This window comes from Pseudomonas sp. RA_15y_Pfl1_P11 (genome assembly GCF_963970975.1).
GTDB lineage: Bacteria > Pseudomonadota > Gammaproteobacteria > Pseudomonadales > Pseudomonadaceae > Aquipseudomonas > Aquipseudomonas tritici.
Genome location: NZ_CAXAOY010000007.1, coordinates 56,305 through 113,975, shown reverse-complemented (window position 1 = coordinate 113,975; position 57,671 = coordinate 56,305). Strand labels below are relative to the sequence as shown.

Genomic DNA, 57,671 nt, shown 5'->3' with positions numbered 1-57,671 from the left:
TCGCGCTTGACGATAAACCGCGTGCCCAGCGCCCGCAGGCTGCCGTCGCGGGTTTGTACATAGAACGGGCGCGCATCGTTGTGGCCGGTCTCGACGAGGATCTCGCCTTCCTGCAACACGATCAGCCGGCGTTTCTCATCAAAACGCACATCGATAGCACTGTGGGTATTGAGGTTGATCAGCGTACCGTCCGCCAGCTTCAGCGTGCGCTGCTCGCCGGTAGCGGTGCGTTGGTCGGCCAGCCAGTAATGGAACGGCACATAGCGCTCACCGGCAAACAATGCCACGCCAATGACCAGTGCAATGCTCGCCAGACCACTGCCCAGCTTGCGCACGCGCTGGCGAATGCCTTCCCGCGATTGCAACAACGCCACCCGCGCCGGGCCCGAAGCGGCGCTGAAACGCTGGTCGAGCATGCCCAGTTGGCGCCACGCGCGGGCGTGTTCGTCATTGCTGGCCAGCCATTTGCCGAACTCTTCGCGCTCAATAGCGCTGCCGTCTCCTGAATCAAGAGACAGTTGCCAGGCAATGGCTGCATCCAGCACATGGGCCGAGACCGGTCTGGAACCGTTCACAGCGGCTCGCCATACAGGGCGATGTAGCACTGGCGAATGCCCTGGGCCAGGTACTGGCGCACGCGCGGCACGGACACGCCGAGGCGCTGGGCGATTTCCGCATGGCCCATGCCGTCGAGGCGGTTGTAGAGGAAGGCCGCGCGCGCCTTGCTCGACAATTTGCCGAGCAGGCGGTCGATGGCCTTGAGGTCTTCGAGGACCAGTTGCTGTTCTTCCGGCGAAGGGTGTTCGCTTTCCGGGATCAGCATCAGTTCGGTGAGGTAGGCCTGTTCCAGTGCGGCGCGGCGGAAGTAGTCGAACAGCAAGCCCTTGGCGATGGCGACCAGGAACGCCCGAGGTTCGCGGGGTTCGCGCAGTTCATCACGGCCCAGCAGGCGCATGAAAGTGTCTTGGCTCAGGTCTTCGGCGCGGCTTGGGCAGGCCACATTGCGTCGAAGCCAGGCCAGCAGCCAGCCACGATGGTCGCGATACAACGCGCCAACAAGCTCACTGTGTGGGTTCTGGACCGACGACAAGGCATCACCGAATAAACAAGAGGTTTAAATTAACGAGAATTATTCGCGATTGTGTCAGAGCCGTGGGGTGGGTGCAATTGGCGTCTGTCGGGAGAGGGTATTAAAACGATGGCGCGTGTTTACGCCGCTTCCACTGGCTCAAGCGCTCTTGCAGCGTGTGGGGGGTGTCGATCTGTTGCTGGCGTGCGCGGCTGAGCAGGATGAGCATCAGCTCCGCCGTGGCCAGCGCATCGGCGCTGGCATGATGGCGCTCGCCCACGTGCAGGTTGAAGTGGTTGATCCAATCGTCCAGCCCGGCTTCGCGTATATGCGCCTCGGGGCACAGCAGCGGGGCGATGTCGGCAACATCAAGAAACGGATGCGTCAGGCGGTAACCCAGGCTGTCCTTGAGCGCCCGGCACAGCATGTGCTGATCGAACGGTGCGTGGAAGGCCAGCAATGGGCTGTCGCCGACAAACGCCATAAAGTCCAGCAACGCCTCGACCGGGTCGCTGCCGGCAGCAATGGCACTGGGGCCGAGGCCGTGGATCAATACGCTGGGGCTGAGTTTGGTGTCGGCGCGTTGCAGCGTGCGCTCGAACAATTGAGAAAAGTCCACCGCGCCGTCTTCGATCACCACCGCACCGATGGACAGCACCTGATCACGGTTGAGGTTCAGGCCGCTGGTTTCCAGGTCCACCACCACCCAGCGCTGACTGCGCAAGGAACCGTCGCCCAGCGCGGTGGGCTTGCGCAGTTGCTCCAGGCGTTGTTGCTGCGCGGTATCCAGCCCAGGCTTTTTCGTACGCAGCCAACTGAACAGGCTCACAACTGATACCGCAACGTCAGGCTGCTTTGCAGGCGTTGAGCCTGGCGCAGGGACTCTCGCAGGATGCGCCGGTCCAGGTGGTTGAGGCTGTCCGGGTCGACGCGGTTGGAATACGGCTGATTCTCGCGGGTTTGCAGCTGGTGCTGCTGCATGCGGGTTTGCTGGATGAAGTGGTAGGCCTCTTCATAAGCGGCGCCGTCCAGAGGCTCGATCACTTCCTTGACCACCAGTTGGCGCAGGCGCTCCAGGGTGTTATTGGCGTGGATGCCGTTGGCCAGGGCCAGGAGGCGCGCGCCGTCGACAAACGGCGTCAGGCCTTGCACCTTGAGGTCGAGAGTGGCTTTTTCGCCGCCTTTACGCGTCAGTACAAACTCGCGGAAGCGTCCTACGGGCGGCCGTTGGCGCAACGCGTTTTCAGCCAGCATGCGTTGGAACAAGCGGTTATCCGCGACCTGGTCGAGAATGCCCTGGCGCAATTGCTCGCAACCACGCTCATCGCCCCACACCACGCGCAGGTCGAAATAAATGCTGGAGCCCAGCAGATTCTCCGGCGTCGCCTCGCGGATAAAGGCCGCAAAACGCCGCGCCCATTCCGCTCGGGACAGGCAAAGCTCTGGGTTGCCGGCCATGATGTTGCCCTTGCACAGGCTGAACCCGCACAACGCCAGGCTCTGGTTGATCTGCTGTGCCAGCGGCAACAGGCGACTACGGATCTGCGCTGCTTCGGCGGTGTCCTTGGCATCGAACAGAATGCCGTTGTCCTGGTCGGTGTACAGCGTCTGCTCGCGACGACCTTCGCTGCCAAAACACAACCAACTGAAGGGCACGCCGGGGTCGCCTTTTTCAGCCAGCGTGAGTTCGATCACCCGGCATACGGTGTGATCGTTAAGCAGCGTAATGATGTGGGTGATCTGGGTCGACGACGCGCCATGGGCCAGCATGCGTTCGACCAACTGGCCGATCTCGCCGCGAATCGCCACCAGGTTTTCCACGCGTGGCGCGTTACGGATGGTGCGCGCCAGGTGCACCAGGTCCACCCGTTGCAGGGAAAACAGATCGCGCTCGGACACCACGCCACACAGGCGTTGGTCTTTGACCAGGCACACATGGGCGATATGCCGTTCGGTCATGGCGATGGCGGCGTCGAAGGCGCTGTGGTCCGGGGTCAAGAAGAAGGGCGCCTGGGTCATGTGGCCTTCGATGCCTTGGGTGAAATCGCTGGTGCCATCGGCCACCACTTGGCGCAAGTCGCGCAGGGTGAAAATGCCCAGGGGCGCCTGGCCCTCATCGACGATCACAATGCTGCCCACCTGTTGTTCGTGCATCATCGTCACCGCTTCGCGCAGCGGCGTGGTTGGGCTGCACATCACTGGATGGCGCATGGCCAATTCACCCAGGCGGGTGTTCAGTGAGTATTGAGTGCCGAGGGTCTCCACGGCTTTTTGTTGCACCTGTTGATTAACCGTGTCCAACAGGCTGCTGACGCCACGCAGGGCGAAGTCGCGAAACGGGCTGGACAGCGCGAACAGCTTGATAAACGCCGGTTTGTTCAGTTGCAGGCAGAAGGTGTCTTCGGCCGCCTTGTGCTCGGTGCGGGTTGCCCGTTCACCTAACAGTGCCGCGAGGGGAAAGCACTCGCCCGTCGCGATTTCAAAAGTGGTTTCGGCGCTGTCCGGGCGCTCACCTACGACCCGTCCCTGCTTGACGATATAAAAATGTTCAACCGGCCCGCCCGACGGTTTAAGGATGCTGTCGCCGGGGCCATAAAAGCGCAGCTGGCACTGTTCCACCAAAAACGCCAGGTGTGCGTTTTCCATCTGGTTGAAGGGCGGGAAGCGCTGCAAGAACTGCAGGGTGCCGTGAATGTTTTGCAACACAGCAGTTTTCCCCGCCTGGGCGAAGGCATCAGCTTTACTCATAACAGTGGCCGCATTTTTTGTCGTTATCGTCCCTCATGGTCGACTCGCGCGCGGCGGGTGCCCATTGGACGTAAGTCTAGGTCGATACAAACCGCACTCACCTAGGGGAAAGCCTTACATGACTATCGTCCAAAACCCGTAGAACGCCCACTAGTCAGACTTTCCGACGAAGTGCACATTGTTCGACCCTCCGGTGATGTCTGACGTCTGAGCGGAGTGGATTGATGAGAACTGCTGAGAACCGTATGTCCGACCACGATATTTTAAGCGACGCCGAGCGCGAGGCGCTGAGCGCTGTGATGCTGGAGCCTGATCTACCGCCACAGCGCGTGTTGATCGTCGATGACGACAAAGACGCGCGTGAACTGCTGGCGGAAATCCTGGGCCTGGACGGCATTCGCTGCATGACCGCCGAGAATGGTGAGGCGGCGTGGTACATGTTGAATTCCAGCAGCTCCATCGGTTTGCTCATCACCGACCTGCGCATGGCGCCCAGCAATGGCCTGGAACTGATCCGCCAGGTTCGCGAATCCACGCGTGCGGCGTTGCCGATCATCATCATGTCGGGGGACGCGGAAGCGCCGGATGTGATCGATGCGATGCATTTGAGTGTGGTGGATTTTTTGTTGAAGCCGATTGATAGCGCGAAGTTGGCGAAGTTGGTGAAGCGGGAGTTGGGGATGGCGTCCTGACTCTGTGTTGACGGTGATGGCCTCTTCGCGAGCAAGCCCGCTCCCACAGTCGACCGCGTTTTCCAGATAGAGCGCGGTCAAGTGTGGGGGCGGGCTTGCTCGCGAAAGCGCCAGTCCAGCCGTCACAAAAACCAATAAAAAGCCCTGATCTCGCGACCAGGGCTTTTTCATTTACAGGCCGTTTTTAGCCTTGAACTCCCGCCGCCGACGGTGCAATACCGGCTCGGTATACCCATTCGGCTGTTTGGTCCCTTCAATCACCAACTCCACCGCCGCCTGGAACGCGATGTTGCTGTCGAAATCCGGTGCCAGCGGGCGATACAACTTATCGCCGGCATTCTGACGGTCCACCACCGGCGCCATGCGCTTTAGGCTTTCCATCACTTGGGCTTCGTTGACGATGCCGTGGCGCAGCCAGTTGGCGATGTGCTGGCTGGAGATGCGCAGGGTGGCGCGGTCTTCCATCAGGCCCACATCGTTGATGTCCGGCACTTTCGAGCAGCCGACGCCCTGGTCGATCCAGCGCACGACGTAGCCAAGGATGCCCTGGGCGTTGTTGTCCAGCTCGTTGCGGACTTCTTCGTCAGACCAGTCGGTGTTGCTGGCCAGAGGAATCGTCAGGATATCGTCCACCGAGGCGCGCTCGCGCTTGGCCAGTTCGGCCTGGCGGGCGAAAACGTCGACCTTGTGGTAGTGCAACGCGTGCAATGCGGCTGCCGTTGGCGACGGCACCCAGGCAGTGTTGGCACCGGCCAATGGATGGGCGATTTTCTGTTCGAGCATCGCCGCCATCAGGTCGGGCATGGCCCACATGCCTTTACCGATCTGCGCGCGACCTTGCAGGCCGGTGCTCAAGCCGATATCGACGTTCCAGTTTTCGTAGGCGCCAATCCACTTCTCGGCCTTCATCGCGGCCTTGCGCACCATCGCGCCGGCTTCCATGGAGGTGTGGATTTCGTCGCCAGTGCGGTCGAGGAAGCCGGTGTTGATAAACACCACACGCTCGCTGGCCGCCTTGATGCAGGCCTTGAGGTTGACCGTGGTGCGGCGTTCCTCGTCCATGATCCCGACTTTCAGCGTGTTGCGCGGCAGGTTCAGCACGTCTTCGATGCGCCCGAACAGCTCGTTGGTGAACGCCGCTTCTTCGGGGCCGTGCATTTTCGGTTTAACGATGTACACAGAGCCGGTGCGGCTGTTCTTGCGGCTGCTGTTGCCGTTGAGGCTGTGGATCGCCGCGAGGCTGGTGAGCAAGCCGTCAAGAATGCCTTCCGGCACCTCGTTGCCGTTTTTGTCGAGGATCGCGTCGATGGTCATCAGGTGACCCACGTTGCGTACGAACAACAACGAACGACCGTGCAGGGTGACATCCTTGCCATCCACGCCGGTGTAGACGCGGTCCGCGTTCATGGTGCGGGTAAAGGTCTTACCGCCCTTGGCTACTTCTTCGGCCAGGTCGCCCTTCATCAGGCCGAGCCAGTTGCGGTAGATCACCACCTTGTCATCGGCATCGACGGCGGCGACGGAGTCTTCGCAGTCCATGATGGTGGTCAGCGCGGCTTCCATTAGCACGTCTTTGACGCCGGCGGCATCGGTCTGGCCGACCGGGGTGCTGGCGTCGATCTGGATTTCGAAGTGCAAGCCGTTGTGTTTCAGCAGGATCGCAATCGGCTCAGCCGCAGGGCCTTGGAAACCGATCAACTGCGCGTCGTCACGCAGGCCGCTGTTGCTGCCGCCCTTGAGGCTGACGATCAGCTTGCCATCGGCAATCTTGTAGCCGGTGGACTCGGCGTGGCTGCCGGCGCTGAGCGGGGCGGCCTCATCGAGGAAAGCGCGGGCGAAGGCGATAACCTTGTCGCCGCGCACTTTGTTGTAGCCCTGGCCCTTCTCGGCGCCATCGGCTTCACTGATGGCGTCGGTGCCATACAGTGCGTCATACAACGAACCCCAGCGCGCATTCGAGGCGTTGAGTGCGAAGCGCGCGTTCATCACCGGCACGACCAACTGAGGGCCGGCCATGCGGGCGATTTCGTCATCGACGTTTTGGGTTGTGGCCTGGAAGTCTGCAGCTTCTGGCTGCAGGTAGCCGATGTCTTGCAGAAAGGCTTTGTAGGCCACCGGGTCGTGAGCCTGGCCGGCGTGGGTCTGGTGCCAGGTATCGACGCGCACCTGGAAATCGTCGCGTTTGGCGAGTAGGGCTTTGTTCTTCGGTGCCAGATCATGGATGACCTTGTCGGCACCGGCCCAGAACTGGTCGGCAGTGATGCCCGTACCGGGAATGGCTTCGTTGTTCACGAAGTCGAACAGGACTTTGGCGACCTGCAGGCCACCGACTTGAACGTGTTCAGTCATTGCTTGCCTCACTCTGCGGAGCTTATGCGCTTTTTCAGATTTTCATTATGTAGTGCACGGTTGGGCATACTACATGATGACTTGCGGTTGTGAAAATTAGACTAAATACGTCGTTTAGCGACCCACTTTGGTCGTACGGTCACAGCGGAGAATCGGATGTTCTCAAAAAACTATTGGATTGTTCCAGATAAATATAAAAATGGTACACGATTTGTTTTCAAGGGCTTCCGGGTCCACCTTGTAGATTGAATTCCAGAGGGCTTTGCCATGGACCATCTTGTACTCACAATTATCGCCGCCGACAAACCCGGGCTGGTTGAACGCATTGCGCAGAACATCAACGCCCACGGCGGCAACTGGCTGGAAAGCCGCATGGCGCACATGGCCGGGCAGTTTGCCGGGATCCTGCGGGTCAGTGTACCGACGCAGAGCCGTCAGGCATTGGTGGGCGCGCTGGAGGATTTATCCACACACGGCATTCGTGTGCTGGTGGGTGAGGGCAGTACTGGCCAGGCTTCAGCATCCAAAGCGATTGTGATGACGCTGGTGGGCAACGACCGTTCGGGCATCGTGCGCGAGATCACGGCGCTGCTGAGCCAGCAGGGGGTGAACCTGGCGAGTCTGAGCACTGACGTTCGCCCGGCCCCTATGAGCGGTGACCCGTTGTTCACTGCCGAGGCGCTGTTGCAGGTGCCGGCAGCATTATCCCTGGATGTATTGCAGTTATCCCTGGAAACCCTGGCGGATGACTTGATGGTGGAGTTGCACCACGAGGAATAATCTGGCCACGAGGTTATGCATGGAAATCTTGCATGGGCCTGTGGATAACCTGTAGAGACCCGGCGCCAGGCCAGACCGGCCGGGCTTCTCCGTCAACTGAGCAAAAAACGAGCAGTTTCAAGGGCTTGTGCACAAATGGCGGGGATCAGGTTGTGGATAACCTTGGGATGGGTGTCTGCAAGTCACGCCGACCATGCCTTGCAGAGGTTTGTACGTTATTTGATCAGCGTTTTCGCACGCTCAGCCAGATATCCACGCTGTACACCACCAGGCCTGCCCAGATAAAGGCGAAGGCAGTCAACGTGCTCGGCGCCAAGTGTTCGCCGAACAGCAGCACGGCCTCCAGTAGCACCAGCGTCGGCGCCACATACTGCAGGAAGCCCAGCGCGGTGTAAGGCAAATGCCGTGCGGCGGCGTTGAAACACACCAGCGGGATCAGCGTCACTGGGCCCGCAGCTACCAGCCACCAGGCTTCTGAGGTGCTCCAAAATTCCAGCTGCGCACTGTGGGCCGTTGGGTTGAACAGCAGCCATGCGACAGCAATGGGCACCAGCATCCAGGTTTCTACCACCAGCCCCGGCAATGCTTTCACCGGCGCCTGTTTACGGATCAATCCGTAAAAGCCAAAGGTCAACGCCAGCACCAGCGACACCCACGGCAAGCTGCCCACCTGCCATACCTGTTGCGCCACACCCGCTGCAGCCAGCCCGACGGCGACCCATTGCAGACGGCGCAGGCGTTCACCCAGGATCAGCATGCCCAGCAGCACATTGACCAGCGGGTTGATGTAGTAACCCAGGCTCGCTTCCAGCATGCGCCCCGTATTCACCGACCAAACATACGTCAGCCAGTTGGCCGCAATCAGCGAACCGCTGAGGGCCAGGATCGCCAGGCGCTTGGGGTTGTCACGCAGTTCGCGGAACCAGCCGGGGTGTTTCCACACCATCAGCAGCAAACCGCCGAACAGCGCTGACCACAGTACGCGGTGCACGATGATCTCGGCGGCGGGCACGCTGGCGATGGCTTTGAAGTAGAGCGGGAACAGACCCCAGATGACATAGGCGCTAAGGCCCAGGATGTACCCCTTGCGGGGGTTGGCGGCTTGCATGCGGAATCCTTGCTTAGGCAGCTAACAAAGCGTAATTGTAAGGATATTTCTCAGGCATTGGGATCTGCTTTCTGTGGGCGCCGGGCTTGCCCGCGATAGCATCATCTCGGTTCTCCTGCACAACCGAGGTGCCTGCATCGCGGGCAAGCCCGGCGCCCACAGAGAAGCCGTCAGAAGAGTTTCAGAGGTTCTTCGTTCAGGGCCGAGAGTTGTTCGCGCAATGCCAACACCTGGTCGCCCCAATAGCGCTCACTGCCAAACCAAGGAAAGCTGTGGGGAAACGCCGGGTCATCCCAGCGCCGTGCCAGCCAGGCGCTGTAGTGCATCAGGCGCAGGGCGCGCAACGGTTCGATCAACGCCAGTTCACGCGGGTCGAAGTCGTGGAATTCCTGATAGCCGTCCATCAATTCCGACAACTGTCCCAGACATTCTTGACGGTCTCCGGCGAGCATCATCCACAGGTCCTGCACCGCCGGGCCCATGCGGCAGTCATCCAGGTCGACGATATGGAACATCTCGTCACGGCACATCATGTTGCCGGGATGGCAATCGCCGTGCATGCGGATGTTCTTGTGCGGCGTGGCCTTGTACACCTCTTCCACGCGTTTGAGCAGGTCGCGCGCCACGGACTCGTAGGCCGGCAGCAGGCTCTTGGGAATGAAGTTGCCTTCCAACAGGGTGGTCAGGGAATCGTGCCCGAAGTTCTTCACGCCCAAGGCTTCACGGTGTTCGAACGGGCGGGTGGAGCCCACCGCATGCAAACGGCCAAGCAGTTGCCCAAGGCGATACAACTGATCCAGATTGCCCGGCTCCGGCGCACGGCCGCCACGGCGTGGGAACAAGGTGAAGCGGAAACCGGCGTGCTCGAACAGGCTTTCGCCATTGTGGATCAGTGGCGCCACCACCGGCACTTCGCATTCGGCCAGTTCGAAGGTGAAACGGTGTTCTTCAAGGATCGCCTCGTTAGTCCAGCGCTGTGGGCGATAGAACTTGGCGATCAACGGTTCGGAGTCTTCGATGCCCACTTGGTAGACGCGGTTTTCGTAGCTGTTGAGCGCGAGAATGCGCGCATCGCTGAGGAAGCCGATACTTTCGACAGCGTCGAGCACCAGGTCGGGGGTGAGTGTTTCAAACGGATGGGCCATGCAAACTCCTGCGCGCAGCAGGTCGCCGCGTCCGGCCGGGTATGGTAACGCACACGAGCATACATAGGTGGTGGCTGTGGGGACGCCTTCGCGAGCAAGTCGAAGCGTCTAACCGCCGGTTCGACGCTTCGACTTGCTCGCGAAAGCGGTCTATCAGGCGCCGACGATACCGCCGTCATCCCGTCGAATCGCCATCACCGACGAACGCGGCTTGCCATTCGGTAGGTGCTCCGGCCAGGTGGAGCCGCCGGTTTCACCCGGATGCTGAATCCCCACAAACAACGTCTTCTGATCCGGCGAGAAGCTGATGCCCGTCACTTCACAGGCCACAGGGCCAACCATGAAACGACGGATTTCCCCGGTGGTCGGGTCAGCGCAGAGCATCTGGTTATTACCCATCCCCGCGAAATCACCCGCGTTGCTGTAGTCGCCGTCGGTCAGAATCCACAGCCGCCCGGCCTTGTCGAAACCCAAGCCATCAGGGCTGTTGAACATATTTTGCGGGTTGATATTCGACGAACCGCCCTTCGGCGTGCCGGCGTGGACGCCAGGGTTGCCGGCCACCACAAACAGGTCCCAAGTAAATGCCATGCTGGCGTGGTTATCGGCGTCGGCTTTCCAGCGCAGGATCTGGCCGTAGACGTTTTTCTCACGGGGGTTGGGGCCGCCGACGGGTTGGCCGTCTTCACCGCGCTTGGCGTTGTTGGTGAGGGTGCAATAGACCTGACCATCGGTGGGGCTGACCACGATCCATTCCGGGCGGTCCATGCGCGTGGCTTTCACCACACTGGCGGCGAGGCGCGCGTGGATCAGCACTTCGGCCTGGCTGTTGAAACCGCTGCTGGCGTCGATGCCGTTTTTGCCATGGGTCAGCTCGACCCACTGGCCCTTGCCCTTGGGGTGGTCGGCATTGCCGTCGCCCGCGTCGAAGATCGCCACATACAGGGTGCCGTGGTCGAGCAGGTCTTTGTTGGCCTTGGGGTTCTTATGGTTGATCTTGTCGCGGCTGACGAACTTGTAGATGAACTCGCCGCGCTCGTCGTCGCCCATGTACACCACGGCGCGGCCGTCGCGGGTTTCAGCGAGGGCAGCGTTCTCGTGTTTGAAGCGGCCCAGGGCGGTGCGCTTGGCTGGGGTGGATTGCGGGTCGAACGGGTCGATTTCCACGACCCAGCCATGGCGATTGAGCTCGTTGGGGTTCTTGGCCAGGTCAAAGCGCGGGTCGTGCTGGTGCCAGTTGATGTCTTTGCTGGCGGCGACGGCGCCGTAGCGTTTCTGCCCGGCATCAAACGTTTGCTGTGGGTTGCTGCTGCCAAAGCAGTCGGTGAAGTTCTCTTCACAGGTCAGATAAGTGCCCCACGGGGTTTTGCCGTTGGCGCAGTTCTGGAAGGTGCCGAGTGCTTTCTTGCCGGATTTGTCGGCGCTGGTTTTCAGCCATTCGTGACCGGCGGCGGGGCCGCTCAGATGGATCGGCGAGTTGCCGTGGATGCGCCGGTTGTAGCGCGAGTCCTGGACGAACTGCCAGGTGTCACCCTTGCGCCGCACTTCGATCACCGACACGCCTTCGCTGGCCTGCGCCTTGCGCACGTCTTCGGCCGATTGCGGCGCGCCGCCGTGGGCAAAGAGGTAGCGGTAGTTGGTGTATTCGTTGTTGATCGCCATCAGGGCGCGGTTGTCGTCGCCGGGGAAGGCGAACAGGCTCATGCCGTCGTTGTTGTCACCGAACTGCTGTTCCTGAGCGTTGGCCGTGCCGTTGCCGGACGGGTCGAACGCCGGCGCGCTCTTGCTCAGCGGCTGGCCCCAACTGATCAACACCGAAGCGCTGTAGCCCGGCGGCAAAGTGATAGCGTCGCTGGTAGCGGCGGCGATGCTGGTAAAACCCAGCAGCGGGCTGGCGGTGGCGGCGTTGACGGCCAGGGCGCTGCGTGTCAGCAGGTTGCCGCCCAGGAACATCGCGGCACCGCACAAAGCGCCGGCGCCGATAAAGCGGCGGCGGGTGAGGCCGACCATCTGCTCAAGGTCGGTGGCTTGGTTTTCTTCTAATAGGCTCATCTCAGGCTCCCTGCGGTTTTTGCAGACACCTTAAGGAGCGGGCGTGACGAAATTGTTGCAGTTAAAAGAAGGTGGCGCCTTACACCGGTGTTCCCAGCAGCACATTGCTCGGCGCGAACTGCACCTGGATCGTCTGGCCTCTGGCTGCGCCGAGGGCGTTGAGCGTGTCGCGCTGCGCCAGGGCGCATAGAACCTGGCCGTTGGGCAGCACGATGCGGACTTCGCTGGGGCCGTCGTCGGCATCGAGAATGGCGTCGACGGTGCCGCTCATGCAATTGTGTCCAGTTGTTGCAGAAACCTCGGGTGCGAGCAATTCCAACCAGCCCGCCTTGATCAGTGCGACCACTTCCACGCCAGTTTCCAGCTCCAGTCGCTGCGTGCTGTCGTGAGTGATTTGCGCATCCAGGGTCAGCCCGCCAGCCAGTTGCAGGCGGACCAGATCATTGCGGCCATGATGCTCGATGGCGACGACTTGACCATGCAGTTGATTACGCGCGCTGGTGCGCAGCATCAAGCGGCCGAGCAGGTTGAAGTCACTGGCGGCTTCATCAGAGCCCAGCACTTGGGCCTGTAACACTTGCAGGCGCTGGTAAAGACGCAAGACTCGCTCACCCTCGACCGTCAGCTTGGCGCCGCCGCCGCCCTTGCCGCCGACGCTGCGTTCCACCAGTGGTTTTTGCGCAAGATTGTTCAGCTCGTCGATAGCATCCCACGCCGCCTTGTAACTCAAACCAGCGCTTTTCGCCGCGCGGGTGATGGAGCCCTGCTCGGCGATATGCGCCAGCAAGGCAATGCGCTGTGGGCGACGGATGATGTGCTGGCTGAGGGAGGCTGGCAGTGACATGTGGGTACGCTTCGATGAGATGGGCCGAACGTTGCGGGCAAGGTTGGCTGGAGTCAAGTCAGCTGCCCGGTTTGGGCGTGCGCGCCAGGCAGTACACATCAACCTGTCGCGCGCCGGCCTTCATCAACAGTTGCGCCAGGCTGTGGGCGGTGGCGCCGGTGGTGAGTACGTCGTCCACCAAGGCAAAGTGCCGGTCTTGCACTTGGGCGCCGGGGGCCAGGGCAAAGGCGCCGAGCAGATTGCGCTTGCGAGTCTTGGCGTCGAGGGCTTGCTGGGCGACCGTATCATGAGGGCGTAACAACACATGTTCATCGTGGGGGAGGTTCAGCTCGCTGCTGAGCCAACGCGTCAGCATCAAAGCCTGGTTGTACCCGCGCTCGCGCAGGCGTTTGCGCGCTATGGGCACCGGTAGCAAGCAATCCGGGCGCGTGAGTTCAGTGTTGTCCAGGCGGTGCTGCAGGTGTTGCGCCAATAGTCTTGCGAGCATCTGCCCGAAGGGCCAGCGCGCCTGGTGTTTGAAGCGGCTGATCAGGCTGTCGATGGGAAAGCTGTAGGTCCAGGGGGCGATCACCTGTTTAAAGGGCGGTGGTTGTCTCTGGCATTGGCCGCACACCAAACCCTCCATCGGCAGTGGAAGGGCGCACACGTCGCAGTGCTCCAGCAGCCAAGGCAGCTCGGTTTCGCAGACGTTGCACACACAATGGGTGGATTGCGTCGCCTCATCGCAGATTAAGCAGGTCTGTACGGTTTTTAACCAGATGTAAACCTGGTGTTTATGCTCTGGTTGACAGTGCATGAATCTTCCTTAAATATGCCGAGCATCCGTGTCGTGCCTGTGGGTATTGCCCTTCCCACAGCGTTTGCCAAAGCATAATCAAGGAATCGCCCATGAGCGCCAGCACCACCGCCACTTTGCGTCACGACTGGTCTCTCGCCGAAGTCAAAGCGCTGTTCGTGCAGCCGTTCAATGACCTGTTGTTCCAGGCGCAGACCGTGCACCGCGCGCATTTCGACGCCAACCGTGTGCAAGTGTCGACGCTGCTCTCGATCAAAACCGGTGCCTGCCCGGAAGATTGCAAATATTGTCCGCAGTCGGGCCACTACAACACGGGCCTCGAAAAAGAAAAGCTGATGGAAGTGCAGAAGGTCCTCGAAGAGGCCGCTCGCGCCAAAGCCATCGGCTCGACGCGTTTCTGCATGGGCGCCGCCTGGAAGCACCCGTCGGCCAAAGACATGCCTTACGTGCTGCAGATGGTCAAAGGCGTGAAGGCCATGGGCCTGGAAACCTGCATGACCCTCGGCCGCTTGGACCAGGACCAGACCGAGGCCCTGGCCCAGGCCGGCCTTGACTACTACAACCACAACCTCGATACCTCGCCGGAGTTCTACGGCAGCATTATCACTACCCGCACCTATGGCGAGCGCCTGCAAACCCTGGCCTATGTGCGCGATTCGGGGATGAAGATCTGCTCCGGTGGCATCCTTGGCATGGGCGAGTCCCTCGACGACCGCGCCAACTTGCTGATCCAACTGGCCAACCTGCCTGAGCATCCTGAGTCAGTGCCGATCAACATGCTGGTTAAGGTCGCCGGTACGCCGCTGGAAAATGCCGAGGATATCGACCCCTTCGACTTCATCCGCATGCTGGCCGTGGCGCGCATCCTGATGCCGCAATCCCACGTGCGCCTGTCGGCCGGCCGTGAGGCGATGAACGAGCAGATGCAGGCTTTGGCGTTTTTTGCCGGTGCCAACTCGATCTTCTACGGCGACAAATTGCTGACCACCGCCAACCCACAGGCTGACAAGGACATGCAACTGTTCTCGCGCCTGGGCATCCTGCCGCAAGCGCGGGAAGAGCACGCGGATGAGGTGCATCAGGCCGCGATCGAGCAGGCGTTGGTGGAGCACAAGAGCAGCGAGCAGTTCTATAACGCCGCTGTGTGAACCCCCGGTCTCACCTTGGATGCGCTCCCACACTTCGACCGCGCTCAGTCTGCTTAAATGAGGCCTGCATGTCTTTTGATCTCGCCGCGCGCCTCGCTGCCCGCCGTGCCGAACACCTCTATCGCCGACGCCCGCTGCTGGGTAGCCCCCAAGGCCCGGAAGTGGTGGTGGACGGCCAGCCGTTGCTGGCGTTTTGCAATAACGATTACCTGGGCCTGGCCAATCATCCGCAGGTGATCGAGGCCTGGCGCGCCGGTGCCTCCCGTTGGGGCGTGGGCGGTGGCGCTTCGCACTTGGTGGTCGGGCATGCCACGCCGCACCATGAACTGGAAGAAGCCCTGGCGGACCTGACCGGTCGCCCACGCGCCTTGCTGTTTACCACCGGCTACATGGCCAACCTCGGTGCGGTCACGGCGTTGGTGGGGCAGGGCGACACGGTGCTGGAAGACCGGCTTAACCACGCCTCGCTGCTGGATGCCGGCCTGCTGTCCGGTGCGCGCTTCAATCGCTACCTGCACAACGACGCTGAAAGCCTGGTCAAGCGCCTGGAGAAGGCGACCGGTAATACGCTGGTGGTCACCGACGGCGTGTTCAGCATGGACGGCGATCTGGCGGATTTGCCCGCGCTGGCCCGTGAAACCAAGGCAAAGGGCGCCTGGTTGATGGTGGACGACGCCCACGGTTTCGGCCCTTTGGGTGCTAATGGCGGCGGGATCGTCGAGCATTTCGGCCTCAGCCAGGAGGAGGTGCCGGTGCTGGTCGGCACCCTCGGCAAGGCCTTCGGTACGGCGGGGGCCTTTGTGGCCGGCAGCGAAGAACTGATCGAAAGCCTGATCCAATTCGCCCGGCCCTACATCTACACCACCAGCCAACCGCCCGCCCTGGCCTGCGCTACCTTGAAAAGCCTGGAGCTGTTGCGTACCGAGCACTGGCGGCGCGAGCACCTCAATAGCCTCATTCGCCAGTTCCGCCAGGGCGCGGAGCAGCTCGGCCTGGACTTGATGGACAGCTTTACGCCGATCCAGCCGATCCTGATCGGCGACAGTGCCAAAGCCATGCGCCTGTCGCACATGCTGCGCGAACGCGGCTTGATGGTGACCGCGATCCGCCCACCTACCGTGCCGGCTGGCAGCGCGCGCTTACGCGTGACCTTGACCGCGGCCCACAGCGAGGCGCAGGTGCGGCTATTGTTAAATGCATTGGAAGCGTGTTTCCGCTTGTTAGGCGCCACGGAGCCTAACCATGCGTGATCGACTGATATTACTGCCCGGCTGGGGCCTTGGCGTATCGCCGTTGGAGCCTTTGGCCGCCGCCTTGCAAGGCCTGGACGAGCACCTGCGGGTGCAGATCGAGCCGCTGCCGGCGCTGGACTCCAGTGACCTGAATGAATGGCTCGATGAACTCGACGCCACGCTGCCGGACAACGCCTGGCTGGGCGGTTGGTCGCTGGGTGGCATGCTCGCTTCGGCGCTGGCGGCGCGACGCGCAGAGCGCTGCTGCGGCCTGCTGACCCTGGCCAGCAATCCATGTTTCGTTGCCCATGACGGCTGGCCGAGCGCGATGCCCGCCGAGACCTTTGACGCGTTCCTCGCCGGCTGCCATGCCGACTCCCAGGTCACCCTCAAGCGCTTCGGCCTGTTGTGCGCCAAGGGCGCGGAGGACCCACGCGGGTTGTCGCGCCTGCTGGTCAGTGGCGCGCCGAATACACCGACGAGTGTGTTGATGCCCGGGCTTGAGCTGCTCGCCCAACTCGATACGCGCGACGCTTTGCTGGCCTTCCGTGGCCCGCAGCTGCACCTGTTTGCCGGCATGGACGAGTTGGTGCCCGCCGAAGCCGCCAGCGCCCTGCTGGCCCTGCTCCCCGATGTTGAAATCGGCCTGATTGAACAGGCCGGCCACGCGTTTCTTCTGGAAGACCCCCACGGTGTAGCGGGGGCCATCCAGGCCTTTTTGCATGAGTGCGTCGATGACTGATTTATCCCACGCCCCGCTGCCGGGTGGCTTGCCGGACAAGCGCCAGGTGGCGGCCTCCTTTTCCCGCGCGGCGGCCAGTTACGACAGCGTTGCCGAGTTGCAGCGGGCGGTGGGCAGCCAATTGCTGGCGCGTCTGCCAGCAGGCATCGCGCCGCAACGCTGGCTGGACATGGGCTGCGGCACCGGTTATTTCAGCCGTGTGTTGGGTGAACGGTTGCCCGCCAGCCAGGGCGTGGCGCTGGATATTGCCGAAGGCATGCTCAACCACGCGCGGCCGTTGGGTGGCGCTAGACATTTCATCGCGGGGGACGCCGAGCGTTTACCGCTGCACGACGCCAGTTGCGGGCTGATCTTCTCCAGTCTCGCGGTGCAATGGTGCGCGAACTTCGAGGCGGTGCTCAGTGAAGCCTATCGTGTGCTGCAACCGGGGGGTGTTCTGGCGTTTGCCAGTCTTTGCGTGGGCACCCTGGAAGAACTGCGCGAAAGCTGGCGCGCCGCGGATGGCCTGGTCCACGTCAACCGCTTTCGCACCTTCGAGGCTTATCAGCAGCGGTGTGCGGCCAGTGGCCTGCGAGTAGTGAGCCTGGAGCGCCGCCCCCATGTGTTGCACTACCCGGACGTGCGCAGCCTGACCCACGAGCTGAAGGCCTTGGGCGCGCATAACCTCAACCCCGGCCGGCCGGGAGGCTTGACGGGGCGTGCGCGGATTGTTGCACTGGTGCAAGCGTATGAGCAGTTCCGTCAGGCCCAGGGCCTGCCGGCGACTTACCAAGTGGTGTATGCCGTACTGGAGAAACCGCTATGACCGCCGCTTACTTCATCACTGGCACCGACACCGATGTCGGCAAGACCACCATTGCCGCCGGCCTGTTACACGCGGCGCGGCAAGCCGGCAAAAGCACCGCTGCCGGCAAACCGGTGGCTTCCGGCTGCCAGGTCACGCCCAAAGGCTTGCGTAATGCCGATGCGCTGGCATTGTTGGCCGAATGCTCATTGCCCCTGAGTTATGCCGAGGTCAACCCGGTGGCATTCGAACCGGCCATCGCGCCCCATCTGGCGGCGCGGGAAGCGGGTGTCTCGCTCACCGTTCACTCTTTGCTCAAACCTATGCAGCAAGTTCTGGCCAGGCAAGCGGATTTCACCCTGATCGAAGGCGCCGGCGGATGGCGTGTGCCATTGGCCGATCAGGCGAATTTGTCGGACCTGGCCATGGCGCTCAAACTGCCCGTGATCTTGGTGGTGGGTGTGCGGCTGGGGTGCATCAGTCACGCCTTGCTTACCGCCGAAGCCATCGCGCGAGACGGTTTGCAGTTGGCCGGGTGGGTGGCCAATATCATCGACCCCAAGACCTCCCGTCTGGAAGAAAACCTCGCCACCCTGGCAGAGCGGTTGCCTGCGCCATGCCTGGGCCGTGTGCCGAAACTTAAGCAGGCGGGGGCTGAAACCGTGGCGGAGTACCTGCAATTAGACTTGCTTGACTGATTTTGGCTATCGCTGAGGCATTATGCCATTAGTGTTTTTGTCGGGTGTTTTGTGGGCAACTCTGCTTCAATCACAGCTCACGATTCTCTAAAGGCAGGCTTACGCCATGGAAATCTCTGGAAGCAGCGCGTTTTACTCGGGGCTGAGCACTATTCAGGCCGGGCAGAACCGTGTCGACCAGGCTGCGGGCAAGATTGCCAGCGCCGCCACGACCCAGCCATCGGATGCGCAAAGCGACCGTCTACAAGCCAACGACCGCGCCCAGCTGTCCAACTCGGCCAGCAACATGGTGGAAATGGCCCAAGGCAAGTTCCAAGTCGAGCTCGGCGTAAAAGTCGCCAAGGCTTCGGATGAAATGCTCGGCACGTTGATCGATACCTACGCTTAACGCTCTCGCCGCCTGCACACCGGCTCTCCTGTGGGAGAGGGCTTGCCCGCGATAGCATCTGTTCGGTCCTGTTGATGCAGCGAGGCGCCTGTAGCGCAGGCAAGCCCGCTCACACAGTTGTTCTGCTTCGTCCTCTCGAACTTCTACACTCATTTTGGTGTGGCAACCCGCCGCAGACGTTGCCGTGCGCGCCATTGACCCACGTCATGACAAACGGCACCCGGACGACGCTTGACATCCCCAGGTGGTAAACGTATGTTTCAAACACCTGTTTGACCGCCATAACCCATCCACGCGGTTGTTCATTCCAGATACATCAGCAGAGGTTTATCGCTATGCCTGACTACAAGGCCCCCTTGCGTGATATTCGCTTCGTTCGTGACGAACTGCTCGGCTATGAAGCGCACTATCAGAGCCTGCCGGCTTGCCAGGACGCTACCCCGGACATGGTTGACGCCATCCTTGAAGAAGGCGCCAAGTTCTGTGAACAAGTGCTGGCACCGCTGAACCGCGTGGGCGACATCGAAGGGTGCACCTGGAGTGAGTCAGGCGTTAAGACCCCTGCTGGTTTCAAAGAAGCCTACAAGCAATTCGTTGAAGGCGGCTGGCCAAGCCTGGCCCACGACGTGGCGCACGGTGGCCAAGGCCTGCCGGAGTCCCTGGGCCTGGCAGTCAGCGAAATGGTTGGCGAAGCCAACTGGTCATGGGGCATGTACCCGGGCCTGTCCCACGGTGCGATGAACACCATTTCCGAGCATGGCACCCCAGAGCAGCAAGAGGCCTACCTGACCAAACTGGTGTCGGGTGAATGGACCGGCACCATGTGCCTTACCGAGCCACACTGCGGCACCGACCTGGGCATGCTGCGCACCAAGGCTGAGCCTCAGGCTGACGGTTCCTACAAGGTCTCCGGCACCAAGATCTTCATCTCGGCCGGTGAACACGACATGGCCGACAACATCGTCCACATCGTACTGGCCCGCCTGCCGGACGCACCGGCTGGCACCAAAGGCATCTCGCTGTTCATCGTGCCGAAATTCATGCCAAACGCCGATGGTTCGGTGGGTGAGCGCAACGCGGTGACCTGTGGCTCCCTGGAACACAAGATGGGTATCCACGGCAACGCTACCTGCGTGATGAACTTCGACGCGGCCACCGGTTTTCTGATCGGCCCGGCGAATAAAGGCCTGAACTGCATGTTCACCTTTATGAACACCGCTCGCCTGGGCACGGCGCTGCAAGGCCTGGCCCACGCCGAGATCGGCTTCCAGGGCGGCCTGAAGTACGCCCGCGACCGCCTGCAAATGCGCTCGCTGACTGGCCCGAAAGCGCCGGAAAAAGCCGCTGACCCGATCATCGTGCACCCAGACGTGCGCCGCATGCTGCTGACCATGAAAGCCTTCGCCGAAGGCAACCGTGCGATGGTGTACTTCACCGCCAAGCAAGTGGACATCGTCAAATACGGCACCGACGACGAAGCCAAGAAACAGGCTGACGGCCTGCTGGCCTTCATGACCCCGATCGCCAAGGCGTTCATGACCGAAGTCGGTTTTGAGTCTGCCAACCACGGCGTACAGATCTACGGTGGCCACGGCTTCATCGCCGAGTGGGGCATGGAGCAGAACGTTCGTGATAGCCGCATTTCGATGCTGTACGAAGGCACCACCGGTATCCAGGCGCTGGACCTGCTCGGCCGTAAAGTGCTGATGACCCAGGGCGAAGCGCTCAAGGGCTTCACCAAGATCGTCCACAAGTTCTGCCAGGCCAACGAAGGCAACGAAGCCGTTCAGGAGTTTGTTACTCCGCTGGCTGCGCTGAACAAAGAGTGGGGCGAGTTGACCATGAAGGTCGGCATGGCCGCGATGAAAGACCGTGAAGAAGTGGGTGCCGCCTCGGTGGACTACCTGATGTACTCCGGTTATGCGTGCCTGGCTTACTTCTGGGCCGACATGGCGCGCCTGGCTGCCGAAAAACTGGCTGCTGGCACCACCGAAGAGGCGTTCTACACCGCCAAGCTGCAGACCGCGCGCTTCTACTTCCAGCGTATCCTGCCGCGTACCCAGACCCATAAAGCTACCATGCTATCGGGCGCCAACAACCTGATGGACATGAAAGAAGAAGACTTCGGCCTGGCTTACTAAGCCTCACCGGGTCCACTTCCACAGCCGCTGCTCCTTGACAAGAGCAGCGGCTTTTTTGTGCGCGATAAAAAACCGCAGCACAGTACTCAGGGATTGCTGCCGGCTGCCGTTACAGTGATGGCAATGTGATACATGCGCGACGGGTTGTGCTTAACTGTCTGCGCGGAGGCACATTGCCATCATTTTTTGCGGGTCGGAGTTTTACCCTTGTCACGTGTGTTCGCTGTCAGTTTCAATCATTTCCTCCCTTCGTTACTGCTGTTGCTGGCCGGGCTCTCGGCTGCATATATCAAAGACCTCAGCGTTTTCTTCACGTCACTGTTCAATGTGTTGCCGACCTTGGTGTTGTTGCTCGGCGGTTCGTACTGCGCGGTGTACCGCCGTCAGCGTGAACTGTTCCTGATGATCACGGTGTATATCGCCTACTTCCTGCTCGATACCCAGACCGACTTCTACCGCGACAACGGACGCGTGCGCGAAGACGCGGCGGTGGTGTTTCACCTGTGCTGCCTGTTGTTGCCGTTGTTGTTCAGCATTTACGCGCTGTGGCAGGAGAAGACCCACCTGTTCCGTGATTTCGTCGCCCGTGGCGCAGTGTTGCTGGCAATAGGCAGCGTGGCGCTGGCACTCGAGCAGAGTTTCCCCGTGGCGGTGCTGAACTGGTTGGCGGAGATTCGCTGGCCAGTGCTGCATGGCGCCTGGATGAGCCTGATCCAACTGTCGTATCCGATGTTCCTGATCGGCTTCCTGACCCTGGCCGCGCAATACTGGTACCAGCCGCGCCCGCTGCACGCCGCGCAACTGGTGGGTTTGCTGGGGTTGTTCTGGATGTTGCCGCAGACGTTCATCCTGCCGTTCACCCTGAATATCATGTGCAGCCAGGTGATGCTGATGATCGCCGCCGGCGTCGCCCACGAGGCCTATCAAATGGCCTTCCGCGATGAGCTGACCGGCTTGCCGGGACGACGCGCGCTGAACGAGCGTATGCAGCGGTTGGGCCGCAACTACGTGCTGGCGATGAGCGACGTCGACCACTTCAAGCGCTTCAACGATACCCATGGCCATGACGTCGGCGACCAGGTGCTGCGTTTGGTGGCGAGCAAGCTGTCGAAGGTCAACGGCGGCGGGCGCGCTTACCGGTATGGCGGTGAAGAGTTCGCCGTGGTGTTCGCCGGCAAGACGGTGGAAGAATGCTTGCCGCACCTGGAAGAAATCCGCGTAATCATCGCCGATTACGCTATCAAATTACGCAACCTGGACCGCCCTCAGGACGACCACCAAGGCCGCCAGCGACGGGCGGGCAGTGGCGCATCGAGTGTTTCGGTGACCATCAGTATCGGCGTGGCGGAACGCCAGGCTGAGCAGCGCACACCGGAGGAAGTCCTCAAGTCTGCCGACCAGGCGCTGTACGCCGCCAAGGGCGCCGGGCGTAACTGTGTGGTCGCCGCTGGCCAGACCCGCCGTGGCGCTGTGCGGGAAAGCGCTGCCGGTTGAGTAATGGTGCTGTATTCAGCAGCCCTACAGTGATTGTCGAGAGCCGTGGCCGGCAGTAGGGTTAAACCATCTGCTGCCGGAGACATCGCCATGCCTGACTACAAAGCTCCCCTGCGTGACATGCGCTTTCTGATCGACAACGTATTTGATTTTCACGGCCACTACGCCGCGTTGGGTGCAACCGACGCCAGCCCGGACATGGTCAATGCGATCCTCGAAGAAGGCGCCAAATTTTGCGAGAACGTGCTGTCGCCGCTCAACCGTAGCGGTGATGAAGAAGGCTGCCATTTCGACAATGGCGTCGTCACCACGCCCAAGGGTTTCAAGGAAGCGTTCGCCCAGTACGTTGAAGGCGGATGGCACGGCGTGGCGGCGGACCCGGCCTATGGCGGCCAGGGCTTGCCGCAGTCACTTGGTCTGGTGCTCAGCGAAATGATCGGCTCCAGCAATACCTCCTGGGGCATGTACCCAGGGCTGACCCACGGCGCAATGTCGGCGATCCACGCCCATGGCACCGCCGAGCAAAAAGATACGTTCCTGAACAAACTCACCGCCGGCGAATGGACCGGCACCATGTGCCTCACCGAAGCCCATTGCGGCACCGACCTGGGCCTGATCAAGACCCGTGCCGTGCCTCAGGCGGATGGCAGCTATGCGGTCACCGGCAGCAAGATCTTCATCTCTGCCGGCGAACACGACATGAGTACCAACATTATCCACCTGGTGCTGGCCAAGCTGCCGGATGCGCCGGCGGGCACCAAGGGCATCTCGCTGTTTATCGTGCCCAAGTTCCATGCCGACTCCGGCGAGCGCAACGCGGTGCACTGCGGCTCTATCGAGCACAAGATGGGCATCAAGGCCTCGGCTACCTGTGTGCTCAACTTTGACGGTGCCAGAGGTTTCCTGATCGGCGAGGCGAACAAAGGCCTCAACTGCATGTTCACCATGATGAACCATGCGCGCCTGGGCACCGGCATGCAGGGCCTGTGCAGCGGCGAGGCAAGCTTCCAGGGGGCGATCAAGTACGCCAACGATCGCCTGCAAATGCGCTCGCTGACCGGCGCCAAGGCTCCGGAAAAAGCTGCCGACCCTATCATCGTGCACCCCGACGTGCGCCGCATGTTGCTGACCATGAAAGCCTTCAACGAAGGCAACCGCGCGCTGGCCTACTTCACCGCGCAACTGCTCGACACCGCGCACCTGAGCAGCGACGCCGGCCAACGCCAGGACGCCGAAGACCTGCTGGCTTTCCTCACGCCACTGTGCAAAGCCTTTATGACCGATACCGGGCTGGAGGTGGCCAACCATGGCATGCAGGTCTTCGGTGGCCACGGCTATATTCGCGAATGGGGCATGGAGCAACTGGCCCGGGATGCTCGGATTGCGCCGATCTATGAAGGCACCAACGGTATCCAGGCCCTCGACTTGCTGGGGCGCAAGGTGCTGGGCAGCCAGGGCAAGTTGCTGCGCGGGTTTACCAAAATCGTGCACAAGTTCTGCGCCGCGCAGGCCGAGCATCCGCAACTCAGGGCCTATGTAGCGCAGCTCAATCAACTGAACGGTGAATGGGGTGAACTGACCACCCAGGTCGGTATGGCCGCGATGAAGAACCCCGATGAAGTCGGTGCGGCGGCAGTGGATTACTTGATGTACAGCGGTTACGTGGTGCTCGCTTACCTGTGGCTGCGCATGGCGATTGCTGCCCTTGACCAGCAAGACGCTGATTTCGCCAAGGCCAAGCTGGCCACTTGCGACTTCTACTTCAAGCGCCTGCTGCCGCGTACCGCCACCCACCGCGCGGCTGTGGAAGCGGGCAGCGAATGCCTGATGAGTCTGCCCGCGGAGGCATTTTCGCTGTGATGACTTAAAAATACCTATCAGTCACAAGTGGACCCTATGTGTCTGAAAAGTTGTTCGGGTACACTCGGAGCCTGTAAAACCGATCCTACCGAATCACTTTCACGTTCTTACGAGGTTTGCCATGGCTGATTACAAAGCGCCGCTGCGTGATATGCGCTTCGTCCTCAACGAAGTCTTTGAGGTCGCCGACACGTGGGCCCAATTGCCGGCATTGGCAGACACCGTTGACGCCGAAACCGTAGAGGCCATCCTCGAAGAAGCCGGCAAGGTCACTGCCAAATCCATCGCCCCGCTCAGCCGCAGTGGCGATGAACAAGGTTGCCGCTGGGACAACACTGCGGTGTTTACGCCGGACGGTTTCCCGCAGGCCTACAAAACCTACGCCGAAGGCGGTTGGGTTGGCGTAGGTGGCGACCCTGCCTTCGGTGGCATGGGCATGCCCAAGGCTGTGTCAGCCCAGGTCGAAGAGATGATCAACTCGTCGAGCCTGGCATTCGGTTTGTACCCGATGCTGACCTCCGGCGCCTGCGTGTCGATTGCCACGCACGCCAGCGAAGCACTCAAGGCCGCCTACCTGCCGAAGATGTATTCCGGTGAATGGGCAGGCTCCATGTGCCTGACCGAGTCCCATGCCGGTACCGACTTGGGGATGATCCGTACCAAGGCTGAGCCGCAGGCGGACGGTTCCTACAAAGTCAGCGGGACCAAGATCTTTATCACCGGTGGCGAACACGACCTCACCGACAACATCATCCACTTGGTGCTTGCCAAGCTGCCGGATGCGCCGGCCGGTCCCAAGGGGATTTCGCTGTTCCTGGTGCCGAAGTTCATGGTGAATGCCGACGGCAGCCTGGGCGCACGCAACCCGGTGAGCTGTGGCTCGATCGAGCATAAGATGGGGATCCAGGCGTCCGCGACCTGTGTGATGAACTTCGACGAAGCCGCGGGTTATCTGGTGGGCGAGCCGAACCGTGGTTTGGCGGCGATGTTCACCATGATGAACTATGAGCGCTTGGGTGTGGGTATCCAGGGCCTGGCGTCCGGCGAGCGCTCTTACCAGAACGCCATTGAATACGCACGTGACCGCTTGCAAAGCCGTGCGCCGACCGGCGCGCAGGCCAAGGACAAAGCGGCTGACCCGATCATCGTGCACCCGGACGTGCGCCGGATGCTGCTGACCATGAAGGCCGCGAACGAAGGCGGCCGTGCCTTCTCCACCTACGTGGCGACGCAACTGGATATCGCCAAGTTCAGCGACGATGCCGCTGCCCGCGAACGTGCGGATAACCTGGTGGCGTTGCTGACCCCAGTGGCCAAGGCGTTCTTGAGCGACCTGGGCCTGGAAACCACGGTGCTCGGCCAGCAAGTGTTTGGCGGCCACGGCTACATTCGCGAGTGGGGCCAGGAGCAACTGGTGCGCGATGTGCGCATCACTCAGATCTACGAAGGCACCAACGGCATCCAGGCGCTGGACCTGATGGGGCGCAAGATCGTCGGCAGCGGCGGGGCGTTCTACACCTTGTTTGCCGATGAGATCCGCGCGTTCATTGCCTCGGCCGGTGCCGAGCTGGCTGAATTCACCAAACCGCTAAGTGCGGCGGTGGATGACCTGGATGAACTGACCGCTTGGGTGCTGGATCGCGCCAAGACAGACCCGAATGAAATCGGCGCGGCGTCCGTTGAGTATTTGCATGCATTTGGATACATGGCCTACGGCTATATGTGGGCGCGCATGGCCAAGGCGGCGCTGGGCAAGGAGGCTGAAGAAGACTTCTACGCCAGCAAGCTGGGCACCGCGCGCTTCTACTTTGCGCGCCTGTTGCCACGTATCCATTCGCTGAGTGCGTCGGTAAAAGCCGGCAGCGAATCGCTGTTTCTGCTGGATGAAGCCCTGTTCTAAGGGATTGGAGGGCGTGTAAGTATTCTCTTACATGACGTGCTGCTATTCGCCCTCTATCGCCATATTGGATCCACGGCTAATCTACTTCACATGGACGTCGCGCAGGAAGCGCAAAGAAACAACACGGACACGTAGGATTCTGCCAGGACGGCGGAGTGAAATGGATGTCAGGGAAACAGTCTGCAAAGCCCCGCTTAGGCGGGGTTTTCTTTTGCCTGCGAAAAAGTCATGCCGGTGCCTGCGGCGCATTCATCACGTCTTCCAGCAAGGTGCGCAGCAACGCAACCGTCGCCTGCTGGCGCTGCACGTCGCGGCACACCAAGCCCACTTTCAGCGCCACCCTGGGTTCACTCAAGGGTTTCCACAACAGCGCCTGGCTATTGTGTTCGTCCTGGGAGCGCCCCGGCAGTACTGTCGCCAGCTTTGTGTGAGGCAAGCTGTCGAGAATCCCCACCATGGTATTGAGCTCGGCCTGCACTTGCGGGCGACGGCCGAGGTTGGCCAGTTGGCCCTGCCAGATCTGCCTGACCTGGAACTCCTCGCCCAGCAGCAACATGGGTAACTCCGCCGCCTGCTTCAGCGAGACCTTCTTGAATTCGCGCAGGGGATGATCCTCCGGGATGACCACCTTCAATTCGTCTTCATACAACAACACGCCGTGCAGCCCCGGCTGGCGGGGCGGTAAGTAGCTGATACCGATGTCCAGCGAACCGTTGAGCAATCGCCGTTCAATCTCAATCCCGGTCAACTCGTAGATCTGCACCACCAAGTGCGGCTGGGCCTTGCGCACGCGCTCGAGCATCTGCGGCACCAGGCTGGTGTGCACGGTTTGCAGCACGCCAATGGCCAAGGTGCGCATCGCCTGGCCCTTGAAGTTACGCAACGCCTCCACGGCTTGCTGCATGCCATCGATCAGCGGCAGAGCATGGTTGTACAACGTGTGGGCAGCCAGGGTGGGCAGCAGGCGCTTGCTGCTGCGCTCGAACAGGCTCACGTCGAGGTTCTGTTCCAAGTGGCGAATCTGCTGGGACAGCGCCGGTTGGGAGATCGACAAGCGCTCCGCAGCACGGCCTACGTGGCCTTCCTCATACACCGCGACGAAATAACGCAGTTGCTTGAAATCCATAAGGCTTACTTATCGAAAAAGCTGGAAAATCGAAATGGCCGTTGGCCCTTGAGACGCCTAGTCTAGCGCCTATTCGCAGGGCTTACAGGGCCGGATCGGGCAATGAACAGCGTTGATGTTGATAGCGTTTACATAGGCAAGACAAAAAACCTCCAGGCCGTATCGGCACGTTGTACCGATCAACCTCCGGTTGCTATTGGGGGTGAGCTATGAATCTGTTTCGTCGCCCTGCGCCGAGCCTGGATGATTTGATGCTGGAGACGCCCAGGGATAATCCTTCCAGTGAATCCCTGATGCCCTCCCTAAGGCGATCGCCGCAAGTATTTGCGCGCGGCCAGGGTTCCTGGCTGTGGGACAGTGACGACCGTGCCTACCTGGATTTCAGCCAGGGCAACGCGGCCAACAGCCTAGGCCACAGCCCGCAGGTGTTGATCAAGGCGCTGGCCGACCAGACCCAGGCGCTGATCAACCCGGGGAGCGGCCTGTACAACCGCGCTCAACTCAACCTCGCCGAACGCTTGTGCCATCGTACCGGCAGTGACCAGGCGTATCTGCTGAACAGCGGTGCGGAAGCCGTTGAAGCCGCGATCAAATTGGCGCGCAAATGGGGCCAACTGCATCGCGGTGGCGCCTACCGCATCATCAGCGCGAGCGGTGGTTGCCATGGTCGCAGCTTTGCGGCGATGTCGGCGTCGGCGGGCACTGTTGAAAACCGTTTTGAACCACAGTTGCCAGGCTTCAGCCACGTACCCTTCAACGACCTGCCGGCCCTGCATGCGGCAGTCGATGCGCAAACCGTCGCCATCCTGCTCGAGCCGATCCAGGGCGAAGCCGGGGTGATCCCTGCGACGGAGCACTACCTCAAAGGGGTCGAGAGGCTTTGTCGCGAGTTGGGGATCCTGCTGATCCTCGACGAGGTGCAAACCGGCATAGGCCGCTGCGGCACCTTGCTCGCCGAACAACAGTACGGCGTACGTGCGGACATCATCACTCTCGGCAAAGGCCTGGGCGGCGGCGTGCCTCTCGCCGCGCTGCTGGCACGCGGTAAAGCCTGCTGTTTTGAGGTGGGCGAACTGGAAGGCACCCATCATGGCAATGCGTTGATGGCATCGGCCGGGCTGGCGGTACTCGATACGGTACTGGACCACGGCTTTCTGGAGCAGGTGCGTGAGTCCGGCTTTTACCTCGGCGAAGGCCTGACACGCCTAGCCTATCGCTACGACCATGGCCAACTGCGCGGCCACGGCCTGATGTGGGGCCTGACGCTGTCGGATGATTCTGCGGATGCGGTGGTAAAAGCGGCCTTGCATGAAGGCCTGATCCTCAACGCCCCACAACCCAACTGCCTGCGTTTCACCCCGGCCCTGACGGTGAGCAAAAGTAACATCGACGAAATGCTCCTGCGCCTGGCCCGTGCCTTTTCCCGGGTGCGTACCGAGCAGTTGCAATGCCGCAAGGGCATCGCCGTTTAACCCCTATTCCTGAACCGTCTCGCGGTCTACGCGACGCCTCCGGCCTGATTCTTTTGGCTGGGGGCGTTTTTTTGTCTGGATGGCCCAACGCCAGATCCCACTGAACCCTCACGAACGCCCAAGGTCGATTAGCTACACGGCTCGCACGAGCCGATTTTCTGGAGCTGACCCTATGGATTTCATTCGAATCATCATCGCCATTCTGCTGCCGCCACTGGGTGTGTTCCTGCAAGTGGGCCTCGGCGGCGCGTTCTGGCTGAACATCTTGCTGACCCTGTGCGGTTACTTCCCAGGCGTTATTCACGCGGTGTACATCATCGCCAAGCGCTGAGGCCGTCAGCCTTTTGCGATGAGCCGTGAGTTGCGCTCATTGCGAAAGGCCAGTTGCTCGATGGTCTGGGTGGCGTGTTCGGCTTCTTCCCGCGCCTGCAGGATGATGCCGTGCTGCTCGGACTTGCTGCACACCGGGTCGGCATTGCTCGCATCCCCCGTGAGCATGAAGGCCTGGCAACGGCAGCCGCCGAAGTCTTTCTCTTTCTCATCGCAGGAACGGCACGGCTCGGGCATCCAGTCGTAGCCGCGAAAGCGGTTGAAGCCGAACGAGTCGTACCAGATGTGCTGCATGCTGTGGTCGCGCACATTGGGAAACTGCACGGGCATCTGTCGGGCGCCGTGGCAGGGCAGGGCGGTGCCGTCTGGTGTCACGGTAAGAAAGATACTGCCCCAGCCGTTCATGCAGGCTTTGGGGCGCTCTTCGTAGTAGTCCGGGGTGACGAAAATCAGCTTGCACGGGTGGCCTTCGGCTTCCAGTTTGGCGCGGTATTCGTTGGTGATGCGTTCGGCGCGTACCAGTTGTTCCCGGGTCGGCAGCAACCCCACACGATTGAGCTGCGCCCAGCCGTAGAACTGGCAGGTGGCGAGTTCGACAAAGTCCGCTTCCAACGCAATGCACAGCTCAATGATGCGGTCGATCTTGTCGATGTTGTGCCGATGGGTGACGAAGTTCAGCACCATCGGGTAGCCGTGGGCTTTCACCGCACGGGCCATTTCCAGTTTTTGCGCGAAAGCTTTTTTCGAGCCGGCCAGCAGGTTGTTCACCTGTTCGTCGCTGGCCTGGAAACTGATCTGGATATGGTCCAGGCCAGCCTTCTTGAAATCGCTGATTTTCTGCTCGGTCAAGCCGATGCCGGAAGTGATCAGGTTGGTATAGAAACCCAACTTGCGCGCCTCGGCGATCAGCTCGGCGAGGTCCTGGCGCACCAGCGGCTCACCGCCGGAAAACCCCAATTGCGCGGCGCCCATCTCGCGAGCTTCACGAAACACCTTGATCCACTGCTCAGTACTCAGCTCCTTGCCCTGTTCGGCAAAATCCAGCGGGTTGGAGCAATACGGGCACTGCAACGGGCAGCGGTAAGTCAGCTCGGCCAGCAGCCAAAGCGGCAGGCCGATGGCTGGCTTTTCAGGCAAGGGTGATCCAGTGCTCAGCACGGGCGACCTCCATGAATTGCTCAATGTCTTCGCCGAGCTCGGGTACGCCGGGGAATTGTTTATCCAGCTCGGCGATGATCGCGGCCACGTCGCGCTCGCCGTCGATCAAACCACCAATCAGTGCGGCGCTGTCGTTGAGCTTGATCATGCCCTCGGGATACAGCAGCACATGGCCTTTTTGCGCAGGCTCGTACTGGTAACGATAGCCCTGGCGCCAGGTGGGTTTTTTGCTGCGATCAACGCTCATAGGGTGATCCCTTTATGCCACACCCGCTGCTCGGTCACGCTGTGATACGGCGGGCGTTTGAGTTCATAGGCCATGCTCATGGCATCCAGCATGCTCCACAGGATGTCCAGTTTGAACTGGAGAATTTCCAGCATGCGCTCTTGGCCGTCACGGGTGGTGTAGTGCTGCAGGGTGATCGCCAACCCGTGCTCCACATCGCGCCGGGCCTGGCCCAGGCGGGTGCGGAAATACTCATAACCCGCCGGGTCGATCCACGGGTAATGCTGCGGCCAGCTGTCGAGGCGCGACTGGTGGATCTGCGGCGCGAACAGCTCGGTCAACGAGCTGCTGGCGGCTTCCTGCCAACTGGCGCGGCGGGCAAAGTTGACGTAGGCATCCACCGCAAAACGCACGCCGGGCAACACCAGTTCCTGGGAGCGCAGTTGGTCCGGGTCGAGGCCGACCGCCTGGCCCAGACGCAGCCAGGCTTCGATGCCGCCGTCTTCACCGGGGGCGCCATCGTGGTCGAGCAGGCGCTGGATCCACTCGCGACGTATTTCACGGTCCGGGCAGTTGGCCAGGATCGCAGCGTCCTTCAGCGGGATGTTCACCTGATAGTAGAAACGGTTGGCGACCCAGCCCTGGATTTGTTCACGGGTGGCACGGCCTTCGTACATCGCCACGTGATACGGGTGATGGATATGGTAGAAGGCGCCCTTGGCGCGCAGGGCTGCTTCAAATTCGGCGGGCGTTAGCGGTGCGTCAGTCATATTGTCTGCTCCTACAATTCAATGCTCATGCCGTCGTAAGCCACTTCGACATTGCGCCGCACCAATTCCGCTCGCTCGGGGGAGTCTTCATCAAGGATCGGGTTGGTGTTGTTGATATGGATAAGCACCTTGCGCTGCTCGGGCAATTGCTCCAGCACCTCGAGCATGCCACCGGGGCCGTTCTGTGCCAGGTGGCCCATCTCGCGGCCGGTGCGGGTGCCGACGCCACGGCGCTGCATTTCATCGTCATCCCACATCGTGCCGTCCACCAGCAGGCAGTCGCTGCCGGCCATGATCTCCAGCAACGGCGCGTCGACCTTGCCCAGGCCCGGGGCGTAGAACAGCTTGCCGCCGGTGCGCAGGTCTTCGACGATCAGGCCGATATTGTCACCGGGGTGCGGGTCGAAACGGTGTGGCGAATAAGGCGGTGCGGCGCTGCGCAGTGGCAGAGGGGTGAAACGCAGGTTGGGGCAGGCCGGGATGCTGAAGCTGGCGTCCAGGTCGATGCGGTTCCAGGCCAGGCCGCCGTTCCAGTGGGTCAGCATGGCGAACAGCGGGAAGCCGGTGCTCAGGTCTTCATGGACCATGTCGGTGCACCACACCTGGTGCGGGCAACCCTCGCGCAGGCTCAACAGGCCGGTGGTGTGGTCGATCTGGCTGTCCATCAGGATGATCGCGCTGATGCCGGTGTCACGCAGGGCGCGGCCCGGTTGCATCGGCGCAAAACCCTGGAGTTGCGCGCGGATATCCGGCGAGGCATTGCACAGCACCCAGTTCACACCATCGTCGGAGATCGCGATGGATGACTGGGTACGCGCTTGCGCCCGCAGGCTGCCATCGCGCAAACCAGCGCAGTTCACGCAGTTGCAGTTCCACTGCGGGAAACCACCGCCGGCGGCGGAACCTAAAATCTGGACAAACATGGTCGCTCCATCAAGCTCAAAACAAAAACGCCCCGGGCGAGCCGAGGCGTTGTATTACCCAGCGGATTAACGGCTGGCGAAGTACATGGTGACTTCGAAACCGATGCGCAGATCAGTGTAAGCAGGTTTGGACCAAGTCATGTTCTTACTCCTACGAAGGGATGGGACGTTCACTACCAAGTAATACATATAGTCCACCTCCAGGCGGAGATGTTCACAGGTATGCGTGGGAATGTTACGCAATTATTTTAAAGTTAGCGCTGTCTTGGTGGAAAAAGCCTTTTGCAAGGGCGGCAATGATCAGTCTGCCGCTTGCCAGGTAGCCGAAATGCGCGCGCCGTTGGCGACGCAGCGCCAGCCGCCTGTGGCGTCGTTCAATTGCTGGGCGGCCAGTTGCAACGCTTCGAGGCTACAGGCTTGGATCCGGGATTGCAGTTGTTCCAGATAACCCGACGGATGGCCAGCCAGATGTGCGTGCCAGAGCAGGTCGGCAGCTTGAGCATTGGGCAGTGCCTGCGCTGAAAATTGTTGCGCCAGATCCAGGTTGCCGAGGTCGTCGCAGCCATTGATCAGTGCTGGCAGTTGCGCCAGGAAGGTTTGCAGGTGATCGGCGATGCCTTCCAGGGTAACGCTGGGGGACTGTACGCCGAATAGCAGGCCGGTCTGGCCGTTTATCTGCCGGATGGCGCTGAACACGGCGTAGCCGATTTGCAGTTCTACCCGTAGCTTTTGGTAGAACGGCCCTTGGAGCAGATGGCCGAGCAGTCGCCACGCGGCCTCGTCCGCCAGGGATTGACCGGGTGTTGGGCAAAAAAGCAGCAGGGCGGCGTCGTTGGAGTCGGTTTTCACTTCATGCCAGATACGTTGGCCGCTGAGGGATGGCACCCTGTGATTTATGTTTGCGGGTTGCCCGGGCAGTCGGGCGGCTGCTGCTTTGACAGCGGCCTCATACGCGGCAGGAAACCCCAGTCCCAGGCCTTGCCAACATGCGGTGGCCCACGATTCAGAACGAGGCGTGATAACGGTGCAGCAAGCGGGCAGGGCTTTGAGCAACTCCCGAATGGCGATCATCGGCGGTGAGGCAGGTTGCGCCTCTTGCGGTTGAATCAGACTCTGCGCCAACACGTCCAGCACGGAGGGTATGGGTTCCAGCAGCCCTATCATTTTTACCAGCGCGTCATTGCCCAGGCTTTCGAACGACAATTCGACACCCGCCTGACGCGCATTTTCACGCAACGCCTGCAATGCGCTCTCCAGGCCGGTGGGGGCCGACTGCCATTGCAAATACAGTGCACCTTCACCACTGTCATCCGCCAGCGCCTGGCTGAAGTTCAATGCCGACACCTCCCGACGTCCGCGGGAGCGATCCTGGGCGAAGGTGCGCAACCCCCGGTGTGCGCTGGTCTGGCCGCGAATCAGGCCGGCGCGTTCTTCCTTGACTGATGGTCGTAGGAACGGGTTGTTCGGCGGCAGTTGCCAAGTGTGCGCGGAGGGTGGCAGCCGCAGCGAACCAAGCATGGCTTTGAGGGCGACGACATCCTGTTCCGAAAGAGCCTGGCTGTCGTGTCTGGCCAAGGCCAGCGCGCCTTGGACCTGTCGTTGACGAACGGCCAACAGCGCGAACTCTTCCCGTAGTGAAGTCCAATCGCGCTGTGCGAAAAAGCTCAGCCAATCGTGCAGCAACGCCTCTATCTGCGTAGCCGACTTATCTTGGGCGCTGAGCGTGACGTCGATATCCAACACAGCTTGCCCGGCGAAGTGATAAAGCACCGACGCCTGCAGTGCACTGGCCAGTTGCCGCGCTTTCAGTTCAGCCAGCAAGCCGCCGGGTGCCGAGGCATTCAGCCAGGCACAGAGAAAATCCAGTGCTTCACGCGGCGCGTCACAAGTGATGACGTGGTGCAGGTGGTCATTGGCGATGTGCTGATAGCTCCGCGCTTCACCCTTCATCAAAGCCGGTGGCGCAGATTGTGGGCGTAGAGGTCCTGAGGTCAGTTGCTCACTGAACTGCTGTGCCAGGCTTTGCAGTTCATCCAGCGACAGTGGGCCGGCCAGGCTCAGCGTCATCTGCCCGCTCTGATAGAAATGCGCGTGGAACTCCCGCAATGCCTGCTGAAATGCCTCACGCTCCACCGGCAAGCTGTCGCGGTTGCCCGCATGAAAACCCCGCAGCGGATGGTCTGCGGCCAGGCCTTGCAGCAACGCGACTTGTTGCTGCGCCCCGACATCCTGGGACCAGGCGACAAACTCTGCGTGCAACACCTCGCGCTCGCGTAGCTGATCCTCCAGCGCCAGGCGTGGATGGGACAGCATGTCGGCCAAGCGCTCCAGGCCACTCGTAAACGTTGACGCCGGCAGCTCAAAGAAGAACGCCGTGGTGCGCTCACGGGTGCGCGCATTGACTTGGCCCCCATGACGCTGCACGTAGGCCATCAACCCCTCTGTGGTGGGAAAACGCTCGGTGCCGAGAAACAACAAATGTTCCAGAAAGTGAGCCAACCCCGGCCAGGCCAATGGCACGTCATGGCTGCCGGCCGACACCCGCAAAACGGCAGCGCAACGCTTCAAACGCGGGGCATGATGCAAGGAAACCCGCAAGCCATTGGCCAGGGTCAGGTGAAGGTGATGAGGGTGGGCCGGCGCAGGCATGGGCACTTCCGAAACATAGGAAGTGGCTATATTAACAAACCGCTACCCAACCCGTCGGGTCAGGGCTTGTACAGCGCGCCGTACAACTCGGGGCGGCGGTCATGCAGATAGCGATTGGCGGCGCGCGCATTGATGATCGATTGGCGCTCCAGCGTACCGACAATCAAGGCTTCATCCAGGCCAGCCTGGGCTATACGCTCGCCGTTCGGTGCAGCGATGCTACTTTGCCCGCAGTACAGGATCTCGCCTTCGTGCCCGCAGTAATTGGCGTAGGCCACATAGCATTGGTTCTCGAAGGCCCGCGCCCGCACGGTGACATCGGCCACAAAGTCGAACGGCACCATATTGGCGGTGGGCACCAGGATCAAGTCGGCACCGGCAAGGGCCAGGCGCCGGGTGTTTTCCGGGAACTCCAGGTCGTAGCAGATCAGGAAGCCAAGCTTCCAACCATTGAGTTCCACCAGCGGGAAATCGTCGTCACCGGCACTGAACATCGAGTGGTCCAGATCGCCAAACAGATGCGTCTTGCGGTAGTTGCACAGGCGCTGGCCGTGGGCGTCGATCAACTGCACGGCGTTGTAGAGCTGGCCGTCCTCGGCACGTTCCGGGTAACCGTACAGAATGGCCAGCCCGGCGCCTTTGGCCAGTTCGGCAATCGCCTGTGCGGATGGCCCGTCTTGCGCTTCAGCTAACGCGCCAACCGCTTCAGCGCCGATGTTGTAGCCGCTGAGAAACATCTCCGGCAGCACCAGCACATCGGCGCCGCACGCTTCATGGGCCAGTTGGTGCAGGCGCTTGAGGTTGCCGGCCACGTCCAGCGGCAGTGGTGGGCATTGGTAAAGGGCAACACGCATGCTCAGCTCCTTATTCGGCCAGGGCGATCGGCCCGATTTCGTCGAACACATCACCCGGCCCTGGGTTCTCCGGATGAGTACTGCCGCCGAAGTGGGTCATGATGCCCCATACCGCGTTCAATGAGGTTTGCACTGCGCCTTCGACCCAGGCCGGGGTCCAGGAAACGTCGTCACCTGCGATAAAAATCCCACGTTGCTCGGCGGGCATGTCCTTCTGCATGAAGTGCGCATACATACGCTGGTTATAGCGATAGTGGCCGGGCAGTGCACCTTTGAAGGCACCGAGGAAATGCGGGTCGGCTTCCCAGGACACCGTGATCGGGTCGCCGATGATGCGCGCCTTGATGTCGACTTTCGGGTAGATCTTGTTCAGCGCGTCGAGGGCCAGTTTCACGCGTTTATCGATGGGCTGCGGCAGCATCTTCAGTGCATCGCTCATCCACGAGTAAGACAGGCAAATCACCCCCGGCTTATCGTCACCATTGTCGAACAGATAAGTGCCACGGGTCAGGCGATCCGTGAGGGTCATGCTCATCAGGTCGCGGCCGGTTTCCGGGTCTTTGTCTTTCCAGAACGGGCGGTCAACCATCACGAACGTTTTTGATGACTGCATGTAGCGGGTGCGGTCCAGGGCCATCCACATCTTTTGCGAGAACAGGGTTTCGTCGCATTCGATCTGGGTGGTCAGCAGCCAGCTTTGGCAGGTGGTCAGCACGGCGGCGTATTCGCGGGTGTCGCCGTAGTTGTCGGTGACGGCAAAGCGGCCGTCGGCGGCATGGGCGATGCGTTTCACCCCGGCCCGCGGCGCACCACGGTGCAACGAACTGAGGCTAGTGCCGGCCGGCCAGTGGGCGCAACGCTCCGGCACATGGCGCCAAATGCCCATCGGCACCTGGGCCACGCCGCCGACGACCAAGTGTTGGTGATCGTCGCAGTTGGTCATCACCACGCGGAAGATTTCCAACATCGAGTTGGGGAAGTCCGAATCCCAGCCGCCAGTGCCGAAACCGACCTGGCCGAATACTTCGCGATGGTGAAACGACAACTTGGCGAAAGCCTTCGACGTGGCAACGAAGTCGTAGAAGGTGCGGTCGTCCCACAGTGGCACCAGCTTATTCCACAGCTCTTTGAGGCGTGGCACGTCACGGTCGCGGATGGCTTGCTGGATATCGCCGAACTGCGAGCCGGCTTCCAAGGCGTCGGCCCAGGCGTCGGCGACTTCTTGAAACAGCGCAGGAAGATCGGACAGTTTTTGTGCGTAGTGAGTCTGGCCTTCCAGGTCAATCACCGTGCTGCCGGAGGCTGGCGTCAGCGGGTTGGGGAAGGGTTTGGTTTCCAGGCCGAGTTTGTCCACGTAGTGGTAGAACGCGGTGGACGACACCGGGAAGCGCATGCCACCCAGCTCGGCGATGATGCCTTCGGCGCCTTCGAAGGCTTGGGAGCGCAGGCGGCCGCCCATTTTCGAAGCTTCATACACCACCGGCTTGAGACCCAGTTTCATCAGCTCGTAGGCGGCAACCAGGCCCGCGATCCCTGCACCGACGATCGCCACTTCGGCGCCATGGTTGGCGACGGGAATGCTGCCCAGGCCGGCCGGGTGCTCGATCCAATCATCAAAGGCAAACGGAAAATCCGGGCCAAAGATGGTGATGGGTTTTTTACCGTCTGCAGGGTGGCGATTGGTCTTGCTGATGGTGCTGGACGGAATGCTCATGGTTGACCTTACTGGCGACTGGGCGGACGTGACCCGCTGAGTATAGGAAAAGATGGCAGCCAGTTTAGGGAGCGTAGCGTTCGTTAATAAGACGCAAAGTGTCGTCGGATTGGACTGTTTTTAGTCGTAATGACGAAGTTGGTGGTCAAATTGGCTGCCCGCGATCCAATTTGTTACTCAAGATGATTGAGGTCGTGGTTTTCTCCACGCCGTCCACACTGCCTATTTGGTCGAGTAATTGGTCCAACTGCTCCGGCGAGTCAGTGCGCAGCCAGGCCACGTAATCGAACTCTCCACTGACCGCGCACAACTGTTGCACCTGCGCCATGGCACTCAGTCTGCGCAATACTTCTTTACCCGAGCGTGCCTGCACGGTGATGCCCACATACGCCTGCAAACCACCGTCCACCACCCGCTGGCCGAGACGCACACCATAACCGGTGATCACCTGGGTTTTCTCCAGGCGCGCCAGGCGTGAGGTCACCGTGGTGCGCGCGATGCCCAACTGCCGGGCAAGCATGGCCACGCTTTCGCGGGCGTTGATTTGCAGGGCGGCTATTAGTTGGCGGTCGATTTCATCTAGGGCAGGCAAGGGGTGCTCCGGTATGGGCGGCGATGGGGAGCATATTACAGGCTTCCAGACACACAAAAGCCGCGCATTGCGCGGCTTTTAAGTTTGGTGGGCCCAGTAGGACTCGAACCTACGACCAAGACATTATGAGTTGCTGGGCGAACTGGTATGCCTAGAGAAAGCGTTCTTAGGTGAACGTAGGTTGGCATGGCTGGATGCCCCGTATTACTTGGTGTTGAGCGTAATTCAGAGTGAGTGGCTCAAGCTGAGTGCTGTCGCGTGGTTGTACGGTTTTTACGGCCTTTGAGTTTCGCAATTCGCCTCGCAGCTCCAAACCACGTTCCATTCACAGATCGAGAAGCAAAACGCGGCTTGGCCTGGGGCATGCCTATAGTCTGACTTTAAAGGTTGGCGATTGCGGTGACCTTTCATGTGCGCTATATCCGTGCTGTTTAGGATCAGAATTAGGACGCGCCCGCTGAGTTCGCGAGGCTGGTCAATGTGGTATTACACATTTACGACTGCGCCTGGCCTGCGTTACAGCCGCCATTCATCATTTAGCAGTGATTTTGGCGGCATCTAACCTACGTTAGGCGTTACCAGTATGTTCAAAGTAACCCCCAATCCGCCGGCAAGGTCCAACGCTAAGATCATCGATCAACGCGCTGTTGATCGACTGTTATCCCATCTGATTTGGGTCAGAGACGGCACCGAGAAATCGTGCCGGGGCTTCAGTCCCCCTCCGTGAACCGCCGCCGCGTCAGGAATAGCACCACGCCCAGCGGCACGGCCAGCAGTGCTAGCAGCTCCAGGTCAAAGCCCAGCACCTGCTGCTCACCAACCTTGAAGATGCTGACCAAGCCCGTTGCCAGTAGGGCCAAACCCAGCCACTTGCGCAGCGGGTATGGTTTCAGAAACTGAACGAGGATCGCGCCCAGCACCAGAAGGACGACAGTTTGCATGATGTAGGGCATGTGCACTTCCTCAGACCTTGATGACCAGCGTCACGACAGAGCGCTGTGGGCCAATCCCGCCATGGACCTCTCCCTCGATGCTGACCAGCACGTCACCTGCATGCAGGTTCGGCAGGGCCCCTTTGAGGTACCAGTTGACACCTGTCGTCACCACTGCACCTGAAGCCCAGCCAATGAGCGGCCCGCCCAACGCACCTACCTTGCCGGCAACGCCACCTGAGGCCGCAGCAATTCCCTTGGCGACGTTGCCCCGCATAGTGCTGATAGCATCGGCCTGCTGCCGGGTGAGGGGATTGGAAATGCAGACTTTCAGCAGGCATGGCAGGTTTCGAGCCTGCATTCGGTCGTACATATCGACGACCATGCCGTTAACTTGGTAATGGGCGCGTTTCGCTTCGCCAAAGTGCAACTCGCGCAGGCGACCTCGGTCGCTTTCCATGAGGGTGATTTGAGACAGATTGAAGACGATCCCTTCCGCGGACCTGTACTGCGTGGTCTTCTCAAACTTCATGCGCGTATCCATTCGTGCAAAAAGACGATGATTTTCTACACGCGGTGACTAAGATGCAAATGGTCTTTGATGTAAGGCCCCGGGGAATTTGACGTCTGCACGGGCCTCATCGCCAGCAAGCCAACTCCCCGTTAATAACACATCGAGCGCGTCGGTTTTGGAGACGTTAGGTGTGTTACGCCATACTTTCGCCAGTCACTACATGATGAATGGTGGCGACATCCTGACGCTGCAGCGTGTGCTTGGGCATTCGACCTTGGCCATGACTCAACAGTACGCGCACTTCAGCCCTGGACACATGGCAGAGGTCGTTTCGTTAAACCCTTAGCGGGCATTTTCGAGAAGGATCATGATGAAAAAGTGGCCGAGAATTCAGCCGTCGAAAAATGAGATTGGACAAATCTTGGGTGGAACCACTTTTTTGCACTGTTTCGGCTTGAGTTTTCCAAGCCCTAGAAGCGACGAAAGCCACGCGGTGCGTGGCTTTCAAAGTGGTGGGCCCAGTAGGACTCGAACCTACGACCAAGGGATTATGAGTTGCCTAGAAACGCCGTAAACCCTGCTAAATCAGTCGTAGTCTGACGTAGGTACAGTAATCTGAAAGTAGCGTGATTAGCGGGTTAAGCGTAAGTTAGCGAAATGGGTGAAAACTAAGGCCTGTACCGCTGGTGTACCTTTCTCTGTCGAAAGATATGGCGTCATGTTTGGCAGATGGGGAGCGACGTGTTCGGGCGTCTTGAGGAATTGTAGAGCTTGCCATCGCGCGCGTCCCAGTCGCTTATTTCTGGGTTGGGCATAGGGCCCAAGCGTGCTTAGGGCATGGCTTGCGGTGTGCTTACGCATGCCTGCATGCGTCTGGCGAAGGTGGGAGACTCAAGAGCAAATTCAATCTGAAAATAATGTAATGCCCCCGAGCTTGTCCCAGTTAACATATAGCAAAATGCCTGCAACGACCTGGGATGACCCGCGTTGTTAGAGATCGAAAGGGGAAGACGAGCTTGGCTCAAAAGGACGATTTACACTTTGATGTGAGCACTGGCCTCAAGCGGGTATTAGGTCGGGAACTCATCACGGATGACGAGGTTGCAATTTTTGAGCTCGTCAAAAACTCATTCGACGCGGGCGCAGACAGTGTACAGCTCCATTTCAGCGACGACAGTATCATCATCGCGGACAACGGCTCGGGTATGTCCTATGAAGATCTTACAGGCAAGTGGCTGTTCGTCGCCTATTCCGCTAAACGCAGTGATCGTCCGGAAGACGACTTCCGTAACGTAGCCGCTGAGCGCCGGCACTATGCTGGTAGCAAGGGTATAGGGCGTTTCTCGTCTGATCGGTTAGGAGAAGAGGTTGTCATACAAAGCCGACCCAAAGGAAAATCTAAGGTTGTCCATCGTCTGACGGTCGACTGGGGACTGTTCGAGAAGGATGCTAAGGAGCATTTCGAAAAAATCCCGGTCCGTTATTTAGAGCAGAGCTCATTCCACTTGCCAAGTGAGCTGAGCAAATTCGAGTCTACTGTCAGACATGGCACGGCAGTCACTATCAACCGGCTGAGGCGACCTTGGTCTCGGTCTCGAATTCTCAACCTAAAAGCGTCGTTAGCGAAGCTTATAAACCCCTTCGGTGAAGAAACTGACGGTTTTGGCATCCACATAACCGCCCCATCCGAGGATGAAGAGGACAAGAGGCTTATTGCCGCTCACTCCAAGGAAGGTGACGAGCCTCTTCCCAAAGATCTGGTCAACGGCCAGATCGGCAATTTCATTTTTGCAACCTTACAAGACAAAACTACCTTCATTCGGGTAAGTATTGAGGGCGATGAGCTGCATACCGCTCTTACTGACCGTGGCGAGGTTATCTACAAGATTGTGGAGCCAAATCCGTATCCTCACTTATCAACCGCAGATTTTAGATGTGAGATCTACTACCTCAATCAGTCAGCTAAAATAACTTTCGCTCGACGTGTTGGTCTTCCTTCAGTTCAGTTCGGATCGGTGTTTCTGTTTAGAAATAGTTTCCGCGTCTACCCAATCGGTGAGGATGGTGATGACTGGTTTGGGTTCGCCAGGCGCAAGCAGCAGGGCTATGCGCGCTTCTTGGGCACGCGCGAAATTATCGGCCGAGTAGATGTTTCTGGTGCCGATGAAGATTTTCAAGAGGCCTCCAGCCGCAACCAGGGGTTGATTGAGACGCCAGCGGTAGAGCAGCTGCAAAAGGCCGTAATGGAGCATTGCTTGAAGCGGCTGGAGAAGTATGTAGTTCCAGTCTCGTGGGTTGATAAGCCCGATGCGAATACCGATGATCTTTCTAGATTGATGACTGACCCTGGTCGAGCTCGCGTAACAGCTGCTGTAGCTAACCTCGTGGACAACGATAAGGTGCAGCTTATTGAGTACAGCAAGCGACTCGTAGATTTGATTAACGAGCGCTCCAGCGATTTCGAGACATCTTTGGTTGGTCTGCGTGCGATTGCGGAGAAAACCGGCGACCCGGACCTGCTTGATCGACTTGATTCGGCAGAGCGTCGTTTTGATGATTTAAAGAAGTCTGAGAACGACGCGCGACGTGTAGCTGATACTGCTTTGGCTGCGGCTGAAGCTGCGAACCGCCGCGCTGATACGGCAGAGGCTGAGGTAGAAACGGAGCGGCGTCGTGCCCACTTCCTTGAGTCTTTCGTCAACGTTGACTCGGCTACGATCCTTAACCTGCATCATCAGGTAACGATCTATGCTGTGGACATTGCTCAGCAGATTGAAAACTTTCTCACCGAAACTGCCGGGCAGACAATGGTGCCGCGTGAAACTGTTCTTAAAACGCTCGAACAAATGGCTTACCTTAATAAGAAAGTCATGTCGGTAACGAAGTTTGCAGCAAGAGCAAAATTCAAACTAGACTCCGAGAAGATCGAGACCGATATCGCTGAGTTTTTTTATGATTACATTGACCAAATTGCCCGTACAACAGGAAGCGTTAGGCTGCAGATAGTAGTTCAGAATCTTCATCCTGGTATGACGCGAAGGTTTAACCCCATAGACGTTTCGGTGATAGTTGATAACTTAATAAGTAATGCAAGAAGAGTCAGAGCGCCCTGTATTAAATTCGTTCTGTCACAACAGGATAAAAGTGGTCTCACGATCCATGTTAGTGATAACGGGCGTGGTCTGTCCGCTGGTACGAATCGCTCACGTATATTTGAAATGGGATATACAACCACCCAAGGGTCAGGCATCGGTTTGTATCATGTGCGGCAGGCGCTTGGCGAAATGGGTGGCAGCATTGAGCTCGACGATCAATTAGAAAAGGGTTTGGGCTTCGTCATCAAAATCGCCGCGAAAGGAAGAAAATCGTGAGACTGGATTTTAACGTGCTGTGGGTGGACGACCAGCCAGATGGCGTGGCCGCACAAATCAGGAGTATTAGGTCGAGAATGGCTGCAGAGGGTTTTGAATTCAAACCCTTGCAGTGCACGACGATTACCCAGATGGAACAGGCCATTTCCGATGACGTATTTACGGATGAGGTGGACCTAATTCTTGTGGACTGGGATCTTGGTGGCGGTGTCGTTGGTGAGGACGCAATCGATCGCATTCGACAGATTGTTCAGTATAAAGATGTGGTGTTTTACTCCGGTCAGGCTACTGTCGTAGAGCTGCGAGAGAAAGCCTTTCACAAGGAGCTTGAAGGCGTCTACTGCGCCGGTCGGGCTGAACTCGTTGAGGAGGTAGTTGGGGTCTTCGAGTCACTTATTAAGAAGGTTCTCGACCTTGATCATACTCGGGGCATCGTCATGGGAGCTACGAGTGATATAGACCATATGGTTAACACTTGTTTGACTCTAGCTCACGGCAAGCTCGATGACGCAGGCAAGGCTAGATTCATAGAGGGGGCGATGAAGCGGGTAGTGGAGCAGGTTGAGAACATTACGAGGCAAGGAGAGAAGCTGAAGGGAACACCTAGCGTCGAGGCCCTGTTCAAGACCCACATGCTTTTTACGTCTGATCATCGTCTTCGCATGCTGGCCAGTATTCTGGGGATGGAGGAATTCTCGGCCTATGCAGGCTCCGTAGCTACGGTTAAGGCGTATCGCGAGGGTGTTGTCCATGAGCGTAATACCCTCGGACATGCGGTTTTAGTCCCTCAAGGAAAGCCAGACACTGTAATTGACGATACTGGTAAAGCGATTGATATTGCGCAGATGCGAGAACTTCGCAAACTAATTTTAAGTCTGCGCACAGATTTCCGTGTTCTTCTGGACGCCATGCAGGCTTGAGACTAACTCTATTTCATTAAATACTGCCGCAGCAGTCTCTCTTGTCAGAAGATCTATCAACATCTCCCCAATCGCGCGCGCAGCAAGTGGCGGCACAGCGTTAGCCACTTGCGTGAAGCGGGGTACTTCCTGCTTGCGACGGTGACCACCTGAGGTGTACTTACCTTGAAATGAGTACCAATCCGGAAAACTTTGCAGCCGCGCGTTCTCTCTAACTGTTAGCGTGCGTGGCTCTGAGTAGTGAAGTAGGTCGTCAGGCATGCTTGTGATCGTCGGCGATGGGCGATCAGGGTCTAGGACCCGAAGAGCAAGCTTTTTTAGGCCAAAGCGAGCGCGCATTTCTGCACCGATGCTGACGTTTAGGCGACCTTCTGCATGGCTCAGCGCGATGATTTCCTTGAAGCGGGCTACGATGCTTTCGTTATGACGAGCTAAGCGCAGGTTGGTAGGGGCTTCGCACCCTGCATTCATCAGCTTTTGGTAATGGGTGAGCGGACCGGCATAGCGAGTCTCTTCAAAGCCTTTGCTCTCTGTCGATGGCTGGGTGCCTGCGTGAGCCGTCTCAAGATCGGAAATCGCCGAGCCGGATGATACCGGGGCTTTCAGGCGCAGTGAGCGCAGGAATGAGGGAAGGCTATTTTGTAAGTGTATGAAAGGATCAGGTACATTTAATTCTGAGCGGAAAGCGAGGACGAAGTAGCGTGTTCGCCTCTGCGGTACACCGAAGCACGAAAGGTCAATAAGCTGCTCATGGACCGTATAGGCGTTAGACAGTCGGGCTTTGAGTGCTTCCGAAAAATTCTTGATCTCCCCTTCTGCGTTAAAATCAAGCGTGAACCCTCGTACGTTCTCGATTAAGACCGCTTTGGGTTTTATGATGTCCACTAAATTTAGGTAAGAGTCAAAGAGTTGATTGCGTGGATCATCATGCTGACGCCTGCCTGCGCTAGAGAAACCTTGGCACGGAGGCCCGCCAACAAGGATATCGATCTCACCAGAAATCTCCTCAAGCTCTTCTCGGTAGTTGGTGAGAAGCTCGACGATGCCTAAGGGCTCTTCAGGGAGCCACTGCGGCCATGCGTATTGAAAGGGTGATCCTTCCGCTAGCAGGTTGGTCTGTAGTGTGGCAAAAGCGAACCTATCACGCTCTACAGCAAAACGGCCAGTCAAGCCCGCTTGCATCAACCCGAGAGACAGACCTCCGCAACCCGCGAATGCGTCAATAAAGGTCAGTGGCTTGGCAGGTGATCGTGGCATCGTTTTTTCAGATCTTTAGGAGTTATGGGTGCGTCTGAGCAATTATGCCTGACCCGAGGGGTTAGAGCCAGGTCGCAGAGTCTTGACGATAATTATGTCGGCGATTGAGGTCGGCTATCAGAGGTACTTTGTCCGCTCACCTACGCAGCGCTGGCGGACAGCTTGCCATTAGTCACATCTGTGTCAGGCCAGGGCCTCATCCATACTCCTGCAACCTTAACCGAACGAGTCTAGGAGCGGTTAGCTGAAGCGGATATCCCAGTACAGTACAGGGTTTAAGCTGCATTGAACTGGCTAGTCTCGAATATGGCCAAAAGCCCCATTCCCCCAATCCAATTTCCTGTTGCTTGATGACCATGGCGGGTTTAGCGATCAACAAGCTCACCTTGCTCATTGGAAGGGCGCGGGGGCTTGCTGGTGTCCGTCAGCAGAATGCTTAGCTAGGAGCACGCCTTTCCTGAATCCTAGGTGATCCTTCAGGGGGCGACTTCCTGGGAGTTCTTCATCACCCTCGATTCTCCGATACGCAAAGCGCTCCAAGTCATGACGATGCCAGGTGGAAATTATCCCCCTAAAGATCTCCAGGCATAATTGGCGCTCAAAGCGATGGCCACGGCAGAACTATGCAGAATTACTGGGAGTGATAGTCCCCCTGACTGAATGCGAGCGACTGCAAAAATCAATCCAAGAGATAGCATTAGCGCATGCGTTGGCCAGAAACTATAGCTTTTGAAGTGGGCATACATGAAAAAAACAGCTGACATGATCACTGCAGATATGGCTATGTAAATATTATTCTTAAAAGGTAAGACCCCAAGGATGAAATGCCTGAATATAATCTCCTCTACAATAGGCGGCAGTACTAACAGCGAGAGAATCATCAGTAAATACTGCAGCTCACTTTTGCCTAATCCAAGCCCTTGCATCGTCAGTTCTCTCCCAAAACCGAGGGAGATGGAAATACCAATACTCGCAGCGTAAGCGACTGTCACCGATGTTAGTCCGATGACTAAATGACGGCTCTTGATGGTGCCTAGTAAGCTTAAGTGTGGGTTGAGTCGCTTTTGCAGAAACAGCGTCATGACGAGTAAAGCTGCAGGTGGTCCATAGAGAATAGGGATGTCATAGGCAATCAGAGTGGTGTATGGAATATGTTCCATGAGCAGCTTAACGAGCTGCCGGTAAATCACGTAAACGGCAGCGCCTATGAGTAGCCACGGCATTAGTGCCAAGCCATGATCCCCCCAAAATAGGGGCCACGTTTTTGGTCTGGGTATTTCAGAGTCGTTCGTAGCTTGGTCTGCCATTGTCTTCACTTCTCGTAATGTTCAGATTTTCGCGCCCGCGAAAATGGGTGGTGTCACCGGTTTTTTCGCGGGCGCGAAAATCTATGGTTGCTGGTGAGATCCAGCGCGACAAGTCACCCTGGCTCTCACCAGCTCGTTTGGAAGCACATTGTTGAGTGTCCAAACGAGCCTAAGCACTATTTGCTCAATGCGCAGATGAGGTTTTGAACCGTCCATGATTTTCGCGCGCGAGAAAATGAAGAGACCCCGATGAAGTAGAAACAGCCCGGCGTTCTGTCACGGCTATCAATTTTTAGCCCCCGTCAGCGGGTTGTAGCCTTGGGCCGCGCATCTGGCTCTCGCCATGATGCTAGCCGTACATTCCCTTTGCTTCGCTTCTGCCACAGCCTCCGATTGACGTTTTGCCGCCGCTAGTAGGCGCTCGGAGTCTTGCTCTGCTCGGCGAGTAGCCTCAGCGGCTGAGCTGGCCTGGCGATCAGTGTCACGTTGGCGTTGAATAGACAGGCGCTGTAGTTTCTGTTGCTCGCGCTCTGCCTGCTGCTCTGCCTGTCGAGCGTCTCGCTCTACCTGACGTGCTTGATTCTGAGCGTCTAACTTTGCCTGTCGCTCCTGCATTTCTGCGTTTCTCTCCGCTTTACGGATCGCGCTGCTGAGCGTGTCAATCGGTGCTGCAGGCGTACGTATCGACTGCTGCCGCCCAGATGGCTGTTTATCGTAATCATCGGAAGCTTGCTCTGCCACTGCTGCTGGCCCTAGCGCCCCTGCCTTATCGCCGTTCAATTGCACATCTAGTCGATGGATCAGGTTCTCAGTCTGAGCCTGTAGCTTGAATCCCTCTTGTAGCACCGGCAGGGCATCGAGTACGCCATCTGACAAGCGCTGATAGTCGAACCGAGCGGGCTGCTTGACCTCAAGCGCGCTTAGAAATAATTTTCCCTCAACGCTCAGCGGCACCTGTTGCTTCGTAAGGTTTTTGAACGGTGATGTCTCGATGAGCTGCTGTGCCTGATCGTATTTTTCCTGTTGTGCCGCTGCTTTCTGAAGGACCTGTTCCGGGCTTGGCGCTTTGATACGCGACAGTTGCGCCTGAACGTTAGACGTCTGTTCGGTTGCAACTTCTCGCAGCCACTCAGGCTGGTCCGCTATCAAAACTTGCAGGCGAGAAAGTGCTGCCTCAGTGTGTTGCACCGATTGGGCGCTTAGCGCATTGATTGCTTCAAGGCGTTGAACGGCCTCGCCAGCTTTCATTGCGGGATATCGGTAGGCATACACGACTGCAACTAAAAGCAGAGCCAGTGCAAGGAGGGTGGCTGGAGAAGTGGACCCTGGCCAATACCAGCGACCCTCTGTTTCACGCATCACGGGCATACGGATTTCAGTAGTCATCATGCAGTACCCCCTGTTTTTTCGGATACAACCGGATTACGTCCCGACGTTGAATACGTCCACGATTGATGATTGCTATCGCAGTACCAGGGATGGCGAGCAACGTATCAATCTCATCAGGCTGGATAAGAGGCGATAGCTCTAGCTGTAGCGATGGACGCTGCGGTGCCTGAGTTGAATCATCCGGCACTACCATTCCATTCAGCCAGTTCATGGCCTTGGGAGTCCACTGACGGTGCCAAAGACCGATAGCGTAAGACAGACGTGGCGCGCCAAAGCGACTCTGTCGATTCAGAGTCGTCGATTGCATTGCTTGATCCGTACCGGAGTTAGCGTATAGGCCAAGGTCGCTTGCCGCGTCTGGTAGTCCTTGGAAGCTTTGTGTTGAGGCCTTCCACACATGGCCACCACGCTTGGAAACGTAATTGTTTGAATCGTCTGTACGGGGAGCTAAAGCAATGATGCTGGCCAGGTTACCGAGCATCTGAACCGCACCATCACGCTCCAGGCGTTTGTATAACCCGTCGACGTTTTGCGTTGCAAACATTAGGTACAAGCCCAGGCTGCGTGCTACAGGAACAGTCTCTAAGTCTGCTTTGGTCAATAGGTTCTGAACTTCGTCGGCTGCAAGTAACACGGGCCGGTGGCCCTCCAGATGTTGCCAATTGTCGCCGCGTTTTTTCACCGCGTCGTAGACTCGTCGCATGCATAGGGCCGAGATCGCAACCCCGCCAATACCATATTCCGATTCCGGTAACAGGAGTCCGATTTTCTGGCCGGTCATTACGCCCTCAACCCTGAAGTGGGTATCAGTTGTATTGACCCAAGGCCCCAGCTTTTCTTGAAGCAGGATGTTCCCCAACCAAGTCCTCAGCATGTTGCTGATGCAACCTGCAGTCTTCTCTGGGAAATCGGGATACTCCAACAACCAGTAGTGAGCGGCTGCGAGCAGGCGGCCGCTGTGGTCAATCTCGTTTGATATGGGGTCTAGCCAGTCCGCTCGCTCTTGATGGCTTGCCAGGCAAAACTGCTGGATCTGTGTCAGCGTATAGGGAAGATCGGGATGTGCTTCCACTAGGATTGCCGCCATACGCAGCATCAGGCGGGCAGAGTCCCGCCAGAAGGTATCTCCTTTCCCGTCGTCGCAAACGTCGGGCAAAACATCAGCCAGAGCATCTGGCGTCATCTCGTAGATAGGATTGAATGGGCCGTGATCCGGGCTGATGAGCGTGTAGCCGGCGATACCATGGAACTCAAGCGGCAGTGCACCCTTACCATCGAGCACCAGAAGACCTCCTAGATCGCCATCGATCCACTGTTTGGTGAGCGGACGAATGACCCCTGAAGTTTTGCCCGTGCCGCTAGCTCCTAGCACACCGACATGAGTAGCCAGATCTGTAACCGACAGGCCAAACGGTATACCCGCTTCTGTAGGTGCTAGCTGGTCACGTCGTTGCGCTAACAAGCCAGTACTGGTTCCGAGTTGGATGAAAGGAGAGCTGTCCGTTTTGGCGTTTTTGATCTGCTCATTCCGTGCTTCCTCCAAGTGCTGGAAATACGCGCGTCCGGCCTTGTCGATTAACAGCTCGGTACCGCTTTCACGCACGGCTTGATCAAGCAGCATTGCGCGAACCGTAAGAGGGGATTTGGCCGTGAAGGTAAGATAGATTGCGAAACCCCACATACCTAAAACGTATAGCCAATTAATCAGCTGAGCATCCAGGCGAACGAATGTGTCCAGATGTTCACGATAGGACGCCGAGAGTCCCACAAAAATCAGGGCTGGAATAATGACTATTTTGAGGACAAGGAGGAATACAGGCGGGTCCGTTTCCTTCTGCGCCGGTTGTGCTTTTTCCTGATCACGCGGAATCCAGAAGGCAACACGTTTCCACACCAAAAGGGCGAAATAATCCAACACCGCAAGCATGGGCGATGAGATTGCGAGAGCCGGAGTTAGCATTACCAAACCAACCATGAACAGCACCGCCTTCGTGGTCATCCATTCAGAGCGAACAGCGGAAAATTCTAGGTCGGTGGCTAGTACTTGTCCCGTGACAGACTGGCCGTGGGAGTCTGTCACCAAAAGCCGGGCGCGGTCTGCCAAATCGGGCGGAGTTCCTGGCTCCAAATCACGAATAACGCACCGGGAAATAATGCTTTTTACTGAGTCGATTTCATCCTGACGTACAGGTGTTCTTGGCAGGAGTATTTGAGCGATCAGAGGGCCAAATAGTGTTGCAGAACAACACAGCAAAACGCTAAGCCATACAGTGATCGTAAACGCCAGAGGGATGAGAGTGTCATTTGTTGTCGTTCCGGCTTTGTTCACTAAAACATAAGTTAAAAATAATCCGATGAGCATCAGCGCCGGAACAGCCAACCAAGTTCGTTTTGCCCAAATACGTTGCGCGAGGAAAACACCAATTTGAGACAGCGAAAGCCTCTGAGCCATTCTTTCGATATGATCATTTGATAGCCCGTCATGCTCAGTATCCGTTCCGCTGATCCAGTAAACTTGTGGATCTAGCACACCCTCATACTTGCGCCTGATGACAGTACGCATTCGTTCCTGTTCGTGATGTAGAAGCCAGTACTTTGTCTTTGACACAGGGTCATCAAAAAAACTATTTTTTGAAATGCTCATTATGATCGCCTATACAAGAAGTGATTAAGGTGCCGCTGGTAGCCGCTAATTTTTTCTTGGCCGCTCACGACTCGCGAGGAGTGCGTCTCCCGTTCGCTTCCACTCAGTCCTCACGGCATCGGTGACGGACGTTTCCTCAACCCCAATCAGAGCGCCTAGTAACTCGCCGCGATCAATCAACGGGCTTCCTGTCTTCGTATCGACGAGGCCCGCCAATATGAGTAGTCCCGCAGCTTGATAGAGCTCGCGGTCCCGGGCTTTACGTGCAGACTCTTTCTCTGCATTAACAATACGAGCTATATCGCTTCTGGCCTTCTGTGCCTTGGCTTCTGCCCACTCTGCCTTGATGAGAAAACTGAGCTTTCGCTCCTCGTCACTTGTTCGAGGGATTTTCTCTGAAAGCATCAGGAGTAATCGCTGTTGATCACTTGGTGATTTCAGATTTTTTATATGGAGAATTCTTTCGCTAAGCCATTTATCTTTCATTTCGCTTAATTACGCTAAGTTTGCTTTTAGGGTTTTAATTATAACTATTATATGTTTGATATGCGCGCGGACTGCTTTATCCTTCCAGTATTGGAAGGCGCGCTTAGTTGTTTCTTCGTTCCTCAGAAACAGCGCGCCCTGCCGGGGGCAGAAGCGAAAATCAAAAGCAAATTTTCGCGGGCGCGAAAAATCAAGCGAAGTGCGAATGCATATTTTCGCGGGCGCGAAAATTCAGAAGCGTAGAGGTAATGCGCATATGGCTATTGGCCGTCTAAGCATGAAGGTAGGGAGAGTTGGGAAGGCAGGGCCGCATGCGGCCTACATCGCCCGTGAGGGTAAGTACGCCGCGCGACTGGATAGAAATGAAAAACTGGAAGCCACCGAATCCGGGAACATGCCGGCTTGGGCTCAGCATTGTCCTCAAGAATTTTGGAATGCCGCGGACGCGAATGAGCGCAAAAATGGCACTACTTACCGCGAGATGGAAATAGCATTACCTCGTGAGCTTTCACCACAGCAGCGTGCTGACCTGGTGCGTGACTTTGTGCGCCAAGAAATAGGGGCGCGCCATGCTTATCAATGGGCGATTCACTCACCTAAAGCAACAGACGGCAGAGAGCAGCCCCACCTGCACTTGATGTTTAGTGAGCGGCAGCGTGATAGCTACGAACGTGATCCTGAGCAGTATTTCATGCGCTATAACTCGAAGAGTCCAGCTATTGGTGGTGCTCGTAAGGGCTATGGCCCAAGCGCAGGACTCACACTCAGTGCGGCTGAGCGTAAAGCGGAGTTACGTCAGCTGCGATACCGCTGGGAGACGAGCTGCAACACACATCTACAGCGAGCAGGGTTTGCAGAGAGGATCGACATGCGCAGTCATGCCGAACGGGGCACTGGGTTAACCCCAGAGCGGAAATATTTGCCTAGCGAGTGGAGAGATCCGTTGCTGCGTGCAAAGGTGATCGACTTCCGACAGGCCCGAGCCGAGCTTTCTCGTTCTCGTGATGATTTACGGCGCGAAGTGCCTAGCGCTGGAGCTGAGATTATTAGCCTCAATAAAGAGCGCGAACGGCGAACTCAATTGCAAAACAACTCGGGTGGTAGCCCGCAACAGACCATCATTGCGGCCGGTCCGGTCGGGAGGCAAAGCGACGTGTCAGATAAATCCAATCGTAGTCTTACTAATAAAGAGAGAACTGAGCGAATTAGTAGAGAGGAGGCCGGACGAATCGCCACAGCGCTCTCCCAAAAAAATGAACGCCGCGAGAACCTTGAAACGATGCGACACATCGAAAAGATTCCGCAGGCGGAAAAGTTAGCTCAAGAATTGCGAGATCAAAAAGAGCGATCAGACCAGGAAAAGGAGGTCCGCGACCAGATCCGTAGAATGGAGCAAGCGCGAAGCGATGACGGAGAGCGATTGATTAATCAATTGCAGCGGGAAAGGGACGAGGATAGTGCCGGCTTACCAAGCGCAATGGAACAGATGAAGGCCCAATTGGCCCGCAGCGGGCAAGCAAAAGGCCGCGACTACGTAAATGGTCAGAACGTTTCAAGTATTGAGCAGATGCGATCCAAGGCAGTGGAGCGAGGTCACGTTAGAGATCAGACGCTAAAGCCTGACCAAGAACGTTCCAGCGCATCCAAGACGCTTGAGCAGATGAGAGCTGACGCTGACGCAATTCGTCTCGCGAAAGAGCAGAATCCTCATGAGACGGATATCGAGCGCTAAACGTGCTTGGACTATCCCATCTCTAACTGTTGCCGCACTTTGGGGGGTAGCCATTCCAGTTCAGGAAGATTGATTTCCTCCAGTGCCTGCAGCATTGCTTTCAACTTGCGTTGGTGTCGCTGAAGAGCATCTTCGACGGATTCTTTTGGCAGTGTGAGGATTTCACAAAGCTCCGTATCGTCGAAAATTCCTCGCCAAACGGCAAGGCCAAGCGGGTTTTTATCTAAGGTGATGAAATATTCCCGCCAGTAGCTAGGTTGCTCTATAGATATGGTTGTCATGTTTTTTTGTAATCCCGGATTTTTTTTCGTATCTCTTCCAAATCGATCAGGGCGTTAGTCTGAAAGCGACCGATCAGAAGCTTGCTTAGCTGCACCTGTGGAACGTCCGTCAGCCGTGCTGCGTCACCAAGTGACAAACCTTTTTCCTCGATAAGTCGGATGATCGAGGACACCGTCTGCGCTTTGGCCAGCATTTCCTTCGCATCAGGATCGCCAATATCAGCGTATACGTTGCCGCTGCCTGCTTCGACCTCACTCATTATGGCCTCCAAGCTGTATTAAGATGATTATAAAAAGATTAAGGCGCTGTGGATTATGCGCGCAGCCCTTCAGTGGCGAGGCTTGTAGCCATTTTTGGTTGTGAATAATTTAGCCAACCGTACGGTAGTTGTTAGCCGACGGTACGGTACATCCGGGCCAACGGTACGGGGCTGTCTAGCCAATGGTACGGTACTTATTTTTAGCTTTAGAGCCGCTGCCTTTTCTTGCAATGTGCCTAGCCTGGCTGCTGGTTGGGGTTTTTGTGAAATGCACGTTGCCACCGCTGATTTCGTAGCTGAGCGGCTGGCCGTGCAGATTGCTTGCGTGCTGCAATGCGTCCAGGGCCCTTCGGATATTTTGCTCACGGCTTGATGTAGAGCTGTCGAGACTGCCGGCCATCTTCATTAGCGTATCAATAGATACAGGGAAGGGCTCAGCATGGCTCGATAAATACCCATGTAGCCACTGTGCTAGTGGTTTCGAGTTCAGACTTCTGCGAACGGCCCAATCAATGTGGGTAAAGTCATTTGGTCCAAACAGGTAAGAAAGCTCAAGGTTCAAAGTGATAACGAGCTTTTGTTCCATATCGTCTCTATAGATCGAGTCAATCAGGCCGCCTGTATAGGAATGCTGTTTAGCACTTAACTCAAGCGTTCCCGCTGTGAGGCGGAACAGGCGCTTGTAGAGCGTTTTTCTATTATTCCCGGCATCCGTCTTCCCTTGTAGTTTCAGAAGCTCGTATGCGCTGGTTTTAAAAGATTTCCCCATCTGCTTTTGGCGAGCGATATGCAACAACGTGATCCAGACATCTAAATCGCCCTGGTCCAAACGTGGTCCTGTGTATCTCATTTGCGTGGGCCTCTGAGTGTAAATTTCGGCGCGCTGTAGGAATGCGTTGCTAGCGGAGCGACTGGACCCGAAAAGCGCAGACCGGAGAGTGATATTGGGTACACCTCTCACTTCGTCTGGCCAGCTCGTCAGCACCTTTTCAGACCGGACTGGTTCCAGTGATACCACCGTCGGATTGGGTGGGAGCCTGGAAGCCCGCTCCACTAGTCGCGATAGTTTGGTCACTGCGGACACGGGCTAGTCTTACGCTTCGTCGATAAAGCGAGCTATGCCAGCTACGCGGAAATAGACGCGTCGGCCAATTTTTATCCTGCAGGGTTTCAAGTTTCGGGCGATTTCATTATCCCCGGATAACGTTATGCGCAACCCCTCAGGGCTGCGATGAAGGATCTCTGCGACCTGCGATAGTGACAGTAGGGGAGAGCCCCCGTTGCTGGTCAGAATTAGCTCTTCGGTTGTCATGTTTCTTTGCCTACAGTGAGTAATGTAGGTAGAACATTACGAGTAATTACGCCTAGAATGAGGCGAATGTTTTTAACTTCTAGGTTGACATGGCGCGCCTCGATTATCTGACGAATCTGCTCAATGTTTACGATCACGATCCTCGCTGTTCTGTCCAGTTTGCTTCTGGCTACAGAGCGGTGTTAGGTCGGCTTAACGTATCCTCGAGCCTAACCTCTAGGCGCTATCCTATCTGGCCTCTGGTAAGGACGAATTTGGATGGGCCGTTTGATCAGTGCGTAGCTGACTACGAGGGCGAGTGGGCCAAGAGTTTGCTGACTGGTGCTCGGCTGTCGGAAATGGCTCATATCCCACCGCCTTTTTGTGCTGCTCCTCACTCGCGCCGTGAGATAGATGGAGGCGGTATTGGCCCAGATATTTTGGCTCGCGGTTTGGCAGGCAGTCGACCGGAAAACATGCCTGAGATCGACTGGCAGCTTCTCAATTTGGACCGTTGGGATTCTAATATTAAATTAGCAATTTGCAGCTTGCTTGATGCGAACGATGCACCGCTAGACGGGGCGGAGTCGCTATGCGGTGCTTTGGAGTCTGTGCGTGACTTATTTTGTCTGATGCGCCACTTCAGACCTCTGCGTACAAAGGCATTGAGGGACTTTGATGCTGCTATAGATGACCGAACACGTCCACAAGATGGCGGTTACTGTGAACTTTGCTGGCGTGTAAGCATTCGGTCCAGCAGGCTGCAGGAGCTCGAAGCTCAGCAGCGTTACGAGGTCGGCGAAATTGTCCGTTCAGGTCAGTGCCAGCTCTCTGCGGAAGAACAGGGCGCCAAGCTGGCGCAGGCCTTGATGCTGGAAAGCTGCCTCAAGCTTGCCCCATCCTGTACTTTGATATCGAAAGCCGAGGCTGCAAAGCTGCGCCTTGTATTCGAGCGGTTTCGCATCGACAGAATCTTGGCTGGGAATCTAAGCGACCGGTACTGCGCCGTACACAAGCCCGGGTCGGCTAAATACCATGCTGACTTACGCTACAAAGCTGCGTTTCAACACCATCTGTCCGCACTCAGCGGATCGGGAAGGTCTGAGTTTGCGTTCAATTTTCGGCCACCCAGTGCGGCTGATATCCAAGAGATAAGAAAGGTTGCCTACGACCAAGTGCACTCAGGTTTGCATGTGGTGACTTCTCGTAAAGCCCCCTCACTGGGTCTGCGCGAGAAAGTTTGGCTCATGCACCAAGAGGGAATCAGCCAATCAGAAATGGCGAGGCGTTTGGGCATATCGCGTCAGGCAATATCAAAGGCCAGGAAAAGCCTAGAGTCTTTGATGAATACGCACCATGCGGGCAGCTACATCAACCCGCTAACTGGGGAGGCGCAGGTTCCAGATCCAGCTAGAAAGGCGATAAGGGATGCAACCATGAAAGGGCTATCGATCACGGTAATCGCTAAGGAATTGGGGCTCAGCAAGGGCACAGTCGATGGACTGGTACGTCTGATGAAGAGCTCTAGGCATGCATAACCTAGTGCTAGCCCCTTTTGCCTCGGCGGATTTTCAGCCGGGGCGAAAGGGGCTCAAGCTTGGATCGGGGATGATGTTGCGACGTTCGACGTTATTGGGGTTAGTCACCTGCATGCATCGCCACCCCATCTACCCGTGAGTTGTCCTCTTAGTGAGAAGTTTGCATCCGATGAACCAGTCCGCGGCGTATTGGCGATCAGCAGAGATCAGCCACAAACCGCGGGTTATTCCGCATAAGGGCAGCGCCCCTGTTTGGGAAAAAATAGGCCGCGATCGAAGCCAGCCGAATCGAGCAATTCCAACACAGGTGCATGGGGATGTAGCCGATAATTATCAGAAAGGTATTGATAGAAGGTCGAATAATACATAGTATGCAGTTGGCCGCATACACAGTATGCGTTGACTAACCCTGTATGTATGAGTGTCGAAATGCTATCAGTACGATTGAATGACAATGTCCGTGACCAGCTAGATCTCTGGGCTTTGCGCACGGGCGAACCGCGCAACTCCATCATAACCAAGGCCGTGAGCCAGTACCTTAGCAGCCTTACGCTAGGTGGCATTCCTCTCGAGGAAAGCGTACGTGAGAACTCCTCCGAGCTGTTCCATAGCTGGTTCTCCAAGCCAGAGGAAATGAGGAGCGACTTCATGGAAGTAAAACGCTGGATCGAAGATGAGGTTATCTGGACGAAAAAGCACGACCACCCCGAAACTAAGACAGGAGCGCCGACTCCAGGCATTTATGGGCGGAACGTGGTAACTGGCTACTACGTCGATCCTGACCGCGAAATTTTTGTGATCAGTAAGCACGTAACCTGGCCGCCGGCGTCTGGTTTGGACAGCTATCACTTATATGTCCACCCGTATGCTGTCTGGATAGAGTACATGCAAGAGGTGAAACGTAAGGTCTGATGTCGCTCCGCGTACACTTCGGGTCGAAGCTGACGTGGGCATCGTCAGGCCGCCCCGAAGTGCTTATTCACGTAAGTTAGCTCCGCTCATGAAAGCCAACGTTGGGTCGTACTTTGCTGCCATGGCCTCAAAGCGAGTGCTAAAATCTGATGGAAATGACTGGTCGATTCGGACGCAAGCACGTACGCAGCCCTTGCAGTTACTCAATCAGTAATTTCTTATCTCCAGCTTATCCAATTTCGCTACCAGATCCTCAGCTCGCAGGTGCGTGTAGCGCTTCAGCATCTGCATCGACTTATGCCCGCTAATGGCGGACACCTCCTGATCAGAAAGGCCACCTTCGACCAGCCGACTGACCGCTTCATGACGAAGGTCATGGAAGCGCAGGTCGGGCATTCCTAGCTTAGTCTTCAGCTTGCCCCACGTTTTGGTGAAGGCATATGCGCTGCGCTTGCCCTCTTTGCCAGGCTCCCCAAAAAACACCAGATCGCAGTCGATTGGGCGGACAGGGTTGGTCATCGCCAGTTGTAAAGTGTCAGTGGCCAGCCGGGTCAGCGGCACGGTGCGTGCGCTATCGTTTTTAGTATCAGAGAGACGCACCACACGTTTTTTTAAGTCAACCTGATGCCTACGTAAAGATGTTATCTCCGACGAGCGCATGCCTGTCTCCAGAGCGATTCGAACAATCCAGCCAAGCATCGGGTTGCTGTGCGCGTTTACTGCAGCCAGCAACCGGCGTTCCTCCTCGGCAGATAGGCGCCGATCTCTGCCTTCGCCGGGGCTTGGCTTGCGGATGTTCAGCACCGGGTTGAAACTTAGCCCCAAACCCCACTCCTGGATTGCCACGGTGTACAGGTGGCTCAGAAGGGCAAGCTCCAGGCGCACAGTGTTGTTGCTTGTTGGTTTGCCGCGACTGGTGATCGAGGCTAGGCGCGTATCCCTGTAATTGGCGATGATTTCTGCGGAGAGTGCAGCCATCGAGTACTTGCCTAGATGGCTGATTAGCTGCTGAGCCTTGGTTGCCTCTGCGCGCTGAGTTGTCGGTTTCTTCGT

51 protein-coding genes and 1 pseudogene (2 of these 52 only partly in view) are annotated in these 57,671 nt (G+C 58.0%); 20 read left to right on the top strand and 32 right to left on the bottom strand.

Annotation, left to right across the window (positions count from 1 at the left end; translation table 11 throughout):
* The 4 genes from AACY44_RS11255 to AACY44_RS11240 form a co-directional block, all read right to left on the bottom strand.
* Positions 1-575, bottom strand: partial view of a FecR family protein gene (locus tag AACY44_RS11255; RefSeq protein ID WP_339415366.1) — the 5' portion only. 388 nt of this gene lie to the left of the window's left edge; the window shows 575 of its 963 coding nt (coding positions 1-575); its start codon is at positions 573-575; its stop codon lies off the left edge, out of view.
* Positions 572-1,090 carry an RNA polymerase sigma factor gene (locus AACY44_RS11250; RefSeq protein ID WP_339530290.1) on the bottom strand — a complete coding sequence of 173 codons (519 nt, stop codon included), beginning with the start codon at positions 1,088-1,090 and terminating at the stop codon, positions 572-574. Before AACY44_RS11250 ends, AACY44_RS11255 begins: the two co-directional genes overlap by 4 nt.
* A 100-nt stretch (positions 1,091-1,190) precedes the next feature.
* A complete protein-coding gene (locus AACY44_RS11245; protein ID WP_339455941.1) occupies positions 1,191-1,898 on the bottom strand; it encodes a 3'-5' exonuclease in 708 nt (235 codons plus the stop codon).
* Positions 1,895-3,817, bottom strand: a complete 1,923-nt coding sequence (locus AACY44_RS11240) for a putative nucleotidyltransferase substrate binding domain-containing protein (protein WP_339436922.1) — start codon at positions 3,815-3,817, stop codon at positions 1,895-1,897. Before AACY44_RS11240 ends, AACY44_RS11245 begins: the two co-directional genes overlap by 4 nt.
* Positions 3,818-4,062: 245 nt before the next feature.
* On the opposite strand from AACY44_RS11240, the gene AACY44_RS11235 reads away from it, so the two are divergent.
* Positions 4,063-4,509, top strand: a complete 447-nt coding sequence (locus AACY44_RS11235; RefSeq protein WP_339415461.1) for a response regulator — start codon at positions 4,063-4,065, stop codon at positions 4,507-4,509.
* 171 nt (positions 4,510-4,680) lie between these two features.
* On the opposite strand, the gene AACY44_RS11230 is transcribed toward AACY44_RS11235, so the two are convergent.
* Positions 4,681-6,858, bottom strand: a complete 2,178-nt coding sequence (locus AACY44_RS11230) for a malate synthase G (protein WP_339427677.1) — start codon at positions 6,856-6,858, stop codon at positions 4,681-4,683.
* A 267-nt stretch (positions 6,859-7,125) separates the two neighbouring features.
* Between AACY44_RS11230 and AACY44_RS11225 the strand changes: the two genes are divergently transcribed.
* A complete protein-coding gene (locus tag AACY44_RS11225) occupies positions 7,126-7,638 on the top strand; it encodes a glycine cleavage system protein R (protein WP_339415370.1) in 513 nt (170 codons plus the stop codon).
* Positions 7,639-7,861: 223 nt separating this feature from the next.
* Here AACY44_RS11225 and rarD read toward each other — a convergent pair whose 3' ends face one another.
* From rarD to AACY44_RS11200, 5 genes are all read right to left on the bottom strand, one after another.
* Positions 7,862-8,746 carry an EamA family transporter RarD gene (gene rarD / locus AACY44_RS11220; RefSeq protein WP_339415371.1) on the bottom strand — a complete coding sequence of 295 codons (885 nt, stop codon included), beginning with the start codon at positions 8,744-8,746 and terminating at the stop codon, positions 7,862-7,864.
* A gap of 170 nt (positions 8,747-8,916) precedes the next feature.
* Positions 8,917-9,891, bottom strand: a complete 975-nt coding sequence (locus tag AACY44_RS11215; RefSeq protein WP_106575556.1) for a serine/threonine protein kinase — start codon at positions 9,889-9,891, stop codon at positions 8,917-8,919.
* A gap of 153 nt (positions 9,892-10,044) precedes the next feature.
* A complete protein-coding gene (locus tag AACY44_RS11210; protein ID WP_339530288.1) occupies positions 10,045-11,943 on the bottom strand; it encodes a PhoX family protein in 1,899 nt (632 codons plus the stop codon).
* A 79-nt stretch (positions 11,944-12,022) separates the two neighbouring features.
* Positions 12,023-12,787, bottom strand: a complete 765-nt coding sequence (locus AACY44_RS11205) for a TOBE domain-containing protein (RefSeq protein ID WP_339415373.1) — start codon at positions 12,785-12,787, stop codon at positions 12,023-12,025.
* 58 nt (positions 12,788-12,845) lie between these two features.
* Positions 12,846-13,583, bottom strand: a complete 738-nt coding sequence (locus tag AACY44_RS11200) for a ComF family protein (protein ID WP_339415374.1) — start codon at positions 13,581-13,583, stop codon at positions 12,846-12,848.
* Between the two features lie 92 nt (positions 13,584-13,675).
* Between AACY44_RS11200 and bioB the strand changes: the two genes are divergently transcribed.
* The 10 genes from bioB to AACY44_RS11150 all read left to right on the top strand — a co-directional run bounded on the left by bioB (position 13,676) and on the right by AACY44_RS11150 (position 25,970).
* Positions 13,676-14,731 (top strand): biotin synthase BioB, encoded by a 1,056-nt coding sequence (bioB, locus tag AACY44_RS11195; protein ID WP_339415375.1) that lies wholly within the window; start codon positions 13,676-13,678, stop codon positions 14,729-14,731.
* Between the two features lie 68 nt (positions 14,732-14,799).
* Positions 14,800-15,981: an 8-amino-7-oxononanoate synthase gene (gene bioF, locus AACY44_RS11190; protein WP_339436919.1), complete on the top strand. Its 1,182-nt coding sequence runs from the start codon at positions 14,800-14,802 to the stop codon at positions 15,979-15,981.
* Entirely contained in the window at positions 15,974-16,705 is a 732-nt protein-coding gene (locus AACY44_RS11185; RefSeq protein WP_339436918.1) for an alpha/beta fold hydrolase, read from the top strand. Before bioF ends, AACY44_RS11185 begins: the two co-directional genes overlap by 8 nt.
* Complete coding sequence (gene bioC / locus AACY44_RS11180) at positions 16,698-17,510, top strand: malonyl-ACP O-methyltransferase BioC (protein WP_339415378.1); 813 nt, start codon at positions 16,698-16,700, stop codon at positions 17,508-17,510. The genes AACY44_RS11185 and bioC overlap by 8 nt, the downstream gene beginning before the upstream one ends.
* Positions 17,507-18,187: a dethiobiotin synthase gene (gene bioD, locus AACY44_RS11175; RefSeq protein WP_339415379.1), complete on the top strand. Its 681-nt coding sequence runs from the start codon at positions 17,507-17,509 to the stop codon at positions 18,185-18,187. Before bioC ends, bioD begins: the two co-directional genes overlap by 4 nt.
* Before the next feature lie 106 nt (positions 18,188-18,293).
* Positions 18,294-18,575 (top strand): pyrroloquinoline quinone biosynthesis protein PqqE, encoded by a 282-nt coding sequence (locus AACY44_RS11170; RefSeq protein ID WP_339415380.1) that lies wholly within the window; start codon positions 18,294-18,296, stop codon positions 18,573-18,575.
* 335 nt (positions 18,576-18,910) lie between these two features.
* On the top strand, positions 18,911-20,716 hold the full coding sequence (locus tag AACY44_RS11165; protein ID WP_339415381.1) for a phenylacyl-CoA dehydrogenase: 1,806 nt from the start codon (positions 18,911-18,913) through the stop codon (positions 20,714-20,716).
* Positions 20,717-20,923: 207 nt separating this feature from the next.
* Positions 20,924-22,210, top strand: a complete 1,287-nt coding sequence (locus tag AACY44_RS11160; RefSeq protein ID WP_339415382.1) for a GGDEF domain-containing protein — start codon at positions 20,924-20,926, stop codon at positions 22,208-22,210.
* Positions 22,211-22,300: 90 nt separating this feature from the next.
* Positions 22,301-24,070 carry an acyl-CoA dehydrogenase C-terminal domain-containing protein gene (locus AACY44_RS11155; protein WP_339415383.1) on the top strand — a complete coding sequence of 590 codons (1,770 nt, stop codon included), beginning with the start codon at positions 22,301-22,303 and terminating at the stop codon, positions 24,068-24,070.
* Between the two features lie 121 nt (positions 24,071-24,191).
* Entirely contained in the window at positions 24,192-25,970 is a 1,779-nt protein-coding gene (locus AACY44_RS11150) for an acyl-CoA dehydrogenase C-terminal domain-containing protein (protein WP_339415384.1), read from the top strand.
* A 226-nt stretch (positions 25,971-26,196) separates the two neighbouring features.
* Here AACY44_RS11150 and AACY44_RS11145 read toward each other — a convergent pair whose 3' ends face one another.
* Positions 26,197-27,096, bottom strand: coding sequence for a LysR family transcriptional regulator (locus AACY44_RS11145; RefSeq protein ID WP_339427682.1), 900 nt, complete (start codon positions 27,094-27,096; stop codon positions 26,197-26,199).
* A 209-nt stretch (positions 27,097-27,305) separates the two neighbouring features.
* Between AACY44_RS11145 and AACY44_RS11140 the strand changes: the two genes are divergently transcribed.
* Positions 27,306-28,568 (top strand): aspartate aminotransferase family protein, encoded by a 1,263-nt coding sequence (locus tag AACY44_RS11140; protein WP_339496736.1) that lies wholly within the window; start codon positions 27,306-27,308, stop codon positions 28,566-28,568.
* A gap of 172 nt (positions 28,569-28,740) precedes the next feature.
* On the top strand, positions 28,741-28,899 hold the full coding sequence (locus tag AACY44_RS11135) for a YqaE/Pmp3 family membrane protein (protein ID WP_339415386.1): 159 nt from the start codon (positions 28,741-28,743) through the stop codon (positions 28,897-28,899).
* Positions 28,900-28,904: 5 nt separating this feature from the next.
* Here AACY44_RS11135 and pqqE read toward each other — a convergent pair whose 3' ends face one another.
* The 11 genes from pqqE to AACY44_RS11080 all read right to left on the bottom strand — a co-directional run bounded on the left by pqqE (position 28,905) and on the right by AACY44_RS11080 (position 39,248).
* Positions 28,905-30,035: a pyrroloquinoline quinone biosynthesis protein PqqE gene (gene pqqE, locus AACY44_RS11130; protein ID WP_015886197.1), complete on the bottom strand. Its 1,131-nt coding sequence runs from the start codon at positions 30,033-30,035 to the stop codon at positions 28,905-28,907.
* Positions 30,028-30,303: a pyrroloquinoline quinone biosynthesis peptide chaperone PqqD gene (gene pqqD, locus AACY44_RS11125; RefSeq protein ID WP_339415387.1), complete on the bottom strand. Its 276-nt coding sequence runs from the start codon at positions 30,301-30,303 to the stop codon at positions 30,028-30,030. Before pqqD ends, pqqE begins: the two co-directional genes overlap by 8 nt.
* Entirely contained in the window at positions 30,300-31,052 is a 753-nt protein-coding gene (gene pqqC, locus AACY44_RS11120) for a pyrroloquinoline-quinone synthase PqqC (protein ID WP_339415388.1), read from the bottom strand. Before pqqC ends, pqqD begins: the two co-directional genes overlap by 4 nt.
* Positions 31,053-31,063: 11 nt before the next feature.
* The gene (pqqB, locus tag AACY44_RS11115) at positions 31,064-31,975 is read right to left on the bottom strand and encodes a pyrroloquinoline quinone biosynthesis protein PqqB (RefSeq protein ID WP_339415389.1); all 912 of its coding nucleotides are present in this window, start codon (positions 31,973-31,975) and stop codon (positions 31,064-31,066) included.
* A 66-nt stretch (positions 31,976-32,041) separates the two neighbouring features.
* Positions 32,042-32,116 carry a pyrroloquinoline quinone precursor peptide PqqA gene (gene pqqA, locus AACY44_RS11110; protein WP_003194766.1) on the bottom strand — a complete coding sequence of 25 codons (75 nt, stop codon included), beginning with the start codon at positions 32,114-32,116 and terminating at the stop codon, positions 32,042-32,044.
* Between the two features lie 159 nt (positions 32,117-32,275).
* Positions 32,276-34,624, bottom strand: a complete 2,349-nt coding sequence (gene pqqF, locus AACY44_RS11105; protein WP_339530284.1) for a pyrroloquinoline quinone biosynthesis protein PqqF — start codon at positions 34,622-34,624, stop codon at positions 32,276-32,278.
* A gap of 59 nt (positions 34,625-34,683) precedes the next feature.
* Entirely contained in the window at positions 34,684-35,478 is a 795-nt protein-coding gene (locus AACY44_RS11100) for a carbon-nitrogen hydrolase family protein (RefSeq protein WP_339436914.1), read from the bottom strand.
* A gap of 10 nt (positions 35,479-35,488) precedes the next feature.
* Positions 35,489-37,171, bottom strand: coding sequence for a flavin monoamine oxidase family protein (locus tag AACY44_RS11095; protein ID WP_339427693.1), 1,683 nt, complete (start codon positions 37,169-37,171; stop codon positions 35,489-35,491).
* A gap of 166 nt (positions 37,172-37,337) precedes the next feature.
* Entirely contained in the window at positions 37,338-37,784 is a 447-nt protein-coding gene (locus tag AACY44_RS11090; protein ID WP_010206997.1) for an Lrp/AsnC family transcriptional regulator, read from the bottom strand.
* A 710-nt stretch (positions 37,785-38,494) separates the two neighbouring features.
* On the bottom strand, positions 38,495-38,737 hold the full coding sequence (locus tag AACY44_RS11085; protein WP_054594326.1) for a hypothetical protein: 243 nt from the start codon (positions 38,735-38,737) through the stop codon (positions 38,495-38,497).
* 10 nt (positions 38,738-38,747) lie between these two features.
* The gene (locus AACY44_RS11080) at positions 38,748-39,248 is read right to left on the bottom strand and encodes a hypothetical protein (RefSeq protein ID WP_339415392.1); all 501 of its coding nucleotides are present in this window, start codon (positions 39,246-39,248) and stop codon (positions 38,748-38,750) included.
* Positions 39,249-39,420: 172 nt separating this feature from the next.
* On the opposite strand from AACY44_RS11080, the pseudogene AACY44_RS11075 reads away from it, so the two are divergent.
* The 3 genes and pseudogenes from AACY44_RS11075 to AACY44_RS11065 all read left to right on the top strand — a co-directional run.
* A pseudogene (locus tag AACY44_RS11075) lies at positions 39,421-39,804 on the top strand (tyrosine-type recombinase/integrase); the annotation flags it as partial.
* 442 nt (positions 39,805-40,246) lie between these two features.
* Positions 40,247-42,601: an ATP-binding protein gene (locus AACY44_RS11070; RefSeq protein ID WP_339530282.1), complete on the top strand. Its 2,355-nt coding sequence runs from the start codon at positions 40,247-40,249 to the stop codon at positions 42,599-42,601.
* Positions 42,598-43,521: a hypothetical protein gene (locus AACY44_RS11065; protein ID WP_339530280.1), complete on the top strand. Its 924-nt coding sequence runs from the start codon at positions 42,598-42,600 to the stop codon at positions 43,519-43,521. The genes AACY44_RS11070 and AACY44_RS11065 overlap by 4 nt, the downstream gene beginning before the upstream one ends.
* Here AACY44_RS11065 and AACY44_RS11060 read toward each other — a convergent pair.
* The 5 genes from AACY44_RS11060 to AACY44_RS11040 form a co-directional block, all read right to left on the bottom strand.
* Positions 43,471-44,778, bottom strand: coding sequence for a DNA cytosine methyltransferase (locus AACY44_RS11060; protein WP_339530278.1), 1,308 nt, complete (start codon positions 44,776-44,778; stop codon positions 43,471-43,473). The two genes, AACY44_RS11065 and AACY44_RS11060, sit on opposite strands and share 51 nt — an antisense overlap.
* Before the next feature lie 563 nt (positions 44,779-45,341).
* A complete protein-coding gene (locus tag AACY44_RS11055; protein WP_339530276.1) occupies positions 45,342-46,001 on the bottom strand; it encodes a CPBP family intramembrane glutamic endopeptidase in 660 nt (219 codons plus the stop codon).
* A gap of 369 nt (positions 46,002-46,370) precedes the next feature.
* A complete protein-coding gene (locus AACY44_RS11050; protein WP_339530274.1) occupies positions 46,371-47,474 on the bottom strand; it encodes a hypothetical protein in 1,104 nt (367 codons plus the stop codon).
* Positions 47,461-50,118 (bottom strand): type IV secretory system conjugative DNA transfer family protein, encoded by a 2,658-nt coding sequence (locus AACY44_RS11045; RefSeq protein WP_339530272.1) that lies wholly within the window; start codon positions 50,116-50,118, stop codon positions 47,461-47,463. The genes AACY44_RS11050 and AACY44_RS11045 overlap by 14 nt, the downstream gene beginning before the upstream one ends.
* A gap of 45 nt (positions 50,119-50,163) precedes the next feature.
* Entirely contained in the window at positions 50,164-50,604 is a 441-nt protein-coding gene (locus tag AACY44_RS11040) for a conjugal transfer protein TraD (protein ID WP_339530270.1), read from the bottom strand.
* Positions 50,605-50,809: 205 nt separating this feature from the next.
* On the opposite strand from AACY44_RS11040, the gene AACY44_RS11035 reads away from it, so the two are divergent.
* The gene (locus tag AACY44_RS11035) at positions 50,810-52,336 is read left to right on the top strand and encodes a MobA/MobL family protein (RefSeq protein WP_339530268.1); all 1,527 of its coding nucleotides are present in this window, start codon (positions 50,810-50,812) and stop codon (positions 52,334-52,336) included.
* Positions 52,337-52,347: 11 nt separating this feature from the next.
* Here AACY44_RS11035 and AACY44_RS11030 read toward each other — a convergent pair whose 3' ends face one another.
* From AACY44_RS11030 to AACY44_RS11015, 4 genes are all read right to left on the bottom strand, one after another.
* The gene (locus tag AACY44_RS11030) at positions 52,348-52,617 is read right to left on the bottom strand and encodes a hypothetical protein (RefSeq protein WP_339530266.1); all 270 of its coding nucleotides are present in this window, start codon (positions 52,615-52,617) and stop codon (positions 52,348-52,350) included.
* Positions 52,614-52,877, bottom strand: coding sequence for an XRE family transcriptional regulator (locus tag AACY44_RS11025; protein ID WP_339530265.1), 264 nt, complete (start codon positions 52,875-52,877; stop codon positions 52,614-52,616). The genes AACY44_RS11030 and AACY44_RS11025 overlap by 4 nt, the downstream gene beginning before the upstream one ends.
* Positions 52,878-53,052: 175 nt before the next feature.
* The gene (trfA, locus tag AACY44_RS11020; RefSeq protein ID WP_339530341.1) at positions 53,053-53,862 is read right to left on the bottom strand and encodes a plasmid replication initiator TrfA; all 810 of its coding nucleotides are present in this window, start codon (positions 53,860-53,862) and stop codon (positions 53,053-53,055) included.
* A 108-nt stretch (positions 53,863-53,970) separates the two neighbouring features.
* Entirely contained in the window at positions 53,971-54,189 is a 219-nt protein-coding gene (locus tag AACY44_RS11015) for a hypothetical protein (RefSeq protein WP_054998860.1), read from the bottom strand.
* 455 nt (positions 54,190-54,644) lie between these two features.
* Here AACY44_RS11015 and AACY44_RS11010 point away from each other — a divergent pair, with 455 nt between their 5' ends.
* On the top strand, positions 54,645-55,706 hold the full coding sequence (locus AACY44_RS11010; protein ID WP_339530264.1) for a helix-turn-helix domain-containing protein: 1,062 nt from the start codon (positions 54,645-54,647) through the stop codon (positions 55,704-55,706).
* A 648-nt stretch (positions 55,707-56,354) separates the two neighbouring features.
* Entirely contained in the window at positions 56,355-56,618 is a 264-nt protein-coding gene (locus AACY44_RS11005; RefSeq protein WP_339530262.1) for a hypothetical protein, read from the top strand.
* A gap of 207 nt (positions 56,619-56,825) precedes the next feature.
* Here the strand turns inward: AACY44_RS11005 and AACY44_RS11000 are convergent, their stop codons facing one another.
* Positions 56,826-57,671, bottom strand: the 3' portion of a protein-coding gene (locus tag AACY44_RS11000) for a tyrosine-type recombinase/integrase (protein WP_339530260.1). It continues 222 nt past the right edge of the window; only the last 846 of its 1,068 coding nucleotides appear in the window; its start codon lies off the right edge, out of view — the gene reads right to left on this strand; its stop codon occupies positions 56,826-56,828.

Bases quoted from the DNA above. Each gene is read 5' to 3' on its own strand.
- AACY44_RS11100 (WP_339436914.1), bottom strand. From the start codon at position 35,478: ATGCGTGTTGCCCTTTACCAATGCCCACCACTGCCGCTGGACGTGGCC.
- rarD (WP_339415371.1), bottom strand. From the start codon at position 8,746: ATGCAAGCCGCCAACCCCCGCAAGGGGTACATCCTGGGCCTTAGCGCC.
- AACY44_RS11150 (WP_339415384.1), top strand. From the start codon at position 24,192: ATGGCTGATTACAAAGCGCCGCTGCGTGATATGCGCTTCGTCCTCAAC.
- AACY44_RS11030 (WP_339530266.1), bottom strand. From the start codon at position 52,617: ATGACAACCATATCTATAGAGCAACCTAGCTACTGGCGGGAATATTTC.
- bioD (WP_339415379.1), top strand. From the start codon at position 17,507: ATGACCGCCGCTTACTTCATCACTGGCACCGACACCGATGTCGGCAAG.
- AACY44_RS11060 (WP_339530278.1), bottom strand. From the start codon at position 44,778: ATGCCACGATCACCTGCCAAGCCACTGACCTTTATTGACGCATTCGCG.
- AACY44_RS11050 (WP_339530274.1), bottom strand. From the start codon at position 47,474: ATGATGACTACTGAAATCCGTATGCCCGTGATGCGTGAAACAGAGGGT.
- AACY44_RS11145 (WP_339427682.1), bottom strand. From the start codon at position 27,096: ATGGATTTCAAGCAACTGCGTTATTTCGTCGCGGTGTATGAGGAAGGC.
- bioC (WP_339415378.1), top strand. From the start codon at position 16,698: ATGACTGATTTATCCCACGCCCCGCTGCCGGGTGGCTTGCCGGACAAG.
- AACY44_RS11200 (WP_339415374.1), bottom strand. From the start codon at position 13,583: ATGCACTGTCAACCAGAGCATAAACACCAGGTTTACATCTGGTTAAAA.
- AACY44_RS11025 (WP_339530265.1), bottom strand. From the start codon at position 52,877: ATGAGTGAGGTCGAAGCAGGCAGCGGCAACGTATACGCTGATATTGGC.
- pqqD (WP_339415387.1), bottom strand. From the start codon at position 30,303: ATGAGCGTTGATCGCAGCAAAAAACCCACCTGGCGCCAGGGCTATCGT.
- AACY44_RS11210 (WP_339530288.1), bottom strand. From the start codon at position 11,943: ATGAGCCTATTAGAAGAAAACCAAGCCACCGACCTTGAGCAGATGGTC.
- AACY44_RS11215 (WP_106575556.1), bottom strand. From the start codon at position 9,891: ATGGCCCATCCGTTTGAAACACTCACCCCCGACCTGGTGCTCGACGCT.
- AACY44_RS11155 (WP_339415383.1), top strand. From the start codon at position 22,301: ATGCCTGACTACAAAGCTCCCCTGCGTGACATGCGCTTTCTGATCGAC.
- AACY44_RS11140 (WP_339496736.1), top strand. From the start codon at position 27,306: ATGAATCTGTTTCGTCGCCCTGCGCCGAGCCTGGATGATTTGATGCTG.
- AACY44_RS11205 (WP_339415373.1), bottom strand. From the start codon at position 12,787: ATGTCACTGCCAGCCTCCCTCAGCCAGCACATCATCCGTCGCCCACAG.
- AACY44_RS11015 (WP_054998860.1), bottom strand. From the start codon at position 54,189: ATGACAACCGAAGAGCTAATTCTGACCAGCAACGGGGGCTCTCCCCTA.
- AACY44_RS11085 (WP_054594326.1), bottom strand. From the start codon at position 38,737: ATGCCCTACATCATGCAAACTGTCGTCCTTCTGGTGCTGGGCGCGATC.
- pqqF (WP_339530284.1), bottom strand. From the start codon at position 34,624: ATGCCTGCGCCGGCCCACCCTCATCACCTTCACCTGACCCTGGCCAAT.
- AACY44_RS11055 (WP_339530276.1), bottom strand. From the start codon at position 46,001: ATGCCGTGGCTACTCATAGGCGCTGCCGTTTACGTGATTTACCGGCAG.
- AACY44_RS11045 (WP_339530272.1), bottom strand. From the start codon at position 50,118: ATGAGCATTTCAAAAAATAGTTTTTTTGATGACCCTGTGTCAAAGACA.
- AACY44_RS11040 (WP_339530270.1), bottom strand. From the start codon at position 50,604: ATGAAAGATAAATGGCTTAGCGAAAGAATTCTCCATATAAAAAATCTG.
- bioF (WP_339436919.1), top strand. From the start codon at position 14,800: ATGTCTTTTGATCTCGCCGCGCGCCTCGCTGCCCGCCGTGCCGAACAC.
- bioB (WP_339415375.1), top strand. From the start codon at position 13,676: ATGAGCGCCAGCACCACCGCCACTTTGCGTCACGACTGGTCTCTCGCC.
- AACY44_RS11185 (WP_339436918.1), top strand. From the start codon at position 15,974: ATGCGTGATCGACTGATATTACTGCCCGGCTGGGGCCTTGGCGTATCG.
- AACY44_RS11240 (WP_339436922.1), bottom strand. From the start codon at position 3,817: ATGAGTAAAGCTGATGCCTTCGCCCAGGCGGGGAAAACTGCTGTGTTG.
- pqqC (WP_339415388.1), bottom strand. From the start codon at position 31,052: ATGACTGACGCACCGCTAACGCCCGCCGAATTTGAAGCAGCCCTGCGC.
- AACY44_RS11235 (WP_339415461.1), top strand. From the start codon at position 4,063: ATGTCCGACCACGATATTTTAAGCGACGCCGAGCGCGAGGCGCTGAGC.
- pqqB (WP_339415389.1), bottom strand. From the start codon at position 31,975: ATGTTTGTCCAGATTTTAGGTTCCGCCGCCGGCGGTGGTTTCCCGCAG.
- AACY44_RS11010 (WP_339530264.1), top strand. From the start codon at position 54,645: ATGCCTGAGATCGACTGGCAGCTTCTCAATTTGGACCGTTGGGATTCT.
- AACY44_RS11170 (WP_339415380.1), top strand. From the start codon at position 18,294: ATGGAAATCTCTGGAAGCAGCGCGTTTTACTCGGGGCTGAGCACTATT.
- AACY44_RS11080 (WP_339415392.1), bottom strand. From the start codon at position 39,248: ATGAAGTTTGAGAAGACCACGCAGTACAGGTCCGCGGAAGGGATCGTC.
- AACY44_RS11165 (WP_339415381.1), top strand. From the start codon at position 18,911: ATGCCTGACTACAAGGCCCCCTTGCGTGATATTCGCTTCGTTCGTGAC.
- AACY44_RS11230 (WP_339427677.1), bottom strand. From the start codon at position 6,858: ATGACTGAACACGTTCAAGTCGGTGGCCTGCAGGTCGCCAAAGTCCTG.
- AACY44_RS11135 (WP_339415386.1), top strand. From the start codon at position 28,741: ATGGATTTCATTCGAATCATCATCGCCATTCTGCTGCCGCCACTGGGT.
- AACY44_RS11035 (WP_339530268.1), top strand. From the start codon at position 50,810: ATGCATATTTTCGCGGGCGCGAAAATTCAGAAGCGTAGAGGTAATGCG.
- AACY44_RS11005 (WP_339530262.1), top strand. From the start codon at position 56,355: ATGGAAGTAAAACGCTGGATCGAAGATGAGGTTATCTGGACGAAAAAG.
- AACY44_RS11225 (WP_339415370.1), top strand. From the start codon at position 7,126: ATGGACCATCTTGTACTCACAATTATCGCCGCCGACAAACCCGGGCTG.